Genomic DNA, 54034 nt, shown 5'->3' on the forward strand with positions numbered 1-54034 from the left:
CCGAGCGGTAGCTCTCGAGAAAATCCAAAAGAACCCCTAAAGGCAAGAGTTCAGGAAGAAAGCGGCTCAGCAGTGGCGGAACGAAAGAGCAAATCCTTGATGGAAGAGAGGGTTAATCGCAATTCTCCCGGGATGTACCGGCAGGGGGCTCGGGTCGCGGATGCTCGCCCACCTCGAGCGGGAGGGGAGGAAGCAGGGGATCGGCTGCATCCTCGCCGGCATCTCCTCCAGGAACATGGGGAGCATCCGCTTCCACAACAAAAACGGATTCGTCGAATGCGGCAGGTTCCGGAACGTCGGCAGGAAGCGGGGAGAATTCTTCGACGTCGTCTGGATGTAGAAGGGGATCTGAAGACACTTCTCCAAAGACCGTACCTTTTTCTCCTTCCAGAAGATATCCCTCTCCCGATGACCATGGATCTGTATCGCTGCTCCGTCTGCGGCCATATCTACGACCCGAAGCTGGGCGACCCGTCGGCGAACATACCGCCGGGAACCGCCTTCGAAGATCTGCCCGACGACTGGCACTGCCCGGTCTGCCTTGCAGCGAAGAGCAAGTTCTACAAATACGAGATGCCGACGTTCAAACGCTAAAGCGGTCGGCTAGAGTACGGCCTCTGCGATGATCGCCACCACGGAGACGAGCAGTAAAGCGTGCACGAGCGGGAGCGCTCGCATCGCCGCATCGTCGCTCTTCTGCCGGAGGAACCGGGCGTTCGCCGCCGCGAGCAGGACGAGCCCGACGGTGAACCCTGCGGCTGCTACCGTGCCGAGCGTCGCGGCAAAGACGGCCGCCAGCACGGCGTGCACCAGCGAAAAGCCCAGCACCCACCGCGCCGCGCCCGCCATCCCGTAGATGACCGGGATCGTCGCGAGCCCCCGGGCGCGATTGTTGGCGATATCTGCCATGTCATTGACCGCGAGGTGGGCGAGCGTCCGGGGGTAGAAGAAGAGGAAGTAGAGGAGGGCGGTCGCATCCGGACCGCCGACCGCGAGGTAGCCTGCGACCGGAAAGAGGGCGAAGTAGGTCCTCCCCACGACCTGGGCGATGGGAAACGCCTGCTTTCGCTTCTTCACCTGGTAGAAGTACTCCGCCGCGTAGGAGTAGGCCATGATGGCGAGGGCGTAGAGGCTGCCGGGAACGGGAGTGCGGCGATCAAGACCGCCGCGAGGGCTGCCAGCAGCAGGAAGAGGGCAAGAGCGGTCAAGGGGGCGATCCTGCCTTCCGGCAGCGGCCGCTCGTGAAACGGACGCCAGTAGCGGGTGAGCCGTCCGCCCACATCCCGCCGGTCGATATCACGATCGACGTAGTCGTTGAGGACGAGCAGGCTCCAGGAGAATCCACCGTAATTCTGAAAGGCGAGCAGCATCCCGGAGCAGAAGAGGAACGGCCAGATAACGGCGAAGTGAGCCCGCGTAAGATCGATGAAGGCTGCGAGTCTCCGGTTCACATCCATCCCATCAGAAGTAGACGACGAAATCCGTCTTCACACCCCGCGAAAATCCGGCGTTTTCGTAGAACCGGAGCGTGGCCTCGTCCTTCGCCCCCGTCGCGAGCATCACCTTGTAGCAGCGGCGCTCCCGGGCAAGCCGGACGGCCTCGTGCAGCACCGCCGTCCCGTACCCCTTCCTGCGGTAGCCCGGGTGGGTGATGACGTTCTCGATCACCCCGTACGGCCGAAAGCCCCGCGTGAGATTCTTGACGACGGCGAGGGTGCAGGAGGAGACCGGCACGCCGTCCGCTTCGTGCACGATGCAGAAGAGGTTCGGGTCGCCACAGATCTCCTGCCAGAGTGATTCCAGGCCGGCGGCATCGGTGCAGACCGGGTCCTCCGGGTGCAGGATCCGGTAGAGGGCGAGGAGGGCGCCCAGTTCGTCGGGGCGGATCAGGCGGGGCATCGGATGATCAGTATTCTTTCGGCAGGAGATAAAGGTCGGGATTTTTCCCTACCCCGGCCACTCCTCACGGCTATAGCAGAGCCCCATCTCCCGGGAGAGGCGCTCCCAGATGAGGTGGTTGAAGAAGCGGGCGTCGTCTCCCTCCGGGACACCCTCCCGCCGCCCGACCTCGAGGAACCGGATGCGGAACTCAAGGTAGAAACGGCAATCGTTCTCGATCGCGTGGTAGCGCTCCCGGATCGCCTCAGGCGCCGGCCAGCCTGCGGCGCCGGGCTTCATCGAGAAGGTGAAGCGCTGCCCGGCCACCCGGATCTCCCGAAGATCGGCCTCGACGGCTTTCGTCACGTCCCCGAGCGAGAAAGAGTTTGTATACGGCCCGGTGTGGTTGTGGGTCAGGATGCCGCGGCGCATCAGGGAGAACTCCTCGTCGGTGAACCCGACGCCGAAGATGTAGCCCTGGGTGATCCCGCCTTTCAGGAGTGTCCACTCGTCTGCAAAGATGCAGGCGATCTCGTGGTCGCTTCCGCGGATCCGGCGTTCACAGTCGAAGAGGTTCCGACACGGGGGCATGGCGGAGCGGCCGTATGGCCGGCACTGCAGATAAGTGTGTGCAGCGGGGAGGTTATCCGGTTCCCCCCGCCGCCTGCTCCGCCGCGTACCCGATCCCGACGGCGATGATCGGGATCGTGAGGTAGCGAAGGCCGATCTCCGCCATGTAGGTGCCGGCGTCCATCCCGGAGAGGGGCAGGAGGACGGCGGCGTCGAGCGCCCAGTTGATCAGGAGCCAGACCCCGCCGAGCAGGGCGCCTTCCCGGAGGTAGCGGGCGTGCACGCCCCTGAAGTAGAGGAGGATGAGAGCGGTGCCGACTGCTGCGGAGAAGACAATCATGACCGACTTGATCAGGAATATGTCGTAGAGCGGCTCGCCCTCCGGCGAGTAGAGGGGGACCGCGAGGAGGAAGGGGAGAAGCCAGGTGAGGAGCCCGAAGCCGAGGAGTTTTCCAGCCGATCTCGCGTTCATGGAAGAAGAATGTCATGCAGGCGTGATATACCGATCGAAACCGCACCGGTTCCCGGGAGGGGAAAGCAACTTCATATAGGAAGGTATTTGCTGCATCTCCATCCCATCATCTCCTATGCGATACTGCACCACGCTCATCCTCCTGATTGGAGCAGCCCTCCTCCTGGCCGCCTCGGCAGGGTGTACCGGCACATCGGAGGTCACAACCGGGTCATCCGCCGCCGGGGAGGCGTACTCCCGCGGCCTGGCCGAATACCAGGCAGCGAACTACCGGACCGCAGAAGCATCCTTTGCCGAGGCTTACGCCCTCGCCACCGACACAGGGGATGCGGATACGGCTCTTCTGGCCAGGAATGCGATCTTCCGGACGAACCGAACGATTATGGAGTACCCGTTCGGCAGATCCGATGCAGAAGCGGCTATGCGGGAAGCGATCCCGGGCATCACTGAGGAGCAGATCCGCAACTGGCTCGATCACCGCGCCCAGACGATCGTCTCCGACGGTGAAACGCTGTACTTCTACGATGTCGGCGCCGATTATCTCTATGCACACCCGGAGGAGATGCAAAGGCTGGGCGCTCGCAGGATTGACTTCGATTTCGTCTCCCGCTACGCCCTCATGGACGGGCAGACCGACGGAACCGGCCCATACGTAAACCCGGTGCGCTACACAGGCTTCGAGACGCTTGCGATCCCGAACGAGGCACTCCCGGCGACGGGAGCCCTCCGGATCTGGTACCCGCTCCCGGTCGAGACGGACTCGCAGCGAAACGTCACCGTTGCGAACCTCTCGTATCCGGCGTATATCGTGAAAGGGCCGTTCACCACCGGCCCGATCGGCTACGTCTACTACGAGATTCCGGTCGAGAAGATCGCGGGCGACCTGAACCTCACGGCGGAGATCGGGTTTACCTCGTACGAGCAGCGGTTCGCGATCGATCCGGCGCTGGTCGGCGAGTATGACACCAGCGACCCCGAATATCTCCTTTACACCGCATCCGAGCGGAACATCGAGATCACGGACGCTATCCGGGATACGGCGCACAAGATCGTCGGGAACGAGACGAACCCGCACCTCCAGGCGCAGCTGATCTACCACCACATCATCAGGACCTACCCCTACAGCCACGTCCCGCACTGCTCACTCGATGCCCGGGTGCCGCACGTGCCAGAGTCCACCTACATGTTCGAGACCGATCATGGCGACTGCGGGACGCAGAGCATGCTCTTCTCTGCGTTCTGCCGGTCGCTCGGGATCCCAGCCCGCGCTATCGGGGGATACCAGATGCTGCTTACCGGTGCTCCCTCCTCGCACTTCTGGGCAGAGTACTCCCTGCCCGGCTACGGCTGGGTGCCGTGCGACCCGACGGTCGCCGACGTGGCCGACTGGCTCGCCGTCCCGGATGAAGAGCGGGAGGCGTTCAAGGAATACTACGCCATGAATCTCGACCCGGCACGGTTCGTCATCCAGAAGAACGTCGACGCACCGCTTGACCCGCCCGTTCCGGACGACGCCGTCGTCTTCAGGCTTGTCCGGCAGACCCCGGCGATCGTCTCAGACACGGCGGACTACGATATCGATCTTGCCTGTATGGGGTGCTTCGGCGCCAACCTGACCGCCGTCAGGTAAAGCCCACTCATTTTTGCCTGCGGAGCAGGAGAGGAAAATTCAACGCCTGAAAACGCTTTTTTGCCATGGACGTCCGGATCATCGCCGCCTGACGAGGGGTAGTACAAAAAGGTGGCCGCCGGATCACCCGTCACCATCCCGGGCAGCAAAGAGAGGGCTGCAACCTGCGAAGGCGAGCGGACATATATCTCCCCACACCTATATGGCTAACATTTAAATATTCATATTGCTACATACCCATTTGTTAGAATATGGATATAGACCTCGCAAGATACGTTCCCCTATATTCAGCCATCAGCGGGTTTCACGCGTCTGCCGCTTCCCTGAATTCAGGCGAACCCGATGCGGCGTTGAAACAGAAGGGGGACATGTACCGGGCCGTGCGGGAATTCGACGCCGCTATCGAGTGCTACCGCAGGGCACTGGAACAGAATCCCCATGGCGCGGCGATATGGGCTTCGCTCGGGGAATCATACGACGAGCTCGGGCAGTACCAGGAGGCATTGTGCTGCTACGACAGGGCACTCATGATCAACCCGAACGACAGGAGGACGGCCAACGGTCGGAGCAATCTCCTCCTCAACCTGGCTTCACCGAACCGGTGAAGGGCGGCGCGAACCGGGCATCATACGCAAGTACACCCTCCCTGCAGATCGCGCCCGGTTTTGCACCACGGGACGGCTATCCAGCAATCGCCCGGTATGGCGGATTCTGTGGCCCTGCACACCGGAAGCGTCCTGTACACGCAGGTTTCACGGCTGCATGTGGGCAGCCTGCTCTTTTTTCCGCTCGTCAGCAACCCCACCGGGACAGCAGTGCATCGCGGATCTCTGCGGCCGGTTTCCCCGGATATTTCCAGGACAATTGCGACCGCCCGCACGGTTCACCAAAAAACCCGGCATGTATGCACCTGCACTTCAGGAGAAGATTTATTATATCGCAGGGGAGAATGCGATCGCGCAGCGGGCCGGGAGCCGCCCTCCGGTTCCGGCACCAATATGCAGAACGGGGTCTGCAGGAGAGAGAACCGCGAGAGCTGACCCGGCAGGTGCGGTGCTGCACGAAACCCCCGTATACCAGCGGCATCACGCTATACAGGAAATACCGCACTACTTTCCCAAGGGGCACGCATGAAGAGTGAGTTCCGGCCATATAACCTCTATCTCACGCTCGGAAAGGTGGCGATATTCACCTTCGCCCTGATGAGCGTATACCAGTTCGTCAAGGACACCCTCTATCCCGAAATAACCCTCGCAGAGTCGCACATCAATACCATCCTTTTTACCACGTTGCTGGCCACGACCGCCGCATACTTCGCCCTCCGGAAACAGCAGTCCCTCCTGACGATGCTGGTGGCTGAAACCACCGAGCGGCGGGGGGCGGAGGAGGCCCTGAAAAAGAGCGAGGAGAAGTTCCGCTCCATCGTCGAGCTGGCGAACGAGGGCATCCTGCAGCGGGACAGCAGTTCCCGAATTACGTACGTCAACAACAAGATGGCCGGCATGCTCGGGTATTCGGCTCTGGAGTTGCTCGGCCGATCGCTGACCGAAATTCTTTTTCCGGAAGATCTCGACGAGCACCGGAGCCGGATGACGGAGCGGGAGCAGGGCCGCGGCGGCAGATACGAGTGCCGGCTCCGGCACCGGGACGGCAGCGAGCGGTGGGTTTTGGTCTCGGCAACCGCCCAAAAAGACGGATCCGGTACGCCTGCCGGATCCTTTGCCATGTTCACCGACATTACCGAGCGGAAGCAGGCAGAGGAGGCGCTCCAGCGCCACACCGACGACCTTGCCCGGCTCCACCGCGACCTCGACGCGGCGAACCGGGAGGCGAACCTCTACCTCGATATTCTCACCCACGACATCGGCAACACTGAGAACGTCTCAAGCCTCTATGCCGAGCTCCTGATCGATGCGCAGGACGGGGACGCACGGGAGTACACGGAGAAACTGCAGCGCAGCATCCGAAAGAGCATCGAGATCCTGGGGAACGTCTCCAAAATCCGACGGATCCATCAGCCCTCCGGCGGGCACAAGCGCGTGAACCTGGACGACATTGTCCAAAGCGAGATCGCACAGTTCCCCGGGAATATCATCCACTGCGACGCGGCCGGCTGCCGGGTCTGGGCCGACGACCTCCTCTCCGAGGTCTTCGCAAACCTCATCGGCAATGCCGTCAAGTTCGGCGGCCCCGGCGTCGAGGTTGCTGTCCGGGTAGAAGAAGAGGACGGGCTCGTCCGGGTCTCGATCGAGGATACCGGCCCGGGGATCCCCGACACCGATAAACAGGCGGTCTTCCACCGCTACGAGCAGAAACGGCGGGGCGTCGGGGAAGGTCTCGGCCTCTTTCTGGTGCAGGTGCTCATCGAGCGCTACGGCGGCACCATCTGGGCAGACGACCGGGTGGCAGGCCGGCCGGAGGAAGGGGCGGCCTTCCGGTTCACCCTCCGGAAGGCCGAGCAGGACACCCCTGCAGAGTGAGCCGGAACCGGGCATTGAATCCGGCAACTGCTGCTCGGATAAAAAAGAAATCTTTTTGAGCAGCCCGAAGAGATATCCGTCCTGTGAACATGCATGAATGCGAAAAATATCCTCGCAGGCGGATTCATCGGTGGCATCGCCCTCTTCGCCGTGAACTTCGTCGTCTCGGCGATCATTCTGGCCGTCGCTCCCTATGACATCCTCGCCCTGGGCGGGATGCGTGCGGCGGAGGACCCGCTGCTGGTCTTCTTCTTCGCCTATCCGTTCGTCCTTTCGTTCGCGGCGGCCATCATCTACGACCTGGTGCAGGGGTCGCTGCAGGGCACGCCGAGCGGCAGGGGTGCGACTTTCGGTGCAGGCCTCGTCCTGCTCTACACGGTGCCGAGCCTCTTTATCACGTTTACGTCGATGAACTACCCGGCCGGGTTCTACTTTGAAAACCTCCTCTTCGGGCTCGTCGGGTTCCCGCTCATCGGCGTCATCTACGCAATGCTCTGGGAGCGGCTCTAAAAGAGGGTGGAACGCATTCGCGGCCAGGATATTATATACCAGTTCGGCCAGGGAGAGAACGTGTGACCCCCCATCGTGACGGCAGCTCCGTCCGCTTCGTGATCGTCGCCGTTCTGCTCGCTCTCGCGGCAGCCGGAGCGATGGTGGTCTTCCTCGAGGTGCAGTACACGGGGGAGGCGCTCTTCTGGCCAAAGACTCCTCCCGTCCCCTTCTTCACCCTGATCCTCACGACCGTCGGCGGCCTGGCGGTCGGGCTCTGCCTGCACGTCTTCGGCGACCACGTGCAGCTGCTCCAGCAGGCCCTCACGGAGTTTCGGAAGACCGGCCGGTTCGAGCCCCGCCACCTCCCCGCCGGGCTGCTCGCCATCTACCTCTCCCTGGTCTTCGGCGCAAGCCTCGGGCCCGAGGTGGCAGCCATCGACCTCGGCGGGAGCATGGGCACGCTCGCGGGCGACCGGCTGAAGCACGAGGTGCGGAGGCTCGCGACCGTCGGGATCGTCGGGAGCCTGATCGGGTTCGGGGTCTACCTCGGGCTCACCCGGACGACCGGCGGCGCCCTGTATCCGCTCCCTCCGATGGGGGAGATCCTCCCGCTCTACCTCCTCTACGCCGCCGTCCTCGGGCTCGTCGGTGCTGGTGCGGGCGTCCTCTTCATCGCCGCCTTCCACCTCTTCAGCCGGATGATGGAGCCCCTCGCCGGGCAGTACCTGGTCAGGGGAGCGGCCGGCGGCATTGGCCTCGGGATCGCCGCGACGGCGTTTCCCCTCGTGCTCTTCTCGGGCCAGAACGAGTTTGTGACCGTTCTGGAGACCGGCGTCGCCGCCGGTGCCGTCGCGCTGCTGCTGCTCGCCGCGGCAAAGATCCTGGCCAGCACCTGGTGCATGGCCACGGTCTTCAAGGGCGGCCCCGTCTTCCCCCTGATCTTTGCGGGCGGCACCCTCGGCGTCGCCGTCAGCGTTCTCTTCCCGTTCATCCCGCCCGCCGTCGCCGTCCCCGCCGTCATGGCAGGGATGATCATCTGCGTCCTGAAGATGCCTGCCGTGGTGATCCCGATCGTTGCGCTCGTCTTCCTGCAGTGGGAGATCCTGATCGTCGTCACCGTTGCGGCCGTGGCCGGCTACTACGCCACCCGGAGCGTCATGATGTTCCCGCCCGAAAGCGAAGGGGAAGGAGCGGGATGAGCGCCCGATCCTCACAATCACGAGCGGAGTGACCGGAGAAGAGTGACGGGTCTCCCGCCGGGGATCTGCAACACTACTTTTATCTGCATCGGTGCGTCTGATGCACCCGGCGATCCGTATGATCGGTGAGATGATCGGAGAACTGACGGGCAACGTGATCGGGCAGCGTATTGTCCGGCATTATGGAAGAGAACCGAAACTCGAGAGGACCATGGAACTGAAGGGAAAACTCCTCGACACCGAAGTGACCATTATTGCCACGTTCTGGTCCAAGGAGAGGCCGCAAGGCGGGGTATACGCAGAAGGAAACGCGATCGTGACGACGAGTGCCGGCGAAACCGCCACAGTCCATGCATCCGGGATCAGCGTTCCGAGTGAAGGCCCGGGATGGAGCATGCGGGGAATCCGCTACCTGCAGACCACCTCATCTGCCCTGAGCAGGCTTAACAGCGTAGCGCTGGTGTTCGAGGTCGAGATCGCGCCGGATGGAACAATCGACGACAAAACCTGGGAGTGGAAATAGATCCCCGGCAGTATTCCATTGCCGAAGGCGGGTCCGGGGAAGCGGCAGCGAAACGTATATAGGTGCGACGGAGTTATTGTACTGCTACCCATACTGACTGATTAGTCAGTCAAGAAGCCTGGTGAAACCATGCAGTACAGAACAGTCCCGAAGAACGGCGATGCGCTCTCCGCCCTCGGATTCGGCGCCATGCGCCTCCCGACGCGTTTCGGCCGGATAGACGAAGCGCGTGCGGTCCGGCAGCTCCGGAGCGCGATCGACAGCGGCGTCAACTACCTCGACACCGCCTACCCCTATCACAACGGCGAGAGCGAGAAGGTCCTTGGAAAGGCACTCCGGGACGGTTACCGGGAGCGGGTGAAGATCGCAGACAAGCTCCCCCACTGGCAGATCAAAAGCCGGGAGGATATGGACCGGATCCTCGATCTGCAGCTCCGGCGGCTCCAGACCGACCGTATCGACTACTACCTGCTCCACTCGCTCGATGCGAAGTCCTGGAAGAAACTCGCCGGTCTCGACGTCTTCGGGTTCTTGGAAGCTGCACGGGACGCAGGGAAGATCGGGAACCTCGGGTTCTCCTTCCACGGCGACCGAAAGACCTTCCGGGAGATCGTCGACGCCTACGACTGGACGTTCTGCCAGATCCAGTACAACTTCCTCGACGAGGAGAACCAGGCGGGGAGGGAAGGACTCGAGTACGCCGCCTCGAAAGATATCGCCGTTATCGTCATGGAACCCCTCCGGGGCGGGATGCTCGCCGCAGGTCTCCCGAAAGACGTGCAGGAGGTCTACGACGCCTCCGGGAGCGCCCGCTCCCCGGCGGAGTGGGCGCTCCGGTGGATCTGGGACCACCCGGAGGTGACGGTCGTCCTCTCCGGCATGAACGACGAAGCCCACATCGCGGAGAACATCCGGACCTGTGAAGACGCGTTGCCCGGCTGTCTGAGCGACGCCGAACGTGCCGTGGTCGATGCGGCGGCGGCATCCTACAAAAGCAGGATACGCGTCAACTGCACGGGATGCGCCTACTGCATGCCCTGCCCGTTCGGCGTCAACATCCCGCAGTGCTTCCACTTCTACAACCAGTACCACATGGGCGGCAGCCGGATGCTGACCAGGGGGTTTTACATCGCCCAGGTGATCGGGTTCGACGATCACCCTGCAAACGCCTCCCTCTGCCGGAGCTGCGGGAAATGCGTCAGGGCATGCCCCCAGGGTATTGCGATCCCCGACGAACTGCAGAAGGTCTCCCGCGACCTCGACGGCTTCTCGACAAAACTGATGAAGCCGCTCGTGAAGATGCTGATGACGCGGCGGCAGAAAGAGTGACCATGGCGGATACGGGCACATCCGACGATACCCGGGAGAAGATCCTCCGGTCGGCACTGCGCCTCTTCACGACGCAGGGGTTCCACGCAACACCGACAGCGCAGATCAGCAGGGGGGCAGGGGTCTCTACAGGTGCGCTCTTCCACCATTTCACCGACAAGGCCACCCTCACAAGCGAGGTCTATCTCGCGATAAAGCGGGAGATGGCGGCAGACCTCCGGGAGGGCGACGATATGGCCCTTCCCGTGCGGAAGCGGATCACCGGCGGGATCCGACGCTACATAGAATGGGGAGTCTCTCATCCGGAGGAGCGGGCGTTTCTAAACCTTTTCTACCACTCCCCGAATATCTGCGACGCGGTGAAGGATCGCACCTACGCGGACTTTCGGTGGCTGCACGACCTCTGTGCGGAGGCGGTGGCAGAAGGCGTGATCCGTGATGTCCCGCATCCGGTGCTCTTCACCGTGATCGTGCGGACGGCAGACGGCATCGTCGACCTTGCCGCCGCGGTGCCTCCGGGGACGGCGCGAGAGGAGGTCGTCGACGCGGGTCTTGCGGTGATCTGGCACGGCATCGGGGCGGAAGGGCCGGGGTAAACCGGCAGAACGTACTGCTGTTCTGCGCAGAAGTGCTGGTCGGGCCGGCCGGTACAAACCCTTATATCTCCGTGAACAGATGTCCCCTGGCATCCGACCGGTCAGCGGACCAGCGCGGCCGTAATTTCCGGAGACCGGAGAGGCATCCCGGGAGAGACCGCTGCAGAGGAAAGCAGATGAGCACGCAATCCCTATCCGATACGATCCTGATCATCGGGAGTGATCCTGCCGGAACGGACGTGCTCGCCGGCCATCTGACAGACCACGGCGTCAGGGTCCTGGTGGCGGGCGACGGCGAGACCGGGATCCGGATGGCCGGGGACGCCCGCCCCGCCCTCATTCTGCTCGACACCTCGGTGCCGGATATGGACGGTTTTGCAGTGTGCCGCCGGCTGAAGGCGGATGCGGCCACACAGGACATTCCGGTGATCGTTCTGATCGCCGCGCTTGAAGAGAAGGCGGCGGGATTCCACGCCGGGGCGGCGGACTATAGTATCAAACCGATTCAGCGCGAGGAGGTCGTCGCCCGCGTCGCCACCCACCTGCGCCTGCAGCGCCTGACGCGCGAGATCCGGGAGGCGGACGCCCGCCTGTATGCACTGATCGACAACCTGCCTCTTGAGTTCTGGGCTCTGGACAGAAGCCTGCGCTATACGCTGCAGAACGCAGCCAGCCGTGCACACTTCGGCGACGTGGTGGGCAGGCGGATTGATGACCTGGGGCTGCGCCCGGAGGTTGCGGCTCTCTGGGCGGAGCAGGATGCAAAGGTGCTGCAGGGCGAGGTCATCCGCGGAGAATACGAGAGAATGCTGGAAGGCGAGAGGAGAGTCTACAAGAACTTTATCGCCCCGGTCATCGTGGACGACGCCACCGTCGGGATCGCCGGCGTGGCACTGGACGTGACCGACTGTGCGCGGGCGGAGGAGGAGCGGGAGAGCGCCCTTGAGAACCTGCAGGAGCTGGAGACGATCATCAACCGGAGCCCGGCCGTCGTGTTTCTGTGGCGGGCGGAAGAGGGATGGCCGGCCGAGTACGTCTCCGAGAACGTCAGCCAGCTTGGGTACGCGCCGGCCGACTTCACCTCGGGCCGCATTCCCTACGCCCGGATCATCCACCCCGACGACCGGGAACGGGTGGCGGCGGAGGTTTCCCGGCACAGCCGCGAAGGACGCGACGAGTTCGCCCAGGAGTACCGGATACTGACTGCGTCGGGCGACGTTCTCTGGATTGACGACCGGACCTGGATCCGCCGCGGGCCGGACGGCGCCATCACGCATTACCAGGGGATCGTGCTCGACATCACCGAGCGGAAAACGGCTGAAGAGGCGCTGCAGAAAGCCCGGAGCGAGCTGGAACGGCGGGTCATTGAGCGAACCGCCGAGCTGGCCAAGATCAACCGGATGCTCAGTATCCTGAGCGAGTGCAACCAGGCCGTCGTGCGGGCTACCGAAGAGCCGGCGCTTCTGCAGGAGATCTGCCGCATCATCGTCGATGTGGGCGGTTACCCCCTGGCGTGGATCGGGTTTGCCGAAGAGGACGCCGCCCGGACGGTGCGCCCGGCGGCTTCTGCGGGTTTTGAGGACGGGTATCTGGAGACCGTCACCATCACCTGGGCGGATACCGGGCGTGGCCGCGGGCCGACCGGTACGGCGATCCGTTCGGGCAGGCCCGCCATCGCCAGCGACGTTTCGACCGACCCCGCCTTTGCCCCCTGGCGGGACGAAGCGGTCCGGCGCGGCTACGCGTCGTCAATCGCACTGCCCCTGCACGGCGACGAGCGGGTCTTCGGCGCACTGAACATCAATGCCGCGGTGCCGGACGCCTTTCACACCGGAGAGGTGCATCTGCTCGAGGAACTCGCAGGCGATCTGGCGTTCGGCATCAGGTCTCTGCGGGAGAAGGCCGAACGGAAGAAGACCGAAGAAGCGCTGCGGGAGAGCGAGGAGCGCTATCGTTTCCTTGTCGAGTTCCTACCGGACGCCGTCGCCGTGCACCGGGACGGCACCGTCGTCTACGTGAACCCTGCCGGTATCCGGCTCCTCGGCGGGAAGAGTCCTGAGGACTTTCTGGGCAGACCGGCGTACCAGTTCGTGCATCCCGAGTTTCTCAATCTCGTCGACGAGCAGATCCGCCGGATGCAGCAGGAGGGCACGGAAACGCCGCTCTTCGAGCAGAAACTCCGGACCCTCAACGGGCGGAGTCTCGACGTCGAGATCGCCGCATCACCCATCCTCTATCAGGGCCTGCCTTCGATCCTGGTTGTGTTCCGGGACGTCACCGAGCGCAAGCAGGCCGAGGAAACCCTTCGCCGCCACACCAGAGAGCTTGCCCGGCTTCACCGCGACCTTGCGTCTGCGAACCGGGAGGCGAACCTGTACCTGGACATCCTCACCCACGATATCCGCAACACCGAGAACGTCTCGAACCTTTACGCCGACCTCCTGATCGACGCGCTGGAGGGGGAGGCGGTAGGGTATGTGAAGAAACTGCAGCGGAGCATCCAGAAGAGCATCGATATTCTAAGAACCGTCTCCACCATCCGCCGGATCCACCGGGCTCCGTCCGAGCTCAAACCGATGGACCTCGATGCGGTTATCCGCGGGGTGATCGACGATTTTCCGAGCGGCACGTTCCTCTACGAAGAGACGCACATATCTGTTCTGGCAGACGACCTCCTCTCTGTGATCTTCACCAACCTCATCGGCAACGCCGTGAAGTTCGGCGGCCCGGATGTCACGATAACTGTCAGGGTTGACGAGGAAGATGGGTTCGTCCGGGTGACGGTCGCGGACACCGGCCCGGGCGTGCCGGACGAGGAGAAGGAGGCGATCTTCCACCGCTACGAACAGCAGAAGCGGGGCGTCGGCGAAGGCCTCGGGCTCTACCTGGTGCAGATCCTGGTCGAACGCTACGGCGGCGAGGTCTGGGTCGAAGACCGGGTGCCGGGGCATCCGGAGGAAGGGGCGGCGTTCCGGTTCACGCTGCGGACCGCCCCGTAACACGTGCCCGGGGAGAGAGAAGGTTCCGGCGGGTACGGCTCCGGTTGCCGACATATGCGTTGCTGAACGGGAGGGAGAACTCCGGGCACCGGTGGCCTGAGATTCTCTTTCAGAACATTCATGACCATCGAGACGAAGCTCTCTTCAGGATGTCGTTATCAGAGATTGGCTGCTGCGGCGCGTACTGCGGGAGATGCAGAGTGCTGCGGGAGCACCTCTGCAAGGGGTGCAGACTCGGCTACGATACCGGAGAGCGAGACCCCGGCAAGGCTAAGTGCAGAATAAAGGTCTGCTGCATGCAGAAGGGATATACCTCCTGTGCGGACTGCCCCGACCTCGATGCGTGTCCGACACTCGGTGAGTTCTACGGCAAGAAGGGGTACAAATACAACAAGTACCGGCAGGCGATCGCGTTCATCAGAGAGAACGGCTATCCGGCGTTTCTGGAGATCGCCGATACCTGGACGAACGCCTCCGGGAGATACCCGAAAGGGTGATCACGCTTTCGGGGCAACCCGTCCGGAGGAGCAGGCGGCGCAGGGATCAGGCATACGGAACGGAGGATTTCCGCGAAACGCCCTCATCAACCCAGCTTCTCTGATCAGGAATCAGGGTCAGGTTTTTTCTGCAGAGCCGCACAATACAGAACCGAACGGAGGTTTCGGGGGATGCAGAGAGTACGACTGTTAGCGATCGGCGATATGCAGAACGGCTTTACCCGCGAAGACGGCAATCTCGCCATTCCGGGTGCAGAGGAGATCCTCGGCCTGACGAATGATTTTTTGCGCCGGGTGGACGGCTTTTTTGATTATACGCTCATTGTGCAGGACACGCACTTTGCCGAAGAGTATGGCCGGTCCGAAGAGAGCAGGACGTTTCCTCTCCACTGCGAATACGGCACGGCCGACTGGGAGCTCTCCGTCGACGTCTCCGGTCTGCCGAATAAACACTATCTGACGAAGAACCAGTACGATATGTGGAGCCGAAGCGGTCTGCACGAGATATCGTTCGACGACCCGAAACGAAAGATTGCGTATGAGAATCTCTTTCACGTCGTCGACGACCCGCACGAACCGAGAGCGAGGACGACACGCGACGGCTTTCTTGCAATGCTGCAGCAGGCCGGCAGCGGTGCCGCGATCGACGTGACGCTGATCGGCGTGGCCGCGGACTACTGCAACCGGTACGCGATGGAAGGCTGGCTCGCGAGAGGCGCCCGCGTCACCATTCTGCAGGACCTCACGAAAGGCATCGAGAAAGAGACGCCGCAGGTGCTCGCCGAAGAGCGGTACCGGGACTATACCCCCGGCAGATTACGGGCCGTCGACAGTGCCGAATACGCGTGGGAATAGGGGAAGAACCACCGGTCCGGCCTGCACCGCGGAATATCGTGCGGGCGAATTTCAGCGAAGGGCGCATACGCATATTTGGTCGTTCTTTCATGCGAAGATCTGCACGGAGCGGGCATCACGCCCCGGGTCTTTCGAAAAAAATTATGCGGGAGATTCGTCCATCTCCAGGAATGCCGTCGTGATGGTCCCGTATTCCACGGGCGCATAACTCGAACCCGCGTGGGGGATGTCCTTGAAACGGACGAGCCACGATCCGTTGATCCGGCCTGCAATCTCGACCGCGACCGCCGGCGGGGTCAGGGCGTCCTCGGTCCCGGTGATGAGCATGACGTCGTTCGTGATACCGGAGAGACCGGCATAACTCCCCTCCCACTCAAGGTTTGCCACGGCCTCCTTTCGGACACCGGCCGGCTGGTCCGGATCTGCCGCACACGCTTCGAGAATGCCGTGCAGGATCTCGGTCTCCGGGATGGAAGCGTTGTACGTGGCGGAGGAAAGGACGGCCTTTCGCACCTTCTCCGGATGATCGATCAGGAGCTGCTGCGAGACGGTCGAGCCCATCGAGACGCCGTAGATGTTCATGCTGTCGTAGCCGAGCGCGGTCATAAGCCCTGCCGCATCGTCCGCAAGCTGTGCGATGGTATACGGTGCGTCGACGTCGGTGCTCGTTCCCATGCCGCGGTGGTCATAGATATAGACGTGGTAGGTTTCCGCGAGGATGCCGACGAACGTGGAATTCCACCACTCCATCGTCGCGCCAAAGCCGACGAGCATGAGAAGCGGCTCGGTATTTTCCGTCCCGAATTCACGGTACCCGAGCGTGACGCCGTTCACGTCGGCATACCGGATCGGCGTGTCCTCAAGCGAGATGGTCGGGGGCGTTGTCACTGCCGGTTGCTGGCTTGTCGCGGGCGTCGTGGTGCATCCGCACGAGAAGAGGAGACAGAGTGCAAGCACGAGAGTCACTGCCGTAATCGTTGTTTTCTTCATGAAGTCTCTCCTTTCTGTATCCTTCTTCTCCGGCCCGGAAAAACCTTCTTTCTCGTATTTTCCGGACGATCGCCTGCGTCGAGGCTCCGGACGGTGCCGTCCGTCGCCGGTTCGCTCTTGCTTTTCCGAATAAGCCCCGGCAGAGGGTATCGGCAGGCCGGAGTGCGGACGTCGAAGGGTGGAAATCTTCAGGTGAGAGCCTGCATCCCGGACGGGTCCGCGGCCCATACGTGCCACGTAACAACCGCTCCGTCCGTTCTATCGCACGTAAACGCGTAGACCGGAAGGAGGTACTGCTGCGCGGAGGACCGATCCTCCATCCAGCAGCCGAGCGAGATATTGCGGACGAAGTGGATCCCGGGCGAAGAGATCGGTCGGATCACGAGGTCGTTTGCGCAGAGGCGCTGGTACGCCTGCTCCGGCGTTATGATCGGTACGTAGCGGTCGGGCTCCGGGTGAAAATACCCGATGCTGTTACTCACTGCCACCACTTCGCCGCCTTCGCCGAGCTCGAAGGACGCCCGGGAGACGGGAGGGCTCAATACAGGATTCGGGCGGTGCTGCTTATATGTCATCGGGTACCGTACTCTTACAAGGGACGCGATACAATGAACCGCCTGCAGTACCGTATCCTCCTCCGGACGGAGCCGGAAGGCGGGTATACCGTCACCGTGCCGGCCCGTCCCGGGTGCGTTACCTTCGGCGAGACCGTCGGCGAGGCGATAGCGATGGCACGGGAGGCCGCCCGGGTCTACGTCGAGGACCTCCGGGAGCAGGGCGAGAAGGTTCCCGCCGAAGAAGGGCTGCTTTGCGCGTACGTTCACCGTCGAAGTCCGGGGATGAGCTCGTGACCCGAAAAATTCTCTGCTGCCCGCTCTGCCGGAGCACCGATATCTATTGGGACGCCCGCGGCCTGTATGCGACCCTCTATCATTGCCGGCAGTGCGGATACCAGGGAGCGTTCATCCTCGAACGTGACGAGGAACATGATTTTCAGCCGGATTGAGGATGTGTATCTCCGGAGTACAGTGATAGACACTCTGCGAATCTTCTGCAGGAGGGGGCGAAGCGGCGGGACGGCCGTTCCACACCCTCTCGTGAAAGACCCGGGGAGCGGGATGCTGAAGCCTCTTCAGTATTCCCGGTGCATTAAAGTACCGCCCCGACAAACCGATCAGGCATCTATGGCACCCGTAACAGACGGCGATACCCTGCTCCTGCACTTCACGAGCACCCGCCCCGACGGCGAGGTCTTTGAGGATACCCGATCGGGCGAGCCCGTCCGGGCAACCCTCGGAGCGAAGCAGATCAATCCCCTCTTTGAGGAGGCGCTGATCGGCAAAGAGGCAGGCGAGACGGTGACCGTGGTGCTGCCCCCGGAGAAGGCCTACGGGAAGTTCCGCAGGAAACTTGTGGTCACGATACAGCGCAAGAAGCTCCGACTCGACCACGAACCGGTCCCCGGCGAGTTCATCACGGTCGAGGTGCTGGGAAAACCCTGCCGGGTGACCGTGCTCGACGTGGACGAAAAAAGCATCACCGTTGATGGAAACCACCCCCTTGCCGGAGAGACGATCACCTACGCGATCACGGTTCAGGAGATCCTCGCCCGCACCAGCTAGACCCAGAGGCCTGCGCCGGATCGCACCTCAGGGCAGGATCGCTTAGGGAGATTGAGGCTCCGGAGAGGGAGTCCCAAACCGGCCGGGGTCGAGGGTCTTGATTGGCCGCCATCACAGCGGCTCCGGCGACGGTAGAGACGCCCTCAACCCGTCCCGAACAAATCCCAAATGAGCCTCTTTTTTCGAATTTAGCGAAGGTTTCGGATCCCGGGTTCCGACACAATAATTCCGCACTGAATATCGGGTAATGCTCTAAGAAACAACTGATAATGGAAAAACTCTCCAGGTGTGAGTTTTAGGTATGAACGCATGTCATTGTTCAATGTAATGCGGTCAGATTCTCTGAAATGTATTTTCAGTTGTAAACTGGAGCACTACCGATCTTTCGGTCGTCGGTCTACCCATTTTCGTTTCGGATTTCAACAGAGCACTTTTTTTTAAATTGCCGGTAATTTCGGGAAGGAAAATTGATATCCCATCCCGCCAAGGGTTGATGGCGTAGTGATGCCAAATGCCGACACTCTATCTCTATATCCTTGATACGCTTTCCGACTGGGAAACCGGCCATGCCCTTGGCGAACTCCATTCCGGGAGGTACCTCAAAGACCCGTCGCTGAAGTACGATGTCGTCCTGTGCGGAAAATCCCTGGACACGATAACGACGATGGGCGGACTGAAGTTGACACCGGGTATCACCATTGAGAATATCAGGGCAAAAAAGGGAGATCTCCTGCTCCTGCCCGGCGCAGACACCTGGCTTGATCCCGCCCATGCGTCGATTATCACTATGGTAGACACGCTCCTTGAGCAGGAGATGGTTGTTGCAGCAATCTGCGGGGCTACCCTCGGCCTGGCCAATGCCGGGCTGCTTGACAACCGGCCCCACACCAGCAATGATCCCGAAGCGCTCAAAATGTTCTGCCCCGGATACACAGGAGAGCAATTTTACCGGACAGAGCCTGCAGTGACAGACGGGAACCTTATCACGGCAAGCGGGCTTGCACCGGTTGAATTTGCCTGCAGCATATTCAGGAAACTGGATGTCATGAATCCCGCAACCCTCGACGCATGGTACGGGCTCTTTACGTTAAGGAAACCGGAATTTTTCTATGCCCTCATGGCATCCCTGCCTTCTCAATAACAAAAAAGGAAATTCCGGCTCTGTTGATAACCTGATCGGATGGGCATTGGATGGTGATGGAGCCACGGGTGCCCGGGGTCTGTCGACCCCCGCTCCGGCCTCCCAAAAGCCGCGCCCCACAGCGCATGTTACTACCTCCCGAAGACCTCCCGCCGCCCACGCATGATCACCGGAGTGTCCGTACAAAGGTGCACGTGTACGTACGCAGAAAACAGACAGCAAGAGAAAAAGAAAATGCCAAACGAACCCCGCGAAAACCGTATCCGGCGGCGACTCAACATCACCGTCTCCCCGGAAGTCCACGAGTACCTGAAAAAAACGTCGGCAACATCAGCCGATTCCTGGATGCTTTGACAAGAGATGCTATTTCCGGGATTCAGCCCGCAATACTGATACGTTCACAAAATAAGATGGACCGAGCGGGATTTGAACCCGCGGCCTCTACCATGCCAAGGCGCTCCCCCCTATACGGCCTCTGATTTCAATAATATCGCTGAATTAATCCCGGTATACAATCAGGGGATACACGCGCAGCATGATGTCGCGGGAAGGTGTTTGGGAATAGTGTTGATATCTCTCCGTCCCCGGAAAGAGCCGCTACTCCAGCGCCAATAGGTCCTTCAAAAGAACGCTTATCGCTTCCATATCCTCGACCGAGCACCGCCCGGTCTTCCGGACGAAACGGTCTTCCGAGAGGGCAACTATCTGGAAGACCAGCGCCGCACTATGAGAAGTCAGCCCGTTCTGTGAACTCTTCTCGATACCGTGGGTGTGCGGGAACGAAAAAGCCGCCGCGGTCGTCGTCAGCGGGACCACGATGGTCATACCCCCGTAGGCGACGGCGAGCACCACGGCGGGTCGAAGCCCGCTCTGCTCGTGCCCCCGTGCGTCGGTGAGATCGACGAACCAGATATCGCCTCTGCTCCGGCGCATCCTACTGCCTCATCGACCGGATGCCTGCCCGCTGCCACTCCTGCAGCTCAGCGTTGAGCGCCGCCCTCTCTTCGGCGGTGGGGACGAAGAGGTACTGCTTCGCCCGGTTGATACCCTTGACGATCTGCTCATTCGAGTAGAAGGATTTCATCCTCCGGACTGTCCGGTACGCCTGCTGCGGCGGTTGATGCATCTCGTAGGCCAGATACCCGTAGGTCGCCCCGATCTCAAGCAGGGACGGGCTTTTGCCGAAGAGGCCGGTGAGCCCGGCAACCGAATCCGCTTCGGCGGAAGAGAGCGTGCTTGCCGTCTCGCACCGGGAAAACTCGTCGGCGTGCTGGTAGTACTCCCGTGCAAGGTCCGGCGAGTAAGGTCCCCGGACGTAGAGGTGAAACGGATACGCGAATTCGACGCCCTTCAGCTTCAGTAGGTAGACGAGCTTCTGGGCAACGAGCCGGTGCTCGAACTGGCCTGTATCCATCCGGAATCCCGCTTCCCGGAAGCAGGCAATGACTTTGCTTCTATCGTTCACAGGTATCACCTTCGCAGCCCAGGAGTTTGCAGAGCCAGCCCCGGACACGCCGCCACTCGGCGAGCCCTTCCGGGGTGATGGCGTAGAGCTCCAGTTCCTTCCCTTCGAGCGTCACTTTCTCGGAGCGGAGGTACCCCATTGCAACGAGCTTCTTGAGGTTCGCGTAGAGCACGCCGTCGCTCAGGTTCAGCCCGGCCTTGAGCTGCCGTGCGGTGGCTCCGTCCTCGCCGAGCTCGGAGAGCGCCCAGAGTATCTCCAGGCGCACCCGGGAGATGAGGGTGCTGTTCACGTCCTCGGATTCTTCCACGATTGCTATCAGATCGTCAGGCATAGGCGACTTTCAACTTTGAGTAGATGTTGGAGCGGGAGGTGATAAAGGATTCGGGCGGTGCTCCTTATATGTCAGCGGTACCTGTACTCATACAAGGGATGCGATGCGATGAACCACCTGCAGTACCGTATCCTCCTCCGGAAGGAGCCGGAAGGCGGGTACACCGTCACCGTGCCGGCGCTTCGCAGGCTCGCGTCACCTTCGGGGAGACCGTCGACGAGGCAATAGCGATGGCACGGGAGGCCATCGGGGTCTATATTGAAGATCTCCGGGAGAAGGGCGAAGAGATTCCGACCGAGGAAGGACTCTGACGGTGAGCTCGTATTCCAATTGCCTTGGAATGTGTGCACGTTCCCGACCGGCACGCTCCCAGAGTCCCCAAGCAGCCTGAGTTGAAAATCCGGACAGACCGTCATCCACGGCAGCCCCAGGGGGACTCGCCTTCACCCCGTCAGAACAAAGCTCAGAATAGCCTCCATTTTCGATTTTAGCGAAGGTTTCGGATCCTGGATTCCGGCAAAATAATTCACGCACGAATATCGCTCTGATTGCTGAAAAGCGGCAGGATCGCGAGGCTATAACGGCGATATGAGGAGGAGTAATTTTCCAAGGATGTCTCCTATAGCTCGCCCCGAGATCATCCGTCTGAGGGCTTCTGTGAGGGTCGTTTTCTCGAAGGATTGAGCCGGAATTCCTGATACATAAGTATTGCTTGACCGGGCGGGGGAAAACCGGCCGCGGCCGGTATGCGACCCCGTGCTCCAGCCACGAGGACGGGTAACAGGCGGAGGTCTACGGGAACGAGTAAACCCCTAAAACCCAAACGCCAACGAATCCAACATATATTTCGTCTTCTCGCGGCCGACTTCCTGGTAGACCGAGAGAAGATCCTCCATCGCATGTTTCCCGCCGACGATGTTCCAGAACTCATCCGCAATAAGAACGGCCTCACCGAACGGCGTATAGTTCAGGGCAAAGTTCCAGGTATAGTCGCTCCGCTTCGGGCCGTAGGGGTTGTAGGCCATCGCGAAGTACGCCTGAACGGCGGGCCGGGATTCGCCGGCGAGCAGGTGGAACCAGAGCAGCCGCTGGGTGACCTCCAGGCACTGACCCTTGTTCGGCATGGGAGACTTCATCTCAAAATAGTAGCGTCGCCCGTCTTTCGTCCGGATATACAGATCCGCCGTCGCTTTCAGCGGCACGAGGTCGTCGTCCCGCCTGGCACTCAGAACGGCGTCGATCATCTCGTGAGTGCGGGCTTCTTGCCTTTCTGTTCGGCAGCACTCTCGAAGGCTGCAATCTGGTGCTCGATCTCGTCCATCGCGGCACGGCTGACGTAGCCCGTGAGAACGTGCCCTCGTTCGGCTTTTGCATGGTGCTGCAGCGCTATCAGCCTGGCACATCCCTCAAAGCTGTTCCCGAGGCTGGTGCTGAACCCTCGCTCGAACTCGTTGATGCGAAGAAACTCCGGCAGGATGATCACCGGAGTGTACGTACAAAGGTGCAAGTGTACGTACACAGAAAACAGACAGCAAGAGAAAGAGAAAATGCCAAACGAACCGCACGAAAACCGTATCCGGCGGCGACTGCACATCACCGTCTCCCCGGAAGTCCACGAGTACCTGAAAAACCGCGTCGGCAACGCCAGCAGATTCCTGGATGCTTTAACCAGAGATCCTATTTCCGGGATTCAGCCCGCGATATTTATTCTTTCGGAAAATAAGATGGACCGAGCGGGATTTGAACCCGCGGCCTCTACCATGCCAAGGTAGCGATCTCCCCCTGATCTATCGGCCCGTTGCTGCTGCCCTACAATGTTGTACTCAATCAGATAAAATGATTCGTTTCTGATTTTTACCCGCGATCACGCCGAAAGCAGGGGAAGGCGGGAGAAAAACCGCTCCCGCGCCTCCGCATGGCCGGATTCGCGCACGATGCGGCCGCTCTCGATGAAGGGGACGAGGAGCGGCACCGCGCCGTCGGGAGCGGGCTCGCGGGCGAGGTGCACGAGGCGCCCGCCCAAGGGAAGATCGTAGACCTGCTTTGCTCCGGCGCGCTTTCCGCGTTTTGCGGAGAGTCTGCACTCGAGCTCCACGATGTCCATGGCAAAATCGATCACCGGCGCGTTCGCGATCGCGCCGCCGACCCCGAAGCCGTCGACGATATCGCGGAAGGCGGCGACGTCGGCGCGGGTGACGCCGCCGGAGAGAAAGATCCCGACGTGGCCGTAACCGCGGGCGTCGAGCTCCCAGCGGACCTCCTCGACGATCGCACGCATATCGCCCCGGCGGGAGCGCGGGGTGTCGAGCCGGACCGCAGCGCAGCCAATCGCCGCCGCCCGGACCGACTCGGACTTCTCGTCGTCGAAGGTGTCGCAGAGCATGATCCGCGGCACGTCCGGCGGCGCGTGGCGGTCGAAGGCGGCCCAGGCGTCCTCCTGCCGCGGGTAGCACATCACAAAGGCATGCGGCATCGTTCCGGCGAGGGGGATCCCCTCCGGCGCGCAGGTGTTGCTGACGCCGTCCACGCCGCCGATCCAGGCGGCACGCTCGATCATCGGGGCGATCGCCGGGTGCTGGCGGCGCGACCCGAAGGAGTAGACCGGGACGTCCCCCGCCGCCAGCCTGATATGCGCCGCCGCCGAGGCGACGCCGGAGGCGTGGCAGAGGAACCCGAGGATCGCCGTCTCGTAGGCGGCGACGTCGCGGTACTGTCCGGTGATCCGGAGCACCGGCTCGCCGGGATAGAAGACCGAACCCTCCGGCATCGCGTCGACGTCGACGGACCTGCCGTCGAGGAGCGCGAGCACGTCGCCAAGCCCGCAGAAGACGCCCCAGCCGTCCGGGAGTACCGGTGCGCCGACCTCCATGACGACCTGGGGGTTGATATCGTCCTTTTCAAGGACGCTCTCGATACGCTCGAAGTAGACATCGGTGCAGCGCCCCTCCCGGATCGTAGCATCGTCCACGGTCACAAATCTGCCCATCATACTAGCATGGTTGCTCCCCCGCTTTATCTCTGCTGAAGCAAACCGGTCATGCAGAGCCGGATAGATTGATTTTTGAGCCTGAAGAGGCAACCGGTACACAGATGATGCACGCCAAAGCGCATGCCGCACCCGGAGGCCGCCGCTGATGCTCGGGGTCATCGGGGGGACGAGCCTGCTCTACGCCGACCTCCCGCCGCTCGAAAAAAAGACGGTCGCGACACCCTTCGGGCGGGCCGAGATCTATCTCGGCGAGTTCGCGCTCCTCATGCGCCACCAGTACGGCCTTCCCCCGCACCGGATCAACTACCGCGCCTGCATGGCGGCGCTCGCCATCATCGGCGTGGACCGGGTCGTCGCCTTCGGCTCTGCAGGGTCGCTCACGCCCGATATTCCACCGGGTTCGCTCGTGATCCCCTCCGACTATCTGAGCATAACAGATATACCCTCAATCCATGACTACCGGATCGAACACATCCGTCCGGAGCTGGACGCCGACCTCACCCGGGATCTCTGCAGCCTGATCCCCGAAGCACGGTGCGGCGGGGTGTACGTCCAGACCCCCGGCCCGCGGATCGAGACCGTCGCCGAGGTCAGAGCCCTCGCACGCGATGCCGAGATCGTCGGGATGACCATCGCCGGCGAAGCGACACTCGCCATCGAGCTTGGGCTGCGGTTTGCGGCAATCTGCACGGTCGACAACTATGCGCACGGCCTGGGTGACGAGCTCGTCACCTACGAACAGATCCTCGAGACCTCCCGGACGCACCGCAGGAGGGCCGAGGAGATCCTGGAGAGAATTGTGGAGCGATTGGCATGAGGGAGATAATCGACGACATCTTTGATATTGAGGGCTCCGTCCTCATCACCGGCGTCCTGGTCGGCGGAAAACAGGTGGATATCGCGATCAGCGAAGCGGGAACCATCGTCGGGATTGACGAGAAGAACGGCGCACGGGACGCCGTCGAGGCCGAGATCGTCGTCGACGGGTCCGAGAGCATCGCCATACCGGGGCTCGTGAACACCCACACCCACGCGGCGATGACCCTGCTGCGCGGCTACGCCGACGACATGCCGCTCCAGGACTGGCTGACGCAGAAGATCTGGCCGCTGGAGGCGCACCTCACCGGCGACGATGTCTACTGGGGCACGAAACTCGCGTGCCTCGAGATGATCCGCAGCGGCACCACCGCCTTCAACGACATGTACTTCTTCATGGATCGTGCCGCCGAGGCGACCGACGAGATGGGGATCCGCGGCACCTTCGCCCACGGGTTCATCGATCTTTCGATGGAGGAGAAGCGGGAGGCCGAGATCAAAGCGACCGAAACCCTCGTCTCCCACATCAAGGGGCTCGGCAACCCCCGGCTCACCGCCGCGGTCGGGCCGCACGCGGTCTACACCGTCTCCCCGGACGGCCTCTCCTGGTGCGCCGGGTATGCGAAAGAGCAGGATATCGGGATCCACATCCACGTCAGCGAGACCGAGAAAGAGGTCGTCGACTGCGTGGCGCAGTACGGCAAACGCCCGCCCGCGCTCCTCGACGAATGCGGGTGCCTGACACCCCGCACCGTGGCGGCGCACTGCTGCTGGCTCGACGAGGCCGACTGCAGGCTCTTTGCAGAGCGTGGCGCCCACGCCTCACACAACCCGGCGAGCAACATGAAACTCGCCGTCGGGCGCGCCATGCCCTACCACCACCTGAAGGACGCCGGGGCGAACGTCTGCCTCGGGACCGACGGCTGCGCCTCGAACAACAACCTGGACATGCTCGAGGAGATGAAGATCGCAGCCCTCCTGCAGAAGTTCTCCTGGAACACGCAGACCCTGCTCCCCGCCGGCGAGGCCATCGGCATCGCGACCGCAGGCGGCGCCCGGGCGCTCGGCATCGGCCCAGGGACGCTGACCGTCGGCGCCCCCGCCGACATCGTGCTGATCGACCGGCGGAAGGCCTGCACGACCCCGCTCCACAACACCGACTCGAACCTCGCCTACGCCTGCAACGGGAGCGCCGTGCACACCGTGCTCTGCAGCGGCAGGTTCGTGATGTACGACCGGGTCGTGCCCGGCGAAGCCGCGATCCTGAAAGGTGCGGCACAGGCGGCCGCCGCCCTCGTGCAGCGGGCAGAAGAGGCGGAATAACTTTTTTATCGCGGCCGCCGCGACTGGCAGGGCACCCGGGCCTGGCAGAGGCCGCAGCTCGAGACCGGGATGCCGATCTCGCCCTCAGCAATGGGCGCCGCCGTCTCCAGGATATACGCAAAACACCGCTCCTTGTCGTGCCCCTCTGCAGAGATCGCGCCTGCGGGGCAGCGGCGGATGCAGGCGTCGCACCCTTTTTCGGTGAAGTGGAGGCAGTACTCGGTCCGGCTCTCGTAGGGGCGCGGCGTTGCGGGGGTATCGAGCAGAGCGACGACCGACCCGATGCGCACCGCCTTGCCCCGCTCCGTGATCAGGCCGTCGCAGAGGCCGAAGGTCCCGAGACCTGATGCGTAGGCGGCGTGCCGCTCCGACCAGCGGGAGGCGATACCGAACCGTTCTGAAGTCTCCTCCCGCCACGCCGGGAGCCTGACCGGGCCGACGGCCGGGTGTCCGGCGTCGGTGAGTGCCCGGGCGAGGTGGTCGCGGATCCGGTCGTTCACCAGCTCCCCGTAGTGCCGGGCAAGGCTCCAGCGGCGCGCGGGGAGGGACGCACACCTGCGCTGGTCCCGCTTCGTCGCGGCGGTCTGCGGCAGCGCCCAGACAATGACGGCGAGATCGGATGCTGTACAGTCGAGGTCCGGAAACCCGGCGCGGAACGCCTCGAGCGGCGTCCAGTGAAACAGCCCGATCGTCTCCTGAAACTCCCTATAGAGCGGGTCGTCGCCGCGGGAGACACCGAGGAGCGGGCTCTCCCAGACAGGCTCCGCGGCATCCGGGCCGAGCCGGTTTGTATCCGGGTCTGCGAGGAGCGATCGGATCCCGGCAAGGATCTCCGCAAAATCGGGATTCGTCTGCATGATGAACGATCCTTCTGCAGACTAAAAAAGGAAACGGCTGTTACGCCGTCTCGATCTTCGAGGCGGAGTCAAGACCGAGCTCTGCGATCGCCTGCTCCCGCATCTTGAACTTCTGGATCTTGCCTGAGATCGTCATCGGGAAGTCGTCGACGAACTTGATGTAGCGCGGGATCTTGAAGTGGGCGATCTTGCCGCGACAGAATTCGCGCACCGCATCCTCGGTCAGGGCAGCGCCGTCCTCGGTCTTGATCCAGGCCATCAGCTCCTCGCCGTACTTCTGGTCGGGAACGCCGATGACGTAGACGTCCGCGATATCGGGATGATTGTGGAGGAACTCCTCGATCTCGCGCGGGTAGATGTTCTCGCCGCCCCGGATCACCATGTCCTTGAGCCTGCCGACGATCCTGACGTAGTCCTCCTCGTCCATGGTGCCGAGGTCGCCGGTGTGGTTCCAGCCGTTGTCGTCGATGGTGGCATGGGTGGCGCTCGGGTTGTTGTAGTAGCAGCGCATCACGCAGTAGCCGCGGGCGCAGATCTCCCCGGTTTCGCCGCGGGGAACAATTTTCTTCGTGTTCGGGTCGACGATCTTGATCTCGGTGTGCGGGAACGGCCGGCCGACCGTCGAGACGCGCCGCTCCAGCGGGTCATCGGTCGTCGTCATGGTGACGCCGGGGGAGGTCTCGGTCTGCCCGTAGACGATGACGATATCGGACATGTGCATCTCCTTGTTGACCTCACGCATCACCTCGATCGGGCAGGGAGAGCCGGCCATGATCCCGGTCCGGAGCGAATCGAGCCGGAACGAGGGGAACTCGGGGTGCGCGAGCTCGGCGATGAACATCGTCGGGACGCCGTGGACGGCGGTGCACTTCTCGTCCTGCAGCGTCTGGAGAACCGCCTCGGCGCTGAAGACCGGCGAGGGGAGCACCATCGTCGAGCCGTGGGTGACGCAGGCCATATTCGAGAGCACCATCCCGAAGCAGTGGTAGAACGGGACCGGGATGCAGAGCCGGTCTTTCTCGGAAAACTTCATCCCCTCGCCGATGATGAACCCGTTGTTGAGGATATTGTGGTGCGTCAGCACGACGCCCTTCGGAAACCCGGTCGTCCCACTGGTGTACTGGATATTGATGGCGTCGTCGAAGTCGAGCGACGCCGCCCGCTCGGCGAGCTCGTCGGGGCTGATGTAGTTCGCCTTCTCGAGGAGTTCGTCCCAGGTGAACATCCCGTTGTAGGGAATGTCGCCGATAAAGACGACGTTCTGTAAGAACGGGAACTTCTCCGAGTTGATCCGGCCGGGCTTGCCCTCGAAGGCCTCCGGGCAGGCCTCGTAGAACATCCCGACGTAGTCGGAGGTCTTGAACCGCCCCTGGAGGAAGAGCGTCTGCACCTCCGACTGCTTGACGGCGTACTCGAACTCGTACGTCCGGTAGGCCGGGTTGATGTTCACCATGATCGCCCCGATCCTGGCGGTCGCGAACTGGACGAGCACCCACTCGGCGTAGTTGAGCGCCCAGATGCCGACGCGGTCGCCGCGCTCGACGTCGAGTGCCATGAGGGCGCGGGCGAGCGTGTCCACCCGGTCGAGGAACTCAGCGTAGGTCAACCGGACATCCTGGTGAACCGAGACGAGCGCCTCGTTTTCCGGGTATTTCTCCGCGATTCTGTTCAGCATTTCGCCGATGGTGATACCCTGCAGGGGGATATCCGAACTTCCGCACGCGTAGCTGCCCTCAGCCATCCTATATGAATGAGAAGCAGGAGAAGTAAATGGTTACCGCTTTGGCATAACGCAATCATTAATACGCCGGGACTGCAATGTAATAGAGTACGTGGGGTCGTGGCCTAGTCAGGAATGGCGACGGGCTCCAGCGGTCTTTGCAGGTGATGAACAATGGGTCTCCTGATACCGGATGATGACCCGTTGGAGCACTGATGCATGTCGGAGAGACCCGTCGATCGTGAGTTCAAATCTCACCGACCCCACATTCTGTGAACGCCTTTTCTCGAACCTTTTCATACTCTCCTTCGCGCAGCGATGCGCCCGCAAAACCGGTGAAAAGACAGGGTCTTTGATTGCAGGGACCGGTGCCGATGCTGGCGTGTTAATATAATATGCCTTCCTAATATGAGGGCAGCAGTAAGGGGACAATATATGTATCTTATTGGTGAAGCACTTGTTGGAGAAGGCGCAGAACTTGCGCACATCGATTTAATTCTCGGGGATAAGAACGGAGCCGTCGGGCAGGCGTTTGCGAACGCGTTCTCGCAGATGTCGGCCGGCCACACGCCCCTCCTCGGCGTTGTGCGGCCGAACCTGATGACGAAGCCGGCGACGCTCGTCATCCCGAAGGTGACGCTGAAGAAGGAGGCGCAGGTAAACCAGATCTTCGGCCCCATGCAGGCCGCGGTCGCAAAAGCGGTCGCCGACGCCGTTGAGGAAGGCGTCTTCGAAGGGATCGACCTCGAGGAGACCGTCATCCTGGCGAGCGTCTTTCTGCACCCCGCCGCAGCGGACTACAACAAGATCTACCGGTTCAACTACGGCGCGATGAAACTCGCTCTCCGCCGGGCGCTCGACCGGTTTCCCGACGAGGAGACGCTCCTCCACGAGAAGGACCGTGCCGCGCACGCCGTCATGGGATTCAAGGTTCAGCGGCTCTGGGACCCGCCCTACCTCCAGGTCGCGATGGACCTCGTGGATATGCGGCACGTGGAGCGGGTGCTCGCCGAGCTGCCCCAGAACGACCACCTCCTGATCGAGGCGGGAACCCCGCTGATCAAGAAGTTCGGCCTCTCGGTGATCGGTGAGATCCGGAAATACCGGCCGAACGCCTTCATCATCGCCGACTTAAAGACCCTCGACACCGGCAACCTCGAGGCACGGATGGCCGCCGACGCCGGCGCCGACGCGGTCGTGATCTCGGGCCTTGCACCCGTCTCGACGATCGAAAAAGCGATCAAGGAGACGAAGAAGACCGGCATCTACACCGTCGTCGACATGCTGAACGTCGACGACCCGGTCGCTCTCATCGAGAGCCTCGCCGTCAAGCCCGACATCGTCGAGCTCCACCGGGCGATCGACGCCGAGGGAAGCGAGCACGCCTGGGGCAACATCCCCGCCATCAAGGAGGCCGGCGGCAAACGGATGCTCGTCGCCACCGCGGGCGGCATCCGGCAGAACGTCGTGAAGACGGCGCTCGCCTCCGGTGCGGACATCCTGGTCGTCGGCCGCGCCATCACCGCGAGCAAGAACATCCACCACGCCGCCGAGGAGTTCCTCGAGGAACTCAGCCAGGAAGAGATCGACCAGTTCCGGATTATGACGGATTTCTAAACCCTTCCATACGTCTTTTTTATCATCGATACAAAAACAGAGGGTAAGGGTCTCTGTCGCCGCCTCTAAGGCCTCTGCCCGCCCGGAATCGACTGAACTGCCGGCTCCGGCGGCAGCCTCTCTTCAGCGCCGGGCACCTCCCGCGAGGGGGCGGAGAGGCCGAACTCAGGGAGGACATTGTCGCGCATGAAGGTGATGAACTCCTGCTGGTTCGGCCCCACCTGGTTGATGACGACCCGGTCGTAGCCCATGTCGCTGGCCCTCCCAATCTTGTCGATGAGCGGGCGGGCTTCGGATGTGCAGAGGACATTCTGTGCGACGTCGTCGGGCGTCACCATCTTCGCCAGTTCCTCAAAGTGCGTCGGCGTCGGCATCACCCAGTTCAGCTCGCCCTGGTTCGCGGCGACGGGGAACCACGCATACGCGATCTCTTTCGCCCGCCTCTCGTCCCGGTCGTAGCAGACCGCAAACTCGAGCATGGCAGGTTTTCCCTCGCCGCCGGAAGAGCGGAACGCATCAAGCACCTCGCCGGGCATCTGCTCGAAATGGATCAGCCCGTCGGCGATATCGCCTGCGGTCTGTGCCGCCGTCGTCCCCTGCGCCGCCATCAGGATACGCGGCGGGCTCTCCGGCAGCTCGAAGACCTGGGCGTTGTCGATCATGTAGAATGCACCGTAGTAGTCGTGCATGCCGCCGCTCCAGAGGGTGCGGATGATATCCACCGCCTCGCGGAGCATGGCGAGGCGGACGTTCTCCGAGGACGGGAAACAGGCGCCGGTGATATGCTCGTTGAGCGCCTCGCCGGTGCCGACGCCGAGCTCGAACCGACCCGGGAGCATCACCGCAGCGGTCGCCGCGGCCTGAGCGACGATCGCCGGGTGGTAGCGGATCGTCGGGCAGGTGATCCCGGTCGAGACCGGTATCTGCTCCGTGGCCCCCGCGACCGCACCGATGATCGTCCAGGCAAACCCGGCATGCCCCTGCCGACCCGTCCAGGGGTGGTAGTGGTCGGTGATGTTTACAAACGAGAAGCCTGCGGCTTCCGCCTGTTTTGCGTTCTGCACGAGTTCCAGCGGGTTGTGCGCTTCGGTAAAGAGTTTGTAGCCGATTTCAACCATACATATCTCCCCGATATCGTCGTTCTTCCGCGTCCGCACCGCTGCTCCGGCCGCACCGGGCCGGGAGGGGCGGGAGCGATGTCTGACAGTGCCGGCGAGGGATAAATGTTTCCCCGGTGCCGGGAGCAGTACCGGAACGCTTTAGACTATCGTTGCGCAATGCTCCGTTATGCACAGAGCGATCCTTCGACTCTCCCTCTTCCTGCTGGTGTTTGCCGCACTGCTGATTGCCGGATGCACCGATGACGGTGCGACCACCGGGCCGCAGACCGCGGCGACGACACTGCCGACGACACTGCCGACGACGGAGCCCACGGAGCAGGCGACGACACTCCAGACCCCTGTGCCGTCGCCGATAACGCCGTATACGCCGGAGTACCAGGCAGGCGACCTCCTGGCGTCCCCCGGCGGAGCGGAACGCCGGCTGATCACCGCCGTCAACACGACTGACGGGACTTACCGGCTCGAGAGCGTCCTCGGGAGCGGGGACGACGCGTACGTCCCGTACGGGAACGGTTCACGCGGCACCTGGACTTATGCACGGGCATTCGATGGCAGCGGCGTCGTCCAGGAGCGGATCGTCATGCAGATACCCGTCAAAGACGCGACAGGAGACGTGACAGGAGGCCTCATCTACGACACCCCAGCGGCGATGCGACCTGTCGACCCCTCGCCGCAATTGCTGACCGGCGAGGTGGACTACGTTCTTGCGATCACCTACACCGGGGAGGTGCGGATCTACGCCGAACTCGACGGCATCTCGCCGTCGGAGTGGACGGCGACCATTGACGGGTACGAAGCGTTCCCGCTCGGTACGGGCAGAGGCGCATACGTGACGGTGAAGAAGGCCGCGCCGGTCTCGGGAGTCCTGCACGCCACCCTGGTCGCCGACGGCGTCGTGGTGGACGAATCGGAGAACGACAGCCCGCGCGCGCTCCTCTCCCTCTCCTTCACGACCCAATAAACCGCATCCCCGGCCATATGGCCGTCACCCGGATATCGTCGATGACCGCGGCGTCAGGGAGATCCCCCGGCGCCCAGGTTGACCCGCCGCCGATGCGGAGAGCGATGGAATCGTCCGGCCCGATCGTCTCGCCGGAGAGTGTCCGCAGAGGAGCCGAACCGAGGTACCGGTCATCGATCCAGACCGACTGGCGCGATGTATTACGGTAGTAGCAGATGGCGAATTTGTGCCATTCCAGCGGCCTGACAACAGGCTTTGGGGAGTAGAGACGGTGATTCCCGGATTCGTTCCACTGGTTATAGCCGATCCGGCCGCCCTCGATCACCTGCAGCGAGTAGAGGAGCGACTCTTTCCCCGGGATCTCCCCGAGCACGTACAGGCCGCTGCAGGTCAGGGTGCCGAGTTTGTTTGTCTTAAACCATCCCTCGACCCGGTAACTGCCTGTATAGTTCAACATCCTGGTGATCTGCCTGCCGGGCGCATCGACCTCCCCCCCGGCGATGCAGACTGCAGCGTAGTCTCCGCTATGGGCATCGTCCGTGATTCCCCACCGGCACCCGATCTCATCCCAGTTCTCGAACGTCCCTGTCTCGAAGGAGTCTTCGAAGAGCAGGAGCGGGACGTTTGTCGCCGAAACGGGGATCGCGAGGACTGCGGCAGCGATTAGGAGCGGCAGGCATGCGTGCCAATCCATCATCTTCCTGCATTCAGGACATACGGGGAGGTATACCTGTCGGTGCAGAACGTCCGGCGAAAGGGCACCGCTTCAGAAGAGAACGGAAGATCCGTCCCGGTGAGTCCCACCGAAGATGCGCCGTCACGATTCGTCATGCGTTTACTGCCGGAAACCGTCGATACGGGCTTTCGGGTGCGGCCGATGAACAATGCCATCCCGCTTCGACGACATCCTCGTGAGGGGCGCGCTCCTCCCCCCGCACGCGATTGCCCCGACAGCCCCCGGATCGGGGGTGGCTATCAAGCACCTCCACAAAACGTGCCGGGCGGTTCCTGGAGGGCCGCAAAAAAGGTCAGCGTTCGGGAAGGGTTATCGCCAGTCCCTCGTTGTCGACCTCGGTGGCGATCGCGATCGTCAGCCCGAGGGAGGAGAGGATGGCGGCCACATCCTCCTCATCCCGATCGGTGATGACGGCGATCGAGGGGCCGACCGAGCTCATCCCCACGAACTCGAACCCGGCGTCGCGGAGCGATGCCATGTAGCGGTAGAGCTCGAACCCGTGATGCTCCACCTCGGCGCGTTTCGAGCCGCGGAACTCGATCTCCCAGATCACCTCGCCGATCCGGGCGATATCGCCCCGTTCGAGGGCGGGGATCAGGTCCATCAGGACGAGGTAGGCCTTCAGCTCCCGGTCGCGGTAGTCGAGCGTCCGTGCCTTGTTCATCAGGAGGTCAAACTCCTTCTCACCGGCCGACGAGATACCGGACGGCGGGATGGCGATGTAGACCCGCTTCCCCTCTGCAAAGGGGTGGCGGTAGACGACGGCCAGCTCGTCGCCGAGAACCGCCATGCCGCCGTAGGTGCTGACCGCAGGGCCGACGCCGGTCTCGAACCCGAAGGCGACGCTGCCCTCGGCCGTCTCCTCGACGTAGTTGCTGCCGAGGAGGAGACGGAGCTCGCCTTTCGTCAGCGGCGATCCGACCGCCGCGTTCAGGGCGTTCGCCACGGCGATCAGGATGGTGCTCGTAGAGCCGAGGCCGACGTGCTCGTGCATGTGATCCCGCGCCCGGACCCGGAAACCGCCGTCGTATCCGACGACGCGGCGGAAGACCTCGACGAAGTGGCGCAGGATCGGAATGCGGGAATACTCGATCTCGATGCCGGAGGGTATGCACTCGACCTCCGCAGTGCAGTAGGTCTTGATGGCGAACCCTATGCCGCCGCCACCCGGCCTGTCCGGTGCGAACCGGTTCATGTCGAGGACGGTGAGGTGGATACGGGAGGGTGCCCGCACCCGAACGGTACCCCGGACCGGAGAGAGGAGGTACTCTTTTTCAAACCCGAGCGTCCGGAGGTTCTCGCCCGGAAGGAACGAGGGGAAATCGTACTCGACGAGGTCGAGATCGCCTCCCCGGATCTTCATAATCGGCATGGTCGTTTCACTTCCGTTAGCGTGTGCGGTCAAAGAAGATATTCTTGCCAGATGCAGAGAGAGGAATGCCGTAGACGACGCCGCACCCCTCCATCCAGCCGAGCCGGAGCGCACCGACACCTGCGGTGTACATGATCCGGTTGTCGACGTTGTGCATGGCGGCGGTTTTGGCCGCCGAACCGACCGCAATGCCGAGGTCCGCCATCCTGATGATACAGTTGTGCCCGTGCAGGGGCGTCGAACGGGAGCGCGTCTCTGCCTGCGCCTCCAGCATCGCCGCACAGGTCGGAAACCCGCATCCGCCGCAGTCGATACCGGCGACACTCTCGATCGCCGACCCGATAAGGAGACAGGCATCGCTGTCGGCGACGTTTTTCGCGTCCCTGATAAAAAAAGCCTGGTTGTTCGTCTCTCCAAACTCCCGCATCGCGCCGGAAAGGGCGGCGAGGTCGTCCCCGGCGACGGTTCTGACCGCGATCGCATCGACACCTTTTCCCTTCGGTGCCGTCCGGGCTGAGAGGGCCATCAGCCCGGCAACGGTGAGGACGGCATCCGTCTCGGTGCTGCTCATCATACGGATCTATTCTGCGGCTGAAGGTTTATTAGCCTCTGGTATCGTCCGCCTCACCGCCCCGATCCCGGCGAGCATGCGTCGGGCGGGCCTGCGGCCGAAAGGTTTATAAATGTGGTTTCAGTATCTGGTGTTGGCACAGACGACGTCAAAGACAGAGTGAATCTCTGATTAGGGGAACAACAATGGGGGGAAGAGTAAAGGCATTTATAGTGTACCTTGGGTTAATCATAACCTACGGAGTCGCATCGCTCTTTGTCTGGACATTTCTGAAAGCATACTCATCGCCGGAGAAGGCAGTCATCTTTTCGATCGATCAGTTCGGGGAAGCGACCACAGAGTATATGATGTTCCTTATTCTGATGCCGCTCATGTCGGTGGCGCTCTTCTATGCCATCGAGATGATAGGCCGCGACGTACGCTTGAAAGAACCCGAAGACTGACACACCACAAAGACGATCGAAAAACGGCATGCCGGAGGACGCCTCGCCCACCCGCAGGAGCGGTGCCGGGCAGACGAGGCGTCCATCGTACGGCTCTATTCTCGCCCGGTGCCGGAACCTGCGCGCAAGGTATTTTACCCGTCAGCCCAAGGGATGGTCGGCGAGGTCTGATGCGCATGGCAGAGAAGACTGATTACGAGAAGGCAACCTTCGGTGCTGGCTGTTTCTGGGGCGTCGAGGAGGCGTTTTCAAAGATTCCCGGCGTCGTCTCGACGGCGGTCGGGTTCATGGGCGGCACGACCGAGAATCCCTCGTACCGCGAGGTCTGCACGGGACGGACCGGCCACGCCGAGGTCGTGGAGGTCGTCTACGACCCGGAACGAGTGTCATACAGCGACCTTCTGGACGTCTTCTGGCGGATCCACGACCCGACGACCCGTGATCGGCAGGGGCCCGACGTCGGGTCGCAGTACCGGTCGGTGATCTTTTACCACACACCGGAGCAGGAGGCGGCGGCCCGGGAATCGAAAGAGCAACTCCGGCGCTCGGGCAGGCTTAGCCGCGATATCGTCACCGCGATCGAACCGGCGTCGACGTTCTGGCGTGCCGAGGAGTACCACCAGCAGTATTTTGCAAAACAGGGCAGGGCGGGCTGCAGGTTCTGGTGACGGGAAACGGGATCCCGTCACTTATACGTCCGCTTCGAGTAGTTGTAATTTACCGCGTCGCCGCCCTTCGCGACGATATACATCCACTCGTAGATGGACTTCAGCGTCCCGAACTGCTGGTAGCGCCGCATGGAGAACCCGACGCGGAGAGCGGGGTCGAGCATCACCCGGCCGAGTTTGCGCATCCGCTGGGCGATCTCCAGGTCGTCGCCCGCGTCGATGCAGCGATACATCCCGGCCTGGATGAAGGCGTCGCGGTCAAACGCGGTGTTGCACCCGAGAGTGAAGTAGATCGTGCGGGTGTGGTAGCCGACCCGGGCGAAGGTGTTGGCGCCGGCGAGGGAGAGATGATTTTTAAACCCGCCCTCGAGGGGGTAGACCAGCCCGTAGAGCTGGGCGAGATCGCCTCTGCGCTCGAAATCGGCGGCGATCCGCTCGACCCAGTTCTCCGGGAGGACGCAGTCTGCGTCCGTAGTGGCGACGATCTCGCCCTCTGCCGCCATAACACCGTCGTTGCGCGCCCCGCCGACCTTCGCGCTCTTCTGGATGAAGACGCTGTCGGCGAGCGGCTCTGCGAGCTCCCTCGTCCTGTCACGCGAGTTCCCGTCCACAACAATGATCTCGTAGGCCTCTCTCGGCACGGTCTGCCGGTTGAGCGACTCCAGGCAGCGGGTGATATTCTCTTCCTCGTTGTAGGTCGGGATGACGATCGATATCATTGTTCCACCAGTTCTCTGTAGAGTTGTTGATGCATTCGGGCAATAAGCGTGATGTCGTATTTCTCGGTGGAGGCGCGGGCGCTCCGTGCACACGCCTTCAGCAGATCGTCGTCGCCGAGGAGGTTCTCCGCTCCCATGCGGTCGTTGAAGAGGAGAACTGAATCGCCGAATATCTCCCGGAACTCATAGATGTCGCGTGCGACGACGGGGAGACCCGAGGCGAGCGCCTCGACGATGACCAGGCCGAAGGTCTCGGCATGCGAGGGCATGAAGAAGACGTCCGCCGCGCAGTAGGGGCGTGAGATGTCGTCGACGAGGCCGGTGAAGATGACGTTGTCGTGGCAGCGGCTCTTCTGCATCTGGATTTTGGTATAGTCTTTTGAGAGGGTGCCGTAGGGGAACCCGCCGACCCAGACCCAGGTGTACTCCGGGTGCCTGCCCGCGAGTTTGAGAAAGTCGTAGATCCCTTTCCGCGGCGTCTGCTGCCCGACGCTCAGGACCACCGTCCGGTCCGGGTCGATACCGTGCTCCTCCCGGAACTCCCGGCGCTTCCCGGCGTTCGGGCTGAAGTAATCACGGTCGATGCCGTTGGGGATCTGGGTCTTTTTGACCTCCGGCACCATCTGATCGGTCTCGCGGTGGCAGGGGTCGGAGATGGTGATGATGTGGTCGAACTTCCGGTAGATCTTCGGATAGATCCGATTGATGCGCTTCGAGAACGCGACGTTCCCTTCATTAAGCCGCGGCGTTGAGTGGGCGGTCAGCACCTTGACGCCGTCGGTGAACTTGAGGTGATACATCGCCCAGGGGCCGAAGGTGTGGTAGTGCGTCAGGTCGAAGACGTCCCGGTACGAGTTTCGCGAGATCTCCAGCCCCGGCAGGTGAGCGAGGTGGCTCTGCAGCGTCCGGGCGGCGGTCGCACACCCGATGTACTTGAGAAAGCGGAAATCTTCGACAAAGATGTTCACTTTCATCGATATGTCCTCACGAAGTCCATCGCGCTCCTGATGCAGCCGTCCATGTTGAGGTACTCAAACTCCGAGAAACGCCCCACAAGGGCGATCCCACGGTCGCAGCAGAACGCCCTGACGATCTCGACGTTCTTTTCGTAGTCGAGATCGTAGACGACGTACGCATACTGCTGCCGTTCGACGGAGGTGAAGACCACATCTTCAGCATCCCTGATAATACCAGCTTCACGGAGCCCTGCGACGGTGTGGGCGACGAGGTCGTCGTCCGGCATCTGCGAGACGGCGTCGCCCTCGTTGAAGGTTATCTCAGCGAGAATGGATGCATGCCCGTCGGGAGCCGCCGCCGTGCTGTAGTTGGAGGGGAACGAGACCCGGTTGAACTGCCCGATCCGGATCTCGGGGATATAGAGCCAGGAGAGATCGGGAACGCTGCCGGCAAGCCCGATGCAGATCGAGCAGAGCGAGTTGTACCGGAGGGCGTTGCAGGCCGCCTGCACCTCTTCGGGGACGTCCTCCAGGCAGGGGAGGAGCGCCTGGAGCGGGATGGTCGAGATGATCCGGTCGGCCTCGACCGTCTTGCTCCCGTCGCTGACGAGGAATCGCCCGTCCTCCTCGCGGATCGACCTGACGGAAAAACCGGTTCTGACCAGCGGCGTGACCGGCGATGCGATCGCCGCGACCAGCGCCTCTATCCCGCCCCGTGCCGGATAGGAGAAGACCGACTGGTGGGTGTAGCCCTCGGTCTCGATCCCGATCGCGGACTTGATGATATCCTCGACCGGGGGACGGGGGATGCGCCCTTCGACCCAGTGGAGCGACATCCGCTCCGGCGGATAGTTCCAGATCTTTTCGTTGTAGGGGAGCATGTAGCACTCGGCTATCCCCTTCCCGAAGGTTGCGCCTATCCACTCGGCGAAGTTTTCCGGGGGCGGGATCTCCCCTTTCTCGGCGGCGATGAGGGTTTTGACGAACTCGCTTATGCAGAAGAAGAGGTCGTCCTTCGGCAGGTCGGCAAGGCCGTTCTCGAAGGGATATTTGATGAACCGCCCTTTGTAGAGGATCTTTGTATTCCGTGTCCGCCGGCCGATATTCTCCCCGAGCACCCCGCACATGAAGGAGAGCACCTCGGCATCCCGCGAGAAGATGATATGCGATCCCCCGATATCGAAGGTGAAACCGGCGTCGGTTCTGGAGCGGCAGAGGCCGCCGATCCGCGCCTCGCGTTCCAGAACCACCACGTCGTCCCCACGTTCCTGCAGGAGCCGGGCGAGGGTCACTCCCGTCAGCCCCCCACCAAGTATTGCCGATTTCACGTCTTTATTGTTTGACATCACTGGCTTATATGGTTGACCATCCATCCTTTTTGGCGTTTCGCCACGGTATATGCCTATATCCGCAGGGTGCAGCAGGAAGCGGGGAAGTGATCCAAAAGAGGCCTGAACATTTCGGAGGAGGCCGATCGCATGCACGTTCCCGTGAGGATTCGTGGAGCCATGCGCACCCATCGGTGACCCGGCCGGTACAGCGTGGTGCCGGCTCTGCTCAGGCTTTCCCGGAAGCGTGACCGTGAGGGATATCCTCGTGGAGCCGGAGGGTCATGGAGGGGCATACCCTGTCAAAACGCCCATACCGGGATCCGGCGATGCACTGGGAGCACCGCCGGACCGGGGAGGCGACCTCCCCCGGGCAGGGAAAAATCCTTTCCAATCAGGGCGTCAGGTAATGATTTTCCACACCCTTTCCTGAAAAAGTCGTTACCTCTCGTCACAGATATTTCGAAAAAAGCCCATTATGCGTAAAATACGTTTTTGTTGATTTCAAACTGATAAAATCCAATTATAAATAAAATTATAAGATATACTTATTAAAAAGTTATAAATATGTGTTTGTTGAAATAATCAACCATGGTCGAATGGGCACAGAATCAGTTTGAACCGGGACCGCAGGGACTCTCCCTGCAGATCCCGATGTTCTACAAGTTGATGGCGAGTATGCTCTTTGTGGCGATCATCCCTGTCGGACTCCTTGGCCTGGTGTTCGCAGGCGATGCCGGCAGCGTCGTCGCAGTCCTCGGGCTGCAGAACAGCATCCTCCTGATGACGCTCGCCACGCTGGGTCTTGTGGTGATGTGGAGTTTCTTCCTCGCAAAGAGCATCACCGGCCCTCTCGAGCAGCTCGCGCAGGTAGCGATGAGCGTCAGCCGGGGCGACCTCGACGCAGCCGAGGTCACCGTCAACAGCAACGATGAGATCGGTGAACTCGCCGTCGCGTTCCGCAAACTCGTGAACGCCTACCGCGTCCTCGACACCCTGGCAAAAGAAGACGCATAACGGCACCGAAACCGGCACAAGGAGCCATGCACCGTCCACGAATACCTACCACACATTCTTTACGGTTCTATGATCGACACACTCCCCCCGGGAACGAGTATCGGAGAGATGCAGGCGCCGCTCCAGTGGATATACTCCCACACGGTCCGGTTCATCGGGATAGCCATGATCCGGGTCTCCGATGGAAAGGGATTTATTCTGATCCGGAAGGGAACCCCCCTTGCCTACTACTTCAGGCACGCATCGACGGTGCTCAAAGGCCCTGCGGCCCAGAAGTATTTCTCACAGCAGCCGCTCATCGACTTCGATCTCCGGAGACTGACACCCGACGAGTTCCGGGAGGCATACGAGGTCTGCAGTGTCGAAGGAGTGGCACTCCCGCCGGATGAGAACGGCGGTGCTCCCACCGCACCAGAGCCCGATGCCGAAGAACTGCGGCCGGCAGAGCCCGAAGCGAATGCCCGCGACGGGTACCCGCCGGACACAATGGATCTTCTCCTGCAGCAGCCGGGCGTCACCGCCGTCGTCCGCTTCAGGGAGGGACTCACGCTCTCGGCTGCCGGCTCGGTCGACTTCGAGTTTCTTGCGGTGATCGCCGAAGATCTCGTCCGGTGGGCCTCGTCCCTCGACTGCGTCGCCGATATGGGTCCGTTCGTCCAGATGACGCATTTTTACCGTGATGGCAATGTGCTCATCACGCCGCTTGACGATGACTACCTCTGCATCGTCACCACACCCGGGATACACTTCGGGCAGATACGCCGCCTCCTGCGCGACCTGCAGGTCTCCTGACCGCACGGGCACACGCGGCCGACGGTGCTCCCGTAAGAATGCGGGCGGGAGAGTACACCCCGGATTTTTCCAGCAGAAAAAGACAGGGAGAACCCTGCAGATGGCATACACCGACCGGAACGGTGCCGGTTGCCGTACCGCGGAGAACCATATAAAATGTTATATAATAGTAGTGTGATGTGAGGCGGTGTCACATGGGGGGGGCAAACGGTGGCAGAACTCGGAATTGGAGCGGATTCTCCGGTCTTGGAGAAGTACCTGAAAGGTGTCGACTACCCGGCAAGCAGAGAAACCCTGATCGACCGGGCAACGAGGAATGATGCCGGCCGGAACGTCATCGGCAGACTGGAGAGCCTTCCCGAGAGGATCTTCGTCTCACCGATCGATATCAGCAATGCTCTTGCCGGTTCCGTCGGGGCACCGACCGGGTATCGGCCAGGGTTTGCCACCATCGATGAAAAAACGCGACGGCGTGCCGCAAAAGCCGGCGGGAATGCCCCGCACCGGGCACGCGGACTCCAGGCGGCGGATGAGGAGACACGCAGACGCGTCGCCAGCGCAGGAGGGCGGGCGGCGCACGAAGTCCGCGGACTCCAGGCGGCAGACGAGGAGACACGACAGCGCGTCGCCAGGGCGGGAGGCGGAGCCCGGCACCGGGCACGCGGACTCCAGGCGGCAGACGAGGAGACACGACAGCGCGTCGCGAGGAAGGGCGGCGAGGCTCCGCACCGGGCACGCGGACTTCAGGCGGCAGACGGCGAGACGCGAAAGCGCGTCGCGAGGAAGGGCGGCGAGACCTCCGCAAGCGGACGAAAGGCGCGATAACCACAATACACTGACAGGACTCGGGCGGGAAAGCTCCTCCCAGAGCCACGTGCGACGGCCTGACCGAACTTTTTTATATCCTGCCCGATAGGAGGTGGCCGTTCACAGGAGGTGATGGTGTGGCCGAACCGAAACAGCATGTGAGCCCTGCGTACGTCCAGAAGTACCTTGCAGGGATCGATTATCCGGCGAGCAGACAGGACCTCATCAACCACGCGAAGAAGAACAACGCCGACCAGGACGTCATCAGCGTCCTTGGAGAAATGCCGGATCAACAGTACAATTCCGCTGCCGACGTCAGCAAGGCGATCGGCCAGATGGAGTGAGCGGAGGCATGCGGGATCTCCCGCATGCACTTTTTGTCCAGGATTTTTTCTACCCGCTGCCTGCCGGCAGCAGCCCCATCGCCGCCAGGGCGCGCCGGGTGTGGCAGGCAACACCGCCCCCCTCCGGCAGTGCTGCGATCTCGCGGCAGAGGCGGGCGAGGTCTGCCGCCGTGTCGACGTCGTACCAGGGCGGCAGCAGGGAGACGGCAAGGTCAAGGTCGGCGGCGACCGCGACCGTCCGCGCCGTCACCTGCGGTGAACTCCAGGGAATGCCGGCGAAGAGACGGGGCTCGTGCCGCTGCATCCCGATCAGGTAGTAGCCGCCGTCGTCACACAGCCCGATGACGATATCGGTCGTCTTGAGCCTGCGGAATGCCTCGGCAATATACCGGCCGGGGAGGGTCGGGCTGTCGCTGTCGCAGAGCACGGTTGCCGCAGCCCCGCGGGAGAAGAGCGTTCCCGCGACCGAGACGAGGCGTTCCCCCAGGTCGTCACCGGCCTGCGGGATGCAGGAGAAGCCTGCGGGAACGATCGCGGCAAAGAAGTCTTCCGCAGCAGGGGGCGTGCAGGCCACGAACGGACGGATGCTGTCGAGGCGGGCGAGACGGTCGATCGTGTCCCGGAGAAACCCGGTGTACAGCCGCGCCGCCCCCGCAGGCGTGAGCGGCGGGACGAGCCGCGTCTTCACGCAGCCGGGAACCGGCATCCGTGCCATGATCGCGGCAGCCTGCATTTAGTCCTTCCGGCCGATGACGCGGCCCCGCCCGACAATCCCTGCATCGGCGGCGCTCACCCAGAGACCGATGCCGCGCTCTGCATCCCGGTAGACGTCCGTCCCGAAGCGTTCGACGATCGAGTCTTTCAGGTCTCCGGTGAGAGCCTCCCGGTAGCGGTGCATATGTGACGCAAAGTCGTCGCTGAGATCCTCCCGCTCCCGCACGGCGAACCCGTGCCGGCGGAGCAACCGCTCGTATCCGTCCAGGGTCTCCATGGAGGGAAAGAGCATGAAGGTGTTGAGGCTGCGCCACTCCACATCGCTCATAGGCCCGGTCTGAACCCAGTCGGTGAACGCGATCGTGCCGCCGGGCGCGGCGACCCGGGAGCACTCGCGTATCAGCCGGTCTTTGTCGGTCACGTAGCACCAGGAGTCCTGCCCCCAGACGATATCGAAGATCCCGGACCGGAAGGGCATATCGAGGGCGTTCCCGAGACGGAAGGTGACGCGGTCGCCGAGGCCTTCGGCTGCGGTGCGCCGCGACGCCTCGTCGACCATCCGCTGCGTGGCGTCGAGGCCGAGCACCGTCGCGCCGTAAGTTCGTGCCAGGTGCCGGGCAGGCCCGCCAAGGCCGGAGAGCACGTCCAGCACCCTCGTCTCCGCACGCACGTCCGCCTTCTCTGCAAGGATATCGGTCTCCCGCTCGCCGCCGACATGGATCTGCTCCCCCATCAGCATCTCCCAGATGATGCCGATGGGGCCCTCGTAGGCTGCCGTGACATCACCGACGTTGATATCAAGCATCATTTCGTTTCATCTCCCGTGCGCCGCCCGCCAGCACTTCGGGTCAGGCCCGCAAGCGTCGCCGGTCTCGTAGTACGCCATCGCCCGGCACCCCCAGCAGACGGCGCTCTGCTCGCACCAGGTGCAGGGGGACGGGTTTTCAGCCGGCTGTTTCATCCGCGAAAAGAGCAGCTCGTCACGGTGCTCCTCGACGATCTGCCGCAGTGACTGGTCATGGATGTTCCCGAATCCCTCCCTGATGACCGAGCAGGGTGTGACGTCGCCGTCCGCTGTCACGCAGACCACACTGCCGCAGTAGAATTTGTTGACGTCCATCGTCCCGAAGGAGTGGGATGCTCCCGGATAGCAGATCGCATCCCGTGCAAGGCATGCGTCCCGGATCTCGTCGAGCGTCGGCACCCACTCCGGGTGGCGGCAGGCCTGGCCGACCGTGCAGATCTGCGTCAGGCAGATCGCCATCCCGACTTCCTCGCAGAAGTAGCGCATCGTCCTCTCAAGATCGCTCCCGGCGAGCGGCCGTGTGAACGTGATGCAGCTGACGAGCTCGCTCGCGGGTTTGCCGCAGGCAAGGAGGTTTGCGATGCCGCGGCGGATAGCACGGATCTTCGCCCCGGCATCGCCGTCGTGCAGCAGGGCATAGACAGCCGGGTCGAGGGTGTCGAGGTGGACGGAGATGAACCCTCCTTCCGTTGCGGCGGCGGCACGCTCTGCGACCCTCGGGTCGGCAAGCGGGATGCCGCTCGACCAGATGTTGTTGACAAACCCGAGGTCACGGGCATGCTCTGCAAGATCGTACCAGTCTTCGCGGACGAGCGGGTCGCCTCCCAGCCAGTCGACGGCCCGCACGTCCATCGTCGCCGCCGAGAAGAGGACTGCACCGATGTCCTCGGAAGAGAGCGCCTGCACTGCAGCGGTATCGGCCGGGGCGTAGCAGTACCGGCACCCCTGCGGGCAGGCGAGGGTCGACTCGATCTGCACGGAGTAGACCCGCTCCTCCTCAAAATATCGCACCGCGTCGTCCGCTCCGGGATGGAGGCAGCCTCGGGTGATAACCGTATTCGAACTTCGCCCTCTCTCATGCATGGGAGCAAACCCCGCAGAACAGTGTCCACCATGAGCACCATCCTATAAGTGGATGACGGTGCATACGACCTCTCCCGGGAGGGAAGTTTCGCGTATGCTCTCGATTATCACACCGGTGCTCAACGAAGAGGAGAATATCCCTCTCTTTCTGGCGCATATCGACGAACTTGCGGGGGAGATCGAGGTGATCTTCGTCGACGGCGGGAGCACGGACGGCACGTGGGCAGCGCTCCAGGCAGCGGCGGGTTCGAGCTCCCGGAGAATCATGCTGCTCGCGTCACCGGCAGGACGGGGCGTGCAGATGAACGCCGGCGCCCGGCATGCCGAGGGCTCCGTTCTGCTCTTCCTCCACGTCGACTGCAGGATTGCCCCGGACGCCCCAGCGGCGATCACCCGGGCACTCGCGCAGGAAGGGGTGATCGGCGGGGGGTTTCGGCACGCCTTCGCGAGCCGCGACCTGCTGCTGCGCCTGACCAGCCGGGTTGGAAACCTGCTGGCAGCCCGGACGCAGACCTTCTTCGGGGACTTCGGGATCTTTGTAAAGCGGGAGGTATTCTTCAGGATCGGCGGCTACGAACCGCTCCCCTACCTCGAGGACGTCGAGTTCTCCCGGGCGGCACGCCGGCACGGACGGCTCGTCCAGATCGACCGCACTATCGTCGCATCGCCGCGGCGGTACCTGCAGAAGGGGAAGTACCGCCTGAGCGCCGTCTACCTCCTGGTGATGTTCCTCAACGTGATCGGTATCAGGCCGCAGCGGTTCGTCCACTACGTCACCGAGAAGTGAGCACCCGTTGCGGGGGCAGGATCTGCCCGGGAACGTTTACGTTTCCGCTGCAACAATGGATTGTCCGGAAAGGAGTGTATGGTGTGACCCGGCCGGACTGGCAGCCGGCCTCATCACCCCCATCCTCGTCGGAGCAGGGATTGTGTTTCTATGTCCGCCCAGAGTGACGGAACCGGCAGCGGATGCTGCAGCCCGGCGTCTCTGGGTCTCCGTCTACGCGATGCGCAAAGTCGGGGAAAGCGCTGAATGTGTTGTGGATGCAGACCCCGGGCCCGAGATGCTCGCCGGGTTTGTGGAGCCCTCCGCAAATAGCGAGCTCTCCACCGAAGCGTAGGGCACCGTCATATCCGGGTATGCCCCGGTCAGGGACGCGAACGGCACCGCCGTCGGGCTGGCGGGCGTCGATGTGGGAGAACTCACGGCGGTAAACGGGTAGGATACGTATCGGCAAAAAGGGATAAGGGAGTTCCTCTTGCGTCTTACGGCGCGGTGAGGGCTTCCTCCTCCCGCCGCCGCCCGAAGAGGTCGCGCAGCCGGTCGGTGATGCAGGCCTCGAAGATCATCTCCACCCGTTCGTGGGCGCGGGCGATCCAGTCCATGACGCCGGCGGGACCGACCTCCCCCTCTTCTGTCAGGTAGTAGTCGATGTTGAGGAGAAACGCCGTTGTGCCCGGGGTCTCGGCCACGGCGTCGGTGAGTTCCACGCGGCAGTTGTCGCGCCCTTCGTCGAACGAGAACTCCGCGCCGGTGATGAACCCCGCCGGCAGGCCTTTCAGTTCCTGCGGGAAGGTCGGGAAGAACGAGAAGTAGTCGTCGAGCGCGATCTCCTCCTCCGGGACGACGACCGTATTGATGTAGCGCAGGTTGACCGTCCGGATCCCCTCGACCCCGATGATCTCGTTGAAGCGTGCATAGGCGTTCTCGATACGCGGCCGGAAATTGTCCCAGTCGGCGTGCGGTGTCTGGCAGTTCACGGTAAAGAGCCGCGGCCCTACCTGGAGAGCACACGTCCCGTCGTCGGTGGAGAGGACGGACCGTTCGGTGACCAGGAGCTCCTCGCGGAGCCCCTCAGGCCCGAGCATCACGACGACCTCGCGGACCCAGCGCTGGTCGCGCTTCGGGTAGGTATCCTTCACGTTCTCGAAGAGCACCCCCGGGAACGTCATATCCCAGGGCGTCTCCAGCGGAAACCGGAACTCGCAGACCGCTTCGGAGACGGGTGGATTGGCATACATATGCTTCATGCTAGACTCCTCCGGTGCGGAGGTAAAGCCGGGGAGACTTTAAGAAAGTAACCCGCCGCAGGATCATTTAAGATATACAACCGGCAAGGGTCAGGCGATGAACGAACTCTTCCGGCAGACCATCCACCTCCTGATGGGCGTCGTCGGTGCTGCGATCGTTGCCACCGTGCAGCCAAGGACGGCGTTTATCTTCTTCGGATTCGTTCTCTTCGCCGCGTTTCTCATTCTCGATATCATGACCAGAGGCTACGACCTCCCAATCCTCGAATCGCTTGTGGACGAGGCGGAGCGAACCGGCCGCGTCCCGATAAAAGGGGGCATTGCGTTTACCATCGGGGCTCTGCTCAGCTATGCGGTCTTCGGCCCGCTGCTCGCCGCGGCAGGCATCGTCACCCTCGGCGTCCTGGACAGCGTCGCCACGGTCGCAGGCACCCGGATCGGCAGCCGCAGGGTCTACCGGAAAAAGTCGCTTGAGGGGACGGTTGCCGGGATTGCGGCGGCGATAGTTGCTCTCTGCATCTATATTCCGTTCCTGACCGGCATTGCGGTATCCCCCGCGCTCGCACTGCTTGCCGCCGCCGCCGCCGGTCTCGTCGAGATGTTCTCGCCGGTCGATGACAACCTGCTCATCCCCCCGGCCGTCTGCAGCGTTCTCTTCCTGGCAGGATGGTGAGGAGAGACTACAGCCTGATGCCCCGCTTCTTCAGCTCGTCTGACTTCTTCTGCGAGCACTCTTCGCACCGGAACTCGGGCTGGGCGTCCTCGCTCCGGTCGTAGTTCCCGGCCCGCACCAGGCGGTAGCCGCGGGCGACTTTGCCGCAGTCCACGCACCGGATCTTCTCCCGCACCTCCCACTGGGCGGCGAGCGCCTGCGACGTGAAGATGAAGCGGTCGACCCAGAAGAAGATGAGACCGCCGATGAGATTCGCCACAACCGTTGCGGCAAGCGCCCCGATGGGCGCGAGGTAGTAGAGGACTACGGCGAGGATGGGCGTTGAGAGCTGCCACCGGACGAGGTAGAGCCCATACCGCTTAAAATTAACATGCATGAATAAAAATAACAGTATAGGTTCATAAAGGTGGGTTCAAAATACGGTTCACCCGAGCACCATGATCCGCCGCGTCAGGCTCTTGTGCACCCGCTGGCAGTGCACCTGCAGAACAGTGAAGGAGCGGGCTGCGATTGAGGTGACGTCGCGGTGGGTGACGACCACCGCACGCCGTCCGGGCCGGAGGATGCGGCGTATCTCGGCAAACGCCCCGTCGTAGAGGCGGTCCATGCTCTCCGCCCGGATCCTGACCGACTGGCCGTAGGGGAGATCGGTGACGACGGCTTCGACCGAATCATCCGCGAACGGCAGCGCCGTGGCGTCGGAGAGCATCACCGCTGCGTGCGGGAGGTTCTGGCGGCACCCCTCGACCATCAGGGGATCGAAGTCGCTGCCGATCGGCGCCACCCCGATCGTCTCGGCCTCGAGAAGGATCCCGCCGGTGCCGCAGAACGGGTCGCAGAGGGTCTCCCCCGGCCGGACGAGGGAGAGGTTGACGAGCGCCCGCGCCATGCGGGGCATCATCACCCCGGGGTGGAAGAACGGGCGGCGCATAGGGTTTCGGTACTCGAAAGCCCCCCGGTCGATCGTCAGAAGCACCCTGCCGAAGTAGCAGCGGTCGCCGGCGACGAGCGCCCGGTACTCCTCTTTCGGGTTTTTGAGCGAGACCGATCCTGCGATCATGCCGCCGATCATCCGCTCGAGCTCGAGCTGCGACGCCTCCATCTCCGCGTCGTGCATCTTCTTCACCCGTCCGGCGAACGGCTGTGCGGCAGTGAGGGAAAGGTCCCGGAGAAGCCGGGCGAAGGCGTCCCGGTCGGCCTCGCACTCCCCGAGGTACTCGAGGACGACGTGCGTGAGCGCGAGGCGGGAGGCCGCGGCAGGGTCGGGGCACTCCGCCACCGCGGCCTGCGTACGCCGGTCAAGGACGGCGCCGACGCATTCGAGCTCGGCTGCAGGGAGATCGGGGTGTTCGCCGGAGAGTTCGAAGAGCAGTTTCATCCCGGTATACTTGGCGCGGTATCCTCAAAAAAGCGGAGGTGGGGGGGCGGTACGAGACGGATGGAAAAGGGCGCAGAATGCACCGGATCGTGGCGGCACCAAAGCCGTTTCAAAAACAGCTGCAGGGAGGGGGCTCGCCCCATACGCGCTACCGTACCCGATGGGTGCACTGAATTCCTGTTGCTATCGGCGGGGTCCAGGCAATTGATGAGATCCCATCTCTTGCTCCGGATGACCGCAATCCGAGGTATTCGGGGGCACGGCTTTCCCCGGGGTATCGCCATGACTGCCCCCGCCCCTTAAGGGGCGGGGGAGGAGGCCGGAGGCCGGGCGAGGTGGGGGGTGAGGTGTGCGGATCTTCATGGGAGACAGGGGAGGGGAAAACCCCTCCCCGTCGGCCCCACCCCGGGGGCGATAGCCGCCACGGTCCACGGCATGGGGAGACGCCCGGGAAAAAGACCGTCCCCGGGACAAGCCCGGTCCGGCACCAGCCTCATCAGGGGAAGAGCGCGGTATACGCTTGAATCCCCGTATCGAAGGTCAGCACTAATGGGGGCTCGCTATCCCGGCACCGTAAATCCGGCAACCCTGGTTCGGGTACCGTTCCTTACAAAGCAGGCAGTAGAGTACCGCACCGATGCGAAAGCACGTGCTGGAAAGAGGCAGTGCACCGTGCAGCAGGCAACGGCACGGCGTTCGCAGAAGCATTTTGCGAAAAATAGCACGCCGCCGCCGATCAAGGCCGTCCGTGCACCGGGCGCGGGACGGTCACTTGACCGACTCTTTCATCTTGTCGACGACGTCGTGGAAAAAGCCTTTCTTATGAGATTTTTGGGATTTTTTCCCCTCAATCTCGAGCAGCTGCTCATAGAGTTCCCGCTGCTCCTGCGAAAGAGAGCCCGGGATCACGACCGTGACGCGTGCGATCAGGTCGCCCGGCCGTCCCCGCCGGCGGACGCCTTCGCCCGGCACCTTCAGCCCGGTGTCGTGCTGGACGCCGGCCGGGATGGTGAGATCGATGCTCCTCCCGTCGATCGTCTCGATCTCGATCTGCGATCCGAGCGCCGCCTGCGCCGGAGAGACGCTCACCCGTATTTCGAGGTTGTCTCCGCGGCGGACGAACCGCTTGTGCGGCGTCACCTCGACCTCGATGAAGAGATCGCCGTTCGGCGCCCCGTAGTCGCCCGCCTCGCCGTAGCCGTCCATCCGGAGGCGCATGCCCGTATCGATGCCAGGTGGAATGTGGACGGTGACCTTCCGGCGCACCTGCTGGCGTCCGCTGCCGCCGCACGCCTTGCATCGCTCCTCCGGGATCGTACCGCGTCCGCCGCAGTCGGTGCAGGTGGTCATCCGGACGAACTGCCCGAAGATGGACTGGCTCATCTGCCGCATCTGCCCGCTGCCGCCGCAGGTGGTGCAGGTGCGCGTCTTCCGGGTCTGGCTGCCCGTCCCGTCGCAGTCGGGGCAGGCCTCCGAATGGGTGAGGTCGATCTCCTTCTCGGCGCCGAAGACTGCATCGTTCAGGGTAATCCGCATCCGCATCAGGAGGTCGGCACCGCGGCGGGGGCCGGCACTCCGCTGGCCGCCGCCGAAGAAGGTATCGAAGATATCGCCGAAACCAGAGAAGTCTGCATGGAACCCGCCGTAGCCCCCGCCGCCGGAGTAGGAGCCCTTCGAGGCGCTGCTGAAGGCGTCGTGCCCCATCCGGTCATACTGGGCGCGTTTCTGGGGATCGGAGAGGATGCTGTAGGCCTCGTTGACCTTCTTGAACCGCTCCTCCGCACCCGGCTCCTTGCAGACATCGGGGTGGTATTTGCGAGCAAGGTCACGGTACGCCTTTTTGATCTCCTTCTCGTTGGCGTCCCTACCGACGCCGAGGATATCATAGTAGCTCTCCGGACCCATCGAACTCACTCTTTCACTTCGTAGTCTGCGTCAACCACGGTATCGTCGTCTTTCTGCCCGGCAGACTCCGCCTGGCTCTTCGCCTGTGCCTGCTGGTACATCTTGGTCGTCACCGCATACACCGCTTCGGTGAGCTCGTCCATCGCCGTCCGGATCGCCTCGACGTCGTCGCCTTCGAGCGCCGCCTTGACCTTCTCGGTCGCCTCCTCGATCTTCTGTTTGTCGGCCGGGTCGACTGCGTCGCCCGCCTCCTTCAGCGTCCGCTCGGCGGTGAAGACGGCGGTGTCGGCGGCGTTCCGCAGCTCAATCTCCTCCCGCTTCTTGCGGTCCTCTTCCTCGTAGGTCTTCGCCTGGTTCATCATCCGCTCGATCTCGTCTTCGGACGGCCGGGAGTCCTGCGGCTTGATGGTGATGGACTGCTCGTTGCCGGTGCCGAGGTCTTTCGCCGAGACGTGGACGATACCGTTGGCGTCGATGTCGAAGGTCACCTCGATCTGCGGGATGCCGCGCGGCGCCGGCGGGATACCGGTCAGCTGGAATTTGCCGAGGGTGAAGTTGTCCTTGGCGAGCGCCCGCTCGCCCTGCACGACATGGATCTCGACGCTGGTCTGCCCGTCCGCTGCCGTCGAGAAGATCTGGCTCTTCCTCGTCGGGATGGTGGTGTTCCGCTCGATCAGCTTCGTCGCGATGCCGCCGAGGGTCTCGATGCCGAGGGAGAGCGGCGTTACGTCGAGGAGGAGGACGTCCTTCGTCTCGCCGGTGAGGACACCTGCCTGGATGGCGGCACCGACCGCGACGCACTCGTCGGGGTTGATGCCCTTGTCGGGGTCTTTCCCGAGGATCTTCTTGATCGTCTCCTGGACGAGGGGCACACGGGTCGATCCGCCGACCAGCAGGACGTGATCGATCTCGGAGGGCTTGATCCTGGCATCCGCGAGCGCCTGCTTCACCGGGCCGACCGTCGACTCGACGAGGTCGCCGATGAGCTGCTCGAACTTCGCCCGGGAAAGGTCGATGTCAAGGAACTTCGGGCCGCTCTCGCTGGTGGTGATGTAGGGCAGATTGATATTCGTCTTCTGGACGGTGGAGAGCTCGATCTTTGCGTTCTCGGCCGCGTCGCGGAGACGCTGCATGGCGATCGGGTCTTTCCGCAGGTCGATGCCCTCGTTCTTTTTGAACTCCTCGACCAGGTAGTCGATGACGCGCTTGTCGAAGTCGTCGCCGCCGAGGTGGTTGTTGCCTGCGGTCGCCTTCACCTCGAAGACACCGTCACCGAGCGAGAGGATGGAGACATCGAAGGTGCCGCCGCCGAGGTCGTAGACGAGGACGGTCGCGTCGCCCTCTTTGTCGATGCCGTAGGCGAGAGCGCTCGCCGTGGGTTCGTTGATGATCCGCAGCACCTCGAGGCCGGCGATCGTCCCTGCGTCCTTGGTCGCCTGCCGCTGGGCGTCGTTGAAGTAGGCGGGAACAGTGATGACCGCCCGGGTGATCTTCTCCCCGAGGTACGCCTCGGCATCGAGCTTCAGCTTCTGGAGGACCATCGCCGAGATCTCCTGGGGCGTGTAGGTCTTCTCGCCGATGGGGATCTTGTCGCTCGTTCCCATCTTCCGCTTGACCGACATGACCGTCCGGCCCGGGTTCGTTATCGCCTGCCGCTTGGCGACGCTGCCGACGAGGCGTTCGCTGTCCTTGGTGAAGGCGACGACCGACGGCGTCGTCCTGCCGCCCTCGGCGTTGGCGATCACAGCCGCTCTGCCGCCCTCCATGATAGCCATACACGAATTGGTCGTTCCCAGATCGATACCCAGTACTTTATCAGAAACCATCTCGTTACTCCTCCTTACCTCGTGATACTACCACTTTTGCACATCTGATGACCTTGTCTTTCATACAGTACCCACGGATGACCTCGTCGATCACCGTCCCCTCCGGTGCGTCGGCCGGGACGTATGCGACCGCTTCGTGCCCTTGCGGATCGAACGGGCGACCCACACAGTCGATCGGCACGATCTCGTGCCGCTGCAGGATGGCCGTGAAGAGCTTCTTGATCTGCTCGAGACCCTCCCGGAGACTGGCGTCGTCTGCAGCCTCGGCGCGTTCAAAATTGTCGAGAACGTCCAGAATCTCCGCCGCAAACGCTTCGATCGCGAACGTTGTCCGGGTATCGAGTTCCCGTGCCATCCGCCTCTGGTAGTTGTCAAAGTCGGCTGCAAGCCGCAGAAAGCGATCGTTGAGGTCGTCGTATGCCTTCCGGAGCTCCTCGAGATCCGAAGAGACTGCCTCCGGCTCACTCCCGGGAGTGCCTCTCTGCACTTCGTTCTGTTCGGTCGGTTCCTCAGTCATACGATTACCTGCATAAGAAGATGTCGTGATTTTGTGTAGATAACTGTTGTAATGTGGTTCTATATAAAAATTTGCATCGTTGCACCACTAAACCCCTGTTAATCGGCCGCTTTTTGAAATGCACCCCGGGATAGAGATATTCAGGAGCCATCCCCCGCCCTTCCAGAGACCGGAAGGCATGCGACGGTGCAAAAAGTCTGCCTGCTCGCCAAGTATAATAGCATCTCAAGCTCACATCTTCAGCATGAAGTGGGCACTGCTGTCTGTCTGGGACAAAACAGGCATACTCGACCTTGCAAAAGCCCTGGTCGAGGCAGATTACGGGATCTTAAGCTCAGGCGGCACCGGGGCGGCCCTGCGTGACGCAGGCATCCCCTACACCGATGTTGCGACGTATACCGGGTCGCCGGAGATGATGCACGGCCGGGTAAAGACCCTCCATCCGAAGATCCACGGCGGGATTCTCGGGCGGCGCGGCATCGACGATGCGGTGATGGCGGAGCACGGCATCGAGCCGATCGATATCGTCGCGGTCAACCTCTACCCCTTCGAGGAGATGCAGGCACGGGGTCTCGACCTTGAGGAACTGGTCGAGTTCATCGATATCGGCGGCCCGGCGATGGTCCGGGCGGCGGCAAAGAACCACGAGCACGTCGCGATCATCGTCGACCCGTCCGACTACCCGATGGCGATCGATGCCGTCAGGAGCGGGGGCTTTTCCCCGGAGCAGCGGCAGAAACTTGCTGCAACTGCATTTGCACGGACGGCAGCCTACGACGGCTCGATCGCCAACTACATGACCGGAATCGACTGCCCGTTCCCGGAGGTCCTCACCCTCCAGTTCCGGGGCGGCCGCGCACTCCGCTACGGTGAGAA

63 protein-coding genes and 2 tRNA genes (1 of these 65 cut by a window edge) are annotated in these 54034 nt (G+C 62.5%); 33 read left to right on the forward strand and 32 right to left on the reverse strand.

Going from position 1 to position 54034, the window contains the following annotated elements; genetic code table 11:
• The first annotated feature begins 121 nt into the window (after positions 1–121).
• Both FGU65_RS13185 and FGU65_RS13190 read left to right on the forward strand, forming a co-directional pair.
• Positions 122–340 (forward strand): GNAT family N-acetyltransferase, encoded by a 219-nt coding sequence (locus tag FGU65_RS13185; protein ID WP_301665067.1) that lies wholly within the window; start codon positions 122–124, stop codon positions 338–340.
• A 68-nt stretch (positions 341–408) separates the two neighbouring features.
• The gene (locus FGU65_RS13190; RefSeq protein WP_437344453.1) at positions 409–594 is read left to right on the forward strand and encodes a rubredoxin; all 186 of its coding nucleotides are present in this window, start codon (positions 409–411) and stop codon (positions 592–594) included.
• 9 nt (positions 595–603) lie between these two features.
• Here FGU65_RS13190 and FGU65_RS13195 read toward each other — a convergent pair whose 3' ends face one another.
• The 5 genes from FGU65_RS13195 to FGU65_RS13215 are packed head-to-tail and all read right to left on the reverse strand — an operon-like array spanning position 604 to position 2920.
• Complete coding sequence (locus FGU65_RS13195) at positions 604–1113, reverse strand: UbiA family prenyltransferase (protein ID WP_301664959.1); 510 nt, start codon at positions 1111–1113, stop codon at positions 604–606.
• Complete coding sequence (locus FGU65_RS13200; protein WP_301664960.1) at positions 1074–1451, reverse strand: UbiA family prenyltransferase; 378 nt, start codon at positions 1449–1451, stop codon at positions 1074–1076. The genes FGU65_RS13195 and FGU65_RS13200 overlap by 40 nt, the downstream gene beginning before the upstream one ends.
• A gap of 10 nt (positions 1452–1461) precedes the next feature.
• Entirely contained in the window at positions 1462–1899 is a 438-nt protein-coding gene (locus FGU65_RS13205) for a GNAT family N-acetyltransferase (RefSeq protein ID WP_301664961.1), read from the reverse strand.
• A 48-nt stretch (positions 1900–1947) separates the two neighbouring features.
• Positions 1948–2469: a hypothetical protein gene (locus FGU65_RS13210; protein ID WP_301664962.1), complete on the reverse strand. Its 522-nt coding sequence runs from the start codon at positions 2467–2469 to the stop codon at positions 1948–1950.
• 52 nt (positions 2470–2521) lie between these two features.
• A complete protein-coding gene (locus tag FGU65_RS13215; RefSeq protein ID WP_301664963.1) occupies positions 2522–2920 on the reverse strand; it encodes a hypothetical protein in 399 nt (132 codons plus the stop codon).
• A gap of 115 nt (positions 2921–3035) precedes the next feature.
• Between FGU65_RS13215 and FGU65_RS13220 the strand changes: the two genes are divergently transcribed.
• The 11 genes from FGU65_RS13220 (at position 3036) to FGU65_RS13270 (ending at position 15520) form a co-directional block, all read left to right on the forward strand.
• A complete protein-coding gene (locus FGU65_RS13220) occupies positions 3036–4550 on the forward strand; it encodes a transglutaminase-like domain-containing protein (protein WP_301664964.1) in 1515 nt (504 codons plus the stop codon).
• Positions 4551–4801: 251 nt separating this feature from the next.
• Positions 4802–5155 (forward strand): tetratricopeptide repeat protein, encoded by a 354-nt coding sequence (locus FGU65_RS13225; protein WP_301664965.1) that lies wholly within the window; start codon positions 4802–4804, stop codon positions 5153–5155.
• A gap of 525 nt (positions 5156–5680) precedes the next feature.
• Positions 5681–7030, forward strand: coding sequence for a PAS domain S-box protein (locus tag FGU65_RS13230; RefSeq protein ID WP_301664966.1), 1350 nt, complete (start codon positions 5681–5683; stop codon positions 7028–7030).
• A 93-nt stretch (positions 7031–7123) separates the two neighbouring features.
• Positions 7124–7540, forward strand: a complete 417-nt coding sequence (locus FGU65_RS13235; protein ID WP_301664967.1) for a hypothetical protein — start codon at positions 7124–7126, stop codon at positions 7538–7540.
• Between the two features lie 62 nt (positions 7541–7602).
• Positions 7603–8721, forward strand: coding sequence for a chloride channel protein (locus FGU65_RS13240; RefSeq protein ID WP_301664968.1), 1119 nt, complete (start codon positions 7603–7605; stop codon positions 8719–8721).
• 100 nt (positions 8722–8821) lie between these two features.
• Positions 8822–9244: a hypothetical protein gene (locus FGU65_RS13245; protein WP_301664969.1), complete on the forward strand. Its 423-nt coding sequence runs from the start codon at positions 8822–8824 to the stop codon at positions 9242–9244.
• 129 nt (positions 9245–9373) lie between these two features.
• Entirely contained in the window at positions 9374–10573 is a 1200-nt protein-coding gene (locus FGU65_RS13250; protein WP_301664970.1) for an aldo/keto reductase, read from the forward strand.
• 2 nt (positions 10574–10575) lie between these two features.
• Entirely contained in the window at positions 10576–11169 is a 594-nt protein-coding gene (locus FGU65_RS13255) for a TetR/AcrR family transcriptional regulator (RefSeq protein WP_301664971.1), read from the forward strand.
• A gap of 176 nt (positions 11170–11345) precedes the next feature.
• Positions 11346–14168 (forward strand): PAS domain S-box protein, encoded by a 2823-nt coding sequence (locus tag FGU65_RS13260; RefSeq protein ID WP_301664972.1) that lies wholly within the window; start codon positions 11346–11348, stop codon positions 14166–14168.
• Between the two features lie 149 nt (positions 14169–14317).
• On the forward strand, positions 14318–14665 hold the full coding sequence (locus tag FGU65_RS13265; protein WP_301664973.1) for a DUF3795 domain-containing protein: 348 nt from the start codon (positions 14318–14320) through the stop codon (positions 14663–14665).
• Positions 14666–14836: 171 nt separating this feature from the next.
• On the forward strand, positions 14837–15520 hold the full coding sequence (locus FGU65_RS13270; RefSeq protein WP_301664974.1) for an isochorismatase family protein: 684 nt from the start codon (positions 14837–14839) through the stop codon (positions 15518–15520).
• A gap of 141 nt (positions 15521–15661) precedes the next feature.
• Here the strand turns inward: FGU65_RS13270 and FGU65_RS13275 are convergent, their stop codons facing one another.
• Together FGU65_RS13275 and FGU65_RS13280 are read right to left on the reverse strand one after the other, a co-directional pair.
• Complete coding sequence (locus FGU65_RS13275; protein WP_301664975.1) at positions 15662–16738, reverse strand: alpha/beta fold hydrolase; 1077 nt, start codon at positions 16736–16738, stop codon at positions 15662–15664.
• A complete protein-coding gene (locus tag FGU65_RS13280) occupies positions 16699–17052 on the reverse strand; it encodes a hypothetical protein (protein WP_301664976.1) in 354 nt (117 codons plus the stop codon). Before FGU65_RS13280 ends, FGU65_RS13275 begins: the two co-directional genes overlap by 40 nt.
• A 66-nt stretch (positions 17053–17118) precedes the next feature.
• Between FGU65_RS13280 and FGU65_RS13285 the strand changes: the two genes are divergently transcribed.
• From FGU65_RS13285 to FGU65_RS13300, 4 genes are all read left to right on the forward strand, one after another.
• Complete coding sequence (locus tag FGU65_RS13285) at positions 17119–17361, forward strand: type II toxin-antitoxin system HicB family antitoxin (protein WP_301664977.1); 243 nt, start codon at positions 17119–17121, stop codon at positions 17359–17361.
• Positions 17358–17516, forward strand: coding sequence for a hypothetical protein (locus FGU65_RS13290; protein WP_301664978.1), 159 nt, complete (start codon positions 17358–17360; stop codon positions 17514–17516). Before FGU65_RS13285 ends, FGU65_RS13290 begins: the two co-directional genes overlap by 4 nt.
• Before the next feature lie 178 nt (positions 17517–17694).
• Positions 17695–18132: an FKBP-type peptidyl-prolyl cis-trans isomerase gene (locus tag FGU65_RS13295; RefSeq protein WP_301664979.1), complete on the forward strand. Its 438-nt coding sequence runs from the start codon at positions 17695–17697 to the stop codon at positions 18130–18132.
• A gap of 511 nt (positions 18133–18643) precedes the next feature.
• Complete coding sequence (locus tag FGU65_RS13300; RefSeq protein WP_301664980.1) at positions 18644–19273, forward strand: type 1 glutamine amidotransferase family protein; 630 nt, start codon at positions 18644–18646, stop codon at positions 19271–19273.
• A 597-nt stretch (positions 19274–19870) separates the two neighbouring features.
• Here the strand turns inward: FGU65_RS13300 and FGU65_RS13305 are convergent.
• From FGU65_RS13305 to FGU65_RS13315, 3 genes are read right to left on the reverse strand one after another with little or no spacing between them, the layout of a single operon-like run.
• Positions 19871–20206 (reverse strand): type II toxin-antitoxin system PemK/MazF family toxin, encoded by a 336-nt coding sequence (locus FGU65_RS13305; RefSeq protein ID WP_301664981.1) that lies wholly within the window; start codon positions 20204–20206, stop codon positions 19871–19873.
• Position 20207: 1 nt separating this feature from the next.
• Positions 20208–20738 carry a hypothetical protein gene (locus FGU65_RS13310; RefSeq protein ID WP_301664982.1) on the reverse strand — a complete coding sequence of 177 codons (531 nt, stop codon included), beginning with the start codon at positions 20736–20738 and terminating at the stop codon, positions 20208–20210.
• Positions 20728–21069: a transcriptional regulator gene (locus FGU65_RS13315; RefSeq protein WP_301664983.1), complete on the reverse strand. Its 342-nt coding sequence runs from the start codon at positions 21067–21069 to the stop codon at positions 20728–20730. The genes FGU65_RS13310 and FGU65_RS13315 overlap by 11 nt, the downstream gene beginning before the upstream one ends.
• Before the next feature lie 98 nt (positions 21070–21167).
• On the opposite strand from FGU65_RS13315, the gene FGU65_RS13320 reads away from it, so the two are divergent.
• Positions 21168–21380: a type II toxin-antitoxin system HicB family antitoxin gene (locus FGU65_RS13320; protein WP_301664984.1), complete on the forward strand. Its 213-nt coding sequence runs from the start codon at positions 21168–21170 to the stop codon at positions 21378–21380.
• Between the two features lie 501 nt (positions 21381–21881).
• On the opposite strand, the gene FGU65_RS13325 is transcribed toward FGU65_RS13320, so the two are convergent.
• From FGU65_RS13325 to FGU65_RS13340, 4 genes are all read right to left on the reverse strand, one after another.
• The gene (locus tag FGU65_RS13325; RefSeq protein WP_301664985.1) at positions 21882–22313 is read right to left on the reverse strand and encodes a TdeIII family type II restriction endonuclease; all 432 of its coding nucleotides are present in this window, start codon (positions 22311–22313) and stop codon (positions 21882–21884) included.
• On the reverse strand, positions 22310–22588 hold the full coding sequence (locus FGU65_RS13330) for a TdeIII family type II restriction endonuclease (protein WP_301664986.1): 279 nt from the start codon (positions 22586–22588) through the stop codon (positions 22310–22312). Before FGU65_RS13330 ends, FGU65_RS13325 begins: the two co-directional genes overlap by 4 nt.
• A gap of 206 nt (positions 22589–22794) precedes the next feature.
• Positions 22795–22866: transfer RNA gene (locus FGU65_RS13335), tRNA-Ala, on the reverse strand.
• 67 nt (positions 22867–22933) lie between these two features.
• A complete protein-coding gene (locus FGU65_RS13340; protein WP_367652388.1) occupies positions 22934–24058 on the reverse strand; it encodes a nicotinate phosphoribosyltransferase in 1125 nt (374 codons plus the stop codon).
• 145 nt (positions 24059–24203) lie between these two features.
• Here FGU65_RS13340 and FGU65_RS13345 point away from each other — a divergent pair, with 145 nt between their 5' ends.
• Both FGU65_RS13345 and FGU65_RS13350 read left to right on the forward strand, forming a co-directional pair.
• Positions 24204–24875: an MTAP family purine nucleoside phosphorylase gene (locus FGU65_RS13345; protein ID WP_301664987.1), complete on the forward strand. Its 672-nt coding sequence runs from the start codon at positions 24204–24206 to the stop codon at positions 24873–24875.
• Complete coding sequence (locus FGU65_RS13350; RefSeq protein ID WP_301664988.1) at positions 24872–26197, forward strand: amidohydrolase; 1326 nt, start codon at positions 24872–24874, stop codon at positions 26195–26197. The genes FGU65_RS13345 and FGU65_RS13350 overlap by 4 nt, the downstream gene beginning before the upstream one ends.
• 5 nt (positions 26198–26202) lie before the next feature.
• Here the strand turns inward: FGU65_RS13350 and FGU65_RS13355 are convergent, their stop codons facing one another.
• Both FGU65_RS13355 and FGU65_RS13360 read right to left on the reverse strand, forming a co-directional pair.
• Complete coding sequence (locus FGU65_RS13355) at positions 26203–27054, reverse strand: 4Fe-4S ferredoxin (RefSeq protein ID WP_301664989.1); 852 nt, start codon at positions 27052–27054, stop codon at positions 26203–26205.
• A gap of 40 nt (positions 27055–27094) precedes the next feature.
• A complete protein-coding gene (locus tag FGU65_RS13360) occupies positions 27095–28795 on the reverse strand; it encodes an AMP-binding protein (protein WP_301664990.1) in 1701 nt (566 codons plus the stop codon).
• 93 nt (positions 28796–28888) lie between these two features.
• On the opposite strand from FGU65_RS13360, the gene FGU65_RS13365 reads away from it, so the two are divergent.
• Positions 28889–29040: transfer RNA gene (locus FGU65_RS13365), tRNA-Trp, on the forward strand.
• Positions 29041–29209: 169 nt separating this feature from the next.
• The gene (locus FGU65_RS13370; protein ID WP_301664991.1) at positions 29210–30391 is read left to right on the forward strand and encodes a bifunctional 5,6,7,8-tetrahydromethanopterin hydro-lyase/3-hexulose-6-phosphate synthase; all 1182 of its coding nucleotides are present in this window, start codon (positions 29210–29212) and stop codon (positions 30389–30391) included.
• 65 nt (positions 30392–30456) lie between these two features.
• Here the strand turns inward: FGU65_RS13370 and FGU65_RS13375 are convergent, their stop codons facing one another.
• Entirely contained in the window at positions 30457–31509 is a 1053-nt protein-coding gene (locus tag FGU65_RS13375; protein WP_301664992.1) for a TIGR03557 family F420-dependent LLM class oxidoreductase, read from the reverse strand.
• Between the two features lie 169 nt (positions 31510–31678).
• Between FGU65_RS13375 and FGU65_RS13380 the strand changes: the two genes are divergently transcribed.
• Positions 31679–32473: a hypothetical protein gene (locus tag FGU65_RS13380; protein ID WP_301664993.1), complete on the forward strand. Its 795-nt coding sequence runs from the start codon at positions 31679–31681 to the stop codon at positions 32471–32473.
• On the opposite strand, the gene FGU65_RS13385 is transcribed toward FGU65_RS13380, so the two are convergent.
• The 3 genes from FGU65_RS13385 to FGU65_RS13395 all read right to left on the reverse strand — a co-directional run bounded on the left by FGU65_RS13385 (position 32460) and on the right by FGU65_RS13395 (position 35155).
• Positions 32460–33170 (reverse strand): hypothetical protein, encoded by a 711-nt coding sequence (locus tag FGU65_RS13385; RefSeq protein ID WP_301664994.1) that lies wholly within the window; start codon positions 33168–33170, stop codon positions 32460–32462. The two genes, FGU65_RS13380 and FGU65_RS13385, sit on opposite strands and share 14 nt — an antisense overlap.
• A 331-nt stretch (positions 33171–33501) precedes the next feature.
• Complete coding sequence (locus FGU65_RS13390; protein WP_301664995.1) at positions 33502–34581, reverse strand: GHMP family kinase ATP-binding protein; 1080 nt, start codon at positions 34579–34581, stop codon at positions 33502–33504.
• A 16-nt stretch (positions 34582–34597) separates the two neighbouring features.
• The gene (locus FGU65_RS13395) at positions 34598–35155 is read right to left on the reverse strand and encodes a ferredoxin domain-containing protein (RefSeq protein ID WP_367652389.1); all 558 of its coding nucleotides are present in this window, start codon (positions 35153–35155) and stop codon (positions 34598–34600) included.
• A gap of 209 nt (positions 35156–35364) precedes the next feature.
• Between FGU65_RS13395 and FGU65_RS13400 the strand changes: the two genes are divergently transcribed.
• Both FGU65_RS13400 and msrA read left to right on the forward strand, forming a co-directional pair.
• Positions 35365–35595, forward strand: coding sequence for a hypothetical protein (locus tag FGU65_RS13400; RefSeq protein WP_301664996.1), 231 nt, complete (start codon positions 35365–35367; stop codon positions 35593–35595).
• 176 nt (positions 35596–35771) lie between these two features.
• The gene (gene msrA, locus FGU65_RS13405; protein WP_301664997.1) at positions 35772–36263 is read left to right on the forward strand and encodes a peptide-methionine (S)-S-oxide reductase MsrA; all 492 of its coding nucleotides are present in this window, start codon (positions 35772–35774) and stop codon (positions 36261–36263) included.
• Positions 36264–36280: 17 nt separating this feature from the next.
• On the opposite strand, the gene FGU65_RS13410 is transcribed toward msrA, so the two are convergent.
• The 3 genes from FGU65_RS13410 to FGU65_RS13420 are packed head-to-tail and all read right to left on the reverse strand — an operon-like array spanning position 36281 to position 39266.
• Positions 36281–36982 carry a glycosyltransferase family 2 protein gene (locus FGU65_RS13410; RefSeq protein ID WP_301664998.1) on the reverse strand — a complete coding sequence of 234 codons (702 nt, stop codon included), beginning with the start codon at positions 36980–36982 and terminating at the stop codon, positions 36281–36283.
• Positions 36979–37956: a glycosyltransferase family 4 protein gene (locus FGU65_RS13415; RefSeq protein ID WP_301664999.1), complete on the reverse strand. Its 978-nt coding sequence runs from the start codon at positions 37954–37956 to the stop codon at positions 36979–36981. The genes FGU65_RS13410 and FGU65_RS13415 overlap by 4 nt, the downstream gene beginning before the upstream one ends.
• Positions 37953–39266, reverse strand: a complete 1314-nt coding sequence (locus tag FGU65_RS13420) for a protoporphyrinogen/coproporphyrinogen oxidase (RefSeq protein WP_301665000.1) — start codon at positions 39264–39266, stop codon at positions 37953–37955. The genes FGU65_RS13415 and FGU65_RS13420 overlap by 4 nt, the downstream gene beginning before the upstream one ends.
• 591 nt (positions 39267–39857) lie before the next feature.
• On the opposite strand from FGU65_RS13420, the gene FGU65_RS13425 reads away from it, so the two are divergent.
• The 4 genes from FGU65_RS13425 (at position 39858) to FGU65_RS13440 (ending at position 42226) form a co-directional block, all read left to right on the forward strand.
• Positions 39858–40283: a HAMP domain-containing protein gene (locus FGU65_RS13425; protein ID WP_301665001.1), complete on the forward strand. Its 426-nt coding sequence runs from the start codon at positions 39858–39860 to the stop codon at positions 40281–40283.
• 69 nt (positions 40284–40352) lie between these two features.
• Positions 40353–41075, forward strand: a complete 723-nt coding sequence (locus tag FGU65_RS13430) for a roadblock/LC7 domain-containing protein (protein WP_301665002.1) — start codon at positions 40353–40355, stop codon at positions 41073–41075.
• Between the two features lie 210 nt (positions 41076–41285).
• Positions 41286–41900 carry a DUF2795 domain-containing protein gene (locus FGU65_RS13435; protein WP_301665003.1) on the forward strand — a complete coding sequence of 205 codons (615 nt, stop codon included), beginning with the start codon at positions 41286–41288 and terminating at the stop codon, positions 41898–41900.
• Positions 41901–42019: 119 nt separating this feature from the next.
• Positions 42020–42226 (forward strand): DUF2795 domain-containing protein, encoded by a 207-nt coding sequence (locus FGU65_RS13440; RefSeq protein ID WP_301665004.1) that lies wholly within the window; start codon positions 42020–42022, stop codon positions 42224–42226.
• 49 nt (positions 42227–42275) lie between these two features.
• On the opposite strand, the gene FGU65_RS13445 is transcribed toward FGU65_RS13440, so the two are convergent.
• Genes FGU65_RS13445 through FGU65_RS13455 form a run of 3 tightly spaced genes read right to left on the reverse strand, consistent with a single transcriptional unit; the run spans position 42276 to position 44756 of the window.
• Positions 42276–42959 carry a TIGR04282 family arsenosugar biosynthesis glycosyltransferase gene (locus FGU65_RS13445; RefSeq protein ID WP_301665005.1) on the reverse strand — a complete coding sequence of 228 codons (684 nt, stop codon included), beginning with the start codon at positions 42957–42959 and terminating at the stop codon, positions 42276–42278.
• Positions 42960–43748 carry a methyltransferase domain-containing protein gene (locus tag FGU65_RS13450; RefSeq protein WP_301665006.1) on the reverse strand — a complete coding sequence of 263 codons (789 nt, stop codon included), beginning with the start codon at positions 43746–43748 and terminating at the stop codon, positions 42960–42962.
• A gap of 6 nt (positions 43749–43754) precedes the next feature.
• A complete protein-coding gene (locus FGU65_RS13455; protein WP_301665007.1) occupies positions 43755–44756 on the reverse strand; it encodes a radical SAM/SPASM domain-containing protein in 1002 nt (333 codons plus the stop codon).
• 166 nt (positions 44757–44922) lie between these two features.
• On the opposite strand from FGU65_RS13455, the gene FGU65_RS13460 reads away from it, so the two are divergent.
• Both FGU65_RS13460 and FGU65_RS13465 read left to right on the forward strand, forming a co-directional pair.
• Positions 44923–45615 carry a TIGR04283 family arsenosugar biosynthesis glycosyltransferase gene (locus tag FGU65_RS13460; RefSeq protein ID WP_301665008.1) on the forward strand — a complete coding sequence of 231 codons (693 nt, stop codon included), beginning with the start codon at positions 44923–44925 and terminating at the stop codon, positions 45613–45615.
• A 163-nt stretch (positions 45616–45778) separates the two neighbouring features.
• Positions 45779–45949, forward strand: coding sequence for a hypothetical protein (locus tag FGU65_RS13465; protein ID WP_301665009.1), 171 nt, complete (start codon positions 45779–45781; stop codon positions 45947–45949).
• A gap of 145 nt (positions 45950–46094) precedes the next feature.
• Here FGU65_RS13465 and FGU65_RS13470 read toward each other — a convergent pair whose 3' ends face one another.
• Complete coding sequence (locus FGU65_RS13470) at positions 46095–46859, reverse strand: TIGR04255 family protein (protein ID WP_301665010.1); 765 nt, start codon at positions 46857–46859, stop codon at positions 46095–46097.
• A 97-nt stretch (positions 46860–46956) separates the two neighbouring features.
• On the opposite strand from FGU65_RS13470, the gene FGU65_RS13475 reads away from it, so the two are divergent.
• On the forward strand, positions 46957–47532 hold the full coding sequence (locus tag FGU65_RS13475; RefSeq protein ID WP_301665011.1) for a diacylglycerol/polyprenol kinase family protein: 576 nt from the start codon (positions 46957–46959) through the stop codon (positions 47530–47532).
• A 7-nt stretch (positions 47533–47539) separates the two neighbouring features.
• Here the strand turns inward: FGU65_RS13475 and FGU65_RS13480 are convergent, their stop codons facing one another.
• The 5 genes from FGU65_RS13480 to FGU65_RS13500 all read right to left on the reverse strand — a co-directional run bounded on the left by FGU65_RS13480 (position 47540) and on the right by FGU65_RS13500 (position 53158).
• Positions 47540–47908 carry a hypothetical protein gene (locus FGU65_RS13480; protein WP_301665012.1) on the reverse strand — a complete coding sequence of 123 codons (369 nt, stop codon included), beginning with the start codon at positions 47906–47908 and terminating at the stop codon, positions 47540–47542.
• Positions 47909–47956: 48 nt separating this feature from the next.
• A complete protein-coding gene (locus FGU65_RS13485) occupies positions 47957–48910 on the reverse strand; it encodes a methyltransferase domain-containing protein (protein ID WP_301665013.1) in 954 nt (317 codons plus the stop codon).
• 768 nt (positions 48911–49678) lie between these two features.
• Positions 49679–50815 (reverse strand): molecular chaperone DnaJ, encoded by a 1137-nt coding sequence (gene dnaJ, locus FGU65_RS13490; protein ID WP_301665014.1) that lies wholly within the window; start codon positions 50813–50815, stop codon positions 49679–49681.
• Positions 50816–50820: 5 nt separating this feature from the next.
• Entirely contained in the window at positions 50821–52641 is a 1821-nt protein-coding gene (dnaK, locus tag FGU65_RS13495) for a molecular chaperone DnaK (RefSeq protein ID WP_301665015.1), read from the reverse strand.
• Positions 52642–52645: 4 nt separating this feature from the next.
• Complete coding sequence (locus FGU65_RS13500) at positions 52646–53158, reverse strand: nucleotide exchange factor GrpE (RefSeq protein WP_301665016.1); 513 nt, start codon at positions 53156–53158, stop codon at positions 52646–52648.
• 244 nt (positions 53159–53402) lie between these two features.
• Here FGU65_RS13500 and purH point away from each other — a divergent pair, with 244 nt between their 5' ends.
• On the forward strand, positions 53403–54034 hold the 5' portion of the coding sequence (gene purH / locus FGU65_RS13505) for a bifunctional phosphoribosylaminoimidazolecarboxamide formyltransferase/IMP cyclohydrolase (RefSeq protein WP_301665017.1). It continues 853 nt past the right edge of the window; the window shows 632 of its 1485 coding nt (coding positions 1–632); the start codon lies at positions 53403–53405; the stop codon falls past the right edge of the window.

It is taken from the genome of Methanoculleus frigidifontis (assembly GCF_030464345.1).
Taxonomy (GTDB): domain Archaea; phylum Halobacteriota; class Methanomicrobia; order Methanomicrobiales; family Methanoculleaceae; genus Methanoculleus_A; species Methanoculleus_A frigidifontis.

What these genes read in the sequence shown, in the direction of transcription:
- FGU65_RS13470 (WP_301665010.1), bottom strand. Translation starts at nt 46,859, where the DNA reads ATGAAGCATATGTATGCCAATCCACCCGTCTCCGAAGCGGTCTGCGAG.
- dnaJ (WP_301665014.1), bottom strand. Translation starts at nt 50,815, where the DNA reads ATGGGTCCGGAGAGCTACTATGATATCCTCGGCGTCGGTAGGGACGCC.
- FGU65_RS13255 (WP_301664971.1), top strand. Translation starts at nt 10,576, where the DNA reads ATGGCGGATACGGGCACATCCGACGATACCCGGGAGAAGATCCTCCGG.
- FGU65_RS13250 (WP_301664970.1), top strand. Translation starts at nt 9,374, where the DNA reads ATGCAGTACAGAACAGTCCCGAAGAACGGCGATGCGCTCTCCGCCCTC.
- FGU65_RS13305 (WP_301664981.1), bottom strand. Translation starts at nt 20,206, where the DNA reads ATGCGCCGGAGCAGAGGCGATATCTGGTTCGTCGATCTCACCGACGCA.
- FGU65_RS13220 (WP_301664964.1), top strand. Translation starts at nt 3,036, where the DNA reads ATGCGATACTGCACCACGCTCATCCTCCTGATTGGAGCAGCCCTCCTC.
- FGU65_RS13270 (WP_301664974.1), top strand. Translation starts at nt 14,837, where the DNA reads ATGCAGAGAGTACGACTGTTAGCGATCGGCGATATGCAGAACGGCTTT.
- FGU65_RS13485 (WP_301665013.1), bottom strand. Translation starts at nt 48,910, where the DNA reads ATGAAACTGCTCTTCGAACTCTCCGGCGAACACCCCGATCTCCCTGCA.
- FGU65_RS13340 (WP_367652388.1), bottom strand. Translation starts at nt 24,058, where the DNA reads ATGATGGGCAGATTTGTGACCGTGGACGATGCTACGATCCGGGAGGGG.
- FGU65_RS13325 (WP_301664985.1), bottom strand. Translation starts at nt 22,313, where the DNA reads ATGATCGACGCCGTTCTGAGTGCCAGGCGGGACGACGACCTCGTGCCG.
- FGU65_RS13205 (WP_301664961.1), bottom strand. Translation starts at nt 1,899, where the DNA reads ATGCCCCGCCTGATCCGCCCCGACGAACTGGGCGCCCTCCTCGCCCTC.
- FGU65_RS13500 (WP_301665016.1), bottom strand. Translation starts at nt 53,158, where the DNA reads ATGACTGAGGAACCGACCGAACAGAACGAAGTGCAGAGAGGCACTCCC.
- FGU65_RS13460 (WP_301665008.1), top strand. Translation starts at nt 44,923, where the DNA reads ATGCTCTCGATTATCACACCGGTGCTCAACGAAGAGGAGAATATCCCT.
- FGU65_RS13300 (WP_301664980.1), top strand. Translation starts at nt 18,644, where the DNA reads ATGCCGACACTCTATCTCTATATCCTTGATACGCTTTCCGACTGGGAA.
- FGU65_RS13375 (WP_301664992.1), bottom strand. Translation starts at nt 31,509, where the DNA reads ATGGTTGAAATCGGCTACAAACTCTTTACCGAAGCGCACAACCCGCTG.
- FGU65_RS13355 (WP_301664989.1), bottom strand. Translation starts at nt 27,054, where the DNA reads ATGCAGACGAATCCCGATTTTGCGGAGATCCTTGCCGGGATCCGATCG.
- msrA (WP_301664997.1), top strand. Translation starts at nt 35,772, where the DNA reads ATGGCAGAGAAGACTGATTACGAGAAGGCAACCTTCGGTGCTGGCTGT.
- FGU65_RS13225 (WP_301664965.1), top strand. Translation starts at nt 4,802, where the DNA reads ATGGATATAGACCTCGCAAGATACGTTCCCCTATATTCAGCCATCAGC.
- FGU65_RS13480 (WP_301665012.1), bottom strand. Translation starts at nt 47,908, where the DNA reads ATGCATGTTAATTTTAAGCGGTATGGGCTCTACCTCGTCCGGTGGCAG.
- FGU65_RS13350 (WP_301664988.1), top strand. Translation starts at nt 24,872, where the DNA reads ATGAGGGAGATAATCGACGACATCTTTGATATTGAGGGCTCCGTCCTC.
- FGU65_RS13475 (WP_301665011.1), top strand. Translation starts at nt 46,957, where the DNA reads ATGAACGAACTCTTCCGGCAGACCATCCACCTCCTGATGGGCGTCGTC.
- FGU65_RS13235 (WP_301664967.1), top strand. Translation starts at nt 7,124, where the DNA reads ATGAATGCGAAAAATATCCTCGCAGGCGGATTCATCGGTGGCATCGCC.
- FGU65_RS13370 (WP_301664991.1), top strand. Translation starts at nt 29,210, where the DNA reads ATGTATCTTATTGGTGAAGCACTTGTTGGAGAAGGCGCAGAACTTGCG.
- FGU65_RS13430 (WP_301665002.1), top strand. Translation starts at nt 40,353, where the DNA reads ATGATCGACACACTCCCCCCGGGAACGAGTATCGGAGAGATGCAGGCG.
- dnaK (WP_301665015.1), bottom strand. Translation starts at nt 52,641, where the DNA reads ATGGTTTCTGATAAAGTACTGGGTATCGATCTGGGAACGACCAATTCG.
- FGU65_RS13265 (WP_301664973.1), top strand. Translation starts at nt 14,318, where the DNA reads ATGTCGTTATCAGAGATTGGCTGCTGCGGCGCGTACTGCGGGAGATGC.
- FGU65_RS13425 (WP_301665001.1), top strand. Translation starts at nt 39,858, where the DNA reads ATGGTCGAATGGGCACAGAATCAGTTTGAACCGGGACCGCAGGGACTC.
- FGU65_RS13215 (WP_301664963.1), bottom strand. Translation starts at nt 2,920, where the DNA reads ATGAACGCGAGATCGGCTGGAAAACTCCTCGGCTTCGGGCTCCTCACC.
- FGU65_RS13390 (WP_301664995.1), bottom strand. Translation starts at nt 34,581, where the DNA reads ATGCCGATTATGAAGATCCGGGGAGGCGATCTCGACCTCGTCGAGTAC.
- FGU65_RS13230 (WP_301664966.1), top strand. Translation starts at nt 5,681, where the DNA reads ATGAAGAGTGAGTTCCGGCCATATAACCTCTATCTCACGCTCGGAAAG.
- FGU65_RS13260 (WP_301664972.1), top strand. Translation starts at nt 11,346, where the DNA reads ATGAGCACGCAATCCCTATCCGATACGATCCTGATCATCGGGAGTGAT.
- FGU65_RS13410 (WP_301664998.1), bottom strand. Translation starts at nt 36,982, where the DNA reads ATGATATCGATCGTCATCCCGACCTACAACGAGGAAGAGAATATCACC.
- FGU65_RS13360 (WP_301664990.1), bottom strand. Translation starts at nt 28,795, where the DNA reads ATGGCTGAGGGCAGCTACGCGTGCGGAAGTTCGGATATCCCCCTGCAG.
- FGU65_RS13345 (WP_301664987.1), top strand. Translation starts at nt 24,204, where the DNA reads ATGCTCGGGGTCATCGGGGGGACGAGCCTGCTCTACGCCGACCTCCCG.
- FGU65_RS13450 (WP_301665006.1), bottom strand. Translation starts at nt 43,748, where the DNA reads ATGATGCTTGATATCAACGTCGGTGATGTCACGGCAGCCTACGAGGGC.
- FGU65_RS13275 (WP_301664975.1), bottom strand. Translation starts at nt 16,738, where the DNA reads ATGGGCCGCGGACCCGTCCGGGATGCAGGCTCTCACCTGAAGATTTCC.
- FGU65_RS13195 (WP_301664959.1), bottom strand. Translation starts at nt 1,113, where the DNA reads ATGGCCTACTCCTACGCGGCGGAGTACTTCTACCAGGTGAAGAAGCGA.
- FGU65_RS13190 (WP_437344453.1), top strand. Translation starts at nt 409, where the DNA reads ATGACCATGGATCTGTATCGCTGCTCCGTCTGCGGCCATATCTACGAC.
- FGU65_RS13445 (WP_301665005.1), bottom strand. Translation starts at nt 42,959, where the DNA reads ATGCAGGCTGCCGCGATCATGGCACGGATGCCGGTTCCCGGCTGCGTG.
- FGU65_RS13210 (WP_301664962.1), bottom strand. Translation starts at nt 2,469, where the DNA reads ATGCCCCCGTGTCGGAACCTCTTCGACTGTGAACGCCGGATCCGCGGA.
- FGU65_RS13415 (WP_301664999.1), bottom strand. Translation starts at nt 37,956, where the DNA reads ATGAAAGTGAACATCTTTGTCGAAGATTTCCGCTTTCTCAAGTACATC.
- FGU65_RS13320 (WP_301664984.1), top strand. Translation starts at nt 21,168, where the DNA reads ATGCGATGCGATGAACCACCTGCAGTACCGTATCCTCCTCCGGAAGGA.
- FGU65_RS13295 (WP_301664979.1), top strand. Translation starts at nt 17,695, where the DNA reads ATGGCACCCGTAACAGACGGCGATACCCTGCTCCTGCACTTCACGAGC.
- FGU65_RS13385 (WP_301664994.1), bottom strand. Translation starts at nt 33,170, where the DNA reads ATGATGGATTGGCACGCATGCCTGCCGCTCCTAATCGCTGCCGCAGTC.
- FGU65_RS13395 (WP_367652389.1), bottom strand. Translation starts at nt 35,155, where the DNA reads ATGATGAGCAGCACCGAGACGGATGCCGTCCTCACCGTTGCCGGGCTG.
- FGU65_RS13315 (WP_301664983.1), bottom strand. Translation starts at nt 21,069, where the DNA reads ATGCCTGACGATCTGATAGCAATCGTGGAAGAATCCGAGGACGTGAAC.
- FGU65_RS13285 (WP_301664977.1), top strand. Translation starts at nt 17,119, where the DNA reads ATGAACCGCCTGCAGTACCGTATCCTCCTCCGGACGGAGCCGGAAGGC.
- FGU65_RS13245 (WP_301664969.1), top strand. Translation starts at nt 8,822, where the DNA reads ATGCACCCGGCGATCCGTATGATCGGTGAGATGATCGGAGAACTGACG.
- FGU65_RS13380 (WP_301664993.1), top strand. Translation starts at nt 31,679, where the DNA reads ATGCACAGAGCGATCCTTCGACTCTCCCTCTTCCTGCTGGTGTTTGCC.